This window comes from Rhodanobacter sp. B05 (assembly GCF_002001085.1).
Lineage (GTDB): Bacteria > Pseudomonadota > Gammaproteobacteria > Xanthomonadales > Rhodanobacteraceae > Rhodanobacter.
In genome coordinates, this window is sequence record NZ_MUNU01000003.1 from 1 (window position 1) to 53,608 (window position 53,608).

A 53,608-nucleotide genomic window follows, 5' to 3' on the forward strand; every position below is an offset into this window, starting at 1 on the left:
TCGTCATCGTCTGCGATGGAACAGCCGAGGCAGACAAGCGGATTGCGCGGGTGTTGTGGAATGATCCGGCGACCGGGGTGATGCGGCATGCGGATGCGGGGTATGAGATTGCTGTGGAGTGTGCGAAGGAGCAGGGGTTGAAGTTGCCGATGGTTTGAGGGGTTTGAATGCGGTTTTTCTCAGCCGGTTAGGCGTGCGGTGCGCAGGGAGTAGCGTGCAACGCCTAGCGCAGCAGATGCAGGTAGCGCAAGTAGCGCTTCCGGTCGGTGTCATCGAGAAAACAGGGCAGGCGGTTGTTGCCGCGCTGCACGATGTGCTGAGGAATGCCGGGAAGGTTGAGTTGAGGTTGCCGGGCCATTGATTTGGAATCGTGGAAGGCATCTACGCAGCAGTAGCCAGCATCGCCGCGGCCTGTCGTAGGTATTGGGCGCAGTCGTTTGTGCGAAAGTGAACCTGACCCCGTTCGACCGGGACAAAGTGAAGGGCGGTAGTGTGGTGGAGTTCAAGCGACAGGCGTGATGGCGCGGGGCATCTGCATTTCGCATGTCTGCATCTCCATCTGTCGTTTTGCCCAATAGCGTTCTTCGAGGCCAACGTGGTCACCATTGAGAAGTCGGCAGCAGCAATCCAGCTCTTAGAGCGCGCGATCATCATGTACTTTGATGGTGAGCCGCTTTACTTCGTCGTCAACTTGGCTCAGCCCGCCCACTTAATTTTGAAAGACATGGCGCAGAGGGCGATGCCCGATACGTACTTCAGTAGCGTCGTGCATCGAGACATCAAGGAGCACGGTGCGGATGTGGCCCACGGAGTGCCGCTAGATGGGATCAAAGACTTCTTCAATGTTCTGCATGCACCTGCGAATTCGGCAAAGCACTTTCAGAATCCCGACGAACGCGTGGTTACGATTGAGGCTGACGACATCCATGCGACCTTCACTCAAGCCATCGGGCATGCCCTTGACTTGGGTATTTCCACCAACATTCTGACTGCCTTTGGAATGTGGCTTGTAGTCGCGCGGGGCCTTGAGGGATCAAAGGTATTGCCACAAGCTCGCGAAATATTTCCAGGCTTTGAAGGCATGACTGAAGCGGAGAAGTTGGAGGCGGGGCGCCGACTCATTCAGACCGTCGTGCAGACCGGGGAGGTTCCCCTTCCTCAGTTCGCGAAACGCTGAGATACCCTTTATTGCGCTTCTTCATTACCGGGCTGTGCTGGAGTTTAAAGACGACTAGTCAGGGAACTATTCCAATAAGTTGATTTAAGACGGACGGGTACGCTGTCGCATAATCACAACGTCAGGGGCCACAAGACATGCCCTCTCTTCTTGATAAGGGTTTGAAAGCAAAGCGCGAGTCAAAATTCGTCGACTTCAAGCGAGAATTTGACCCTGCATCGCCTGGTGAATGGTGCGAGCTTATAAAGGATATTGTCGCAATGGCCAACAGCGGCGGCGGCGTTATCCTTATTGGGATAGACGATGGAGGAATTCCGTCCAATGCTGATGTAACGGCGATTCTGGCTTTAGACCATGCGAAGGTGTTGGACAAGATTCGCAAATACACCGGATCGGAATTCGTTGAAATTGAAGTTCACGAAGCGCAGAAGGGCGCGGATACGATTGCGCTCTTAGAGGTCGCAGCGGTGGAAGTGCCGATAGTCTTCCAAGAGGTTGGCACATACGAGGGTCACGCAGGAAAGCAGAAAACAGCTTTTTCCAAAGGTACGGTCTATTTCCGGCATGGTGCAAAAAGCGAACCCGGCACGACGACTGACCTTCGCAATGTGATCGAGCGCAGGCTTAAAGCCATCAGGGCGGAATGGCTGGATGGCGTTCGCAAGGTGGTTACAGCACCGCAAGGATCGGCAGTTTCAATATTTGCAGGCGATGTCCGTGAAAGCGACGAAGTGGGCGCTGTACCTATCCGCCTAGTGACTGATCCCGAGGCGCCGGGATATCGCTTGATCGACCACGACACGACCTATCCTTACAGACAAAAAGAATTCATGAGTAAGATCAACGACATGCTTCCAGATGGTGTCAATGTCAGCACGTACGACATTCTCGCCGTTCGTAGGGTGCACGACATTGATCGTCAGCCTACGTATTGTCATACGCCTAAGTTTGGCAGTCCCCAGTACAGCGATAGCTTTGCCACTTGGATTGTTGCTAGCCACAAAGAAAACAACGAGTTTTTCGCGGAGGCGCGCAGTAAATACCATCAAGGTACGCATAGAAATGGTGAATAAAGGGACCGTGGCTAATTAAATCCGATCGTCGTCTGGCGGGATGAGTCTCCTTCTGGGCGAGGCGTCAGGGACAATTTATGGCTAGCTGTCGGAGGACGTAAATTGTGCCTGGCGCCATTGTTCACATCACTATCAGGACAGGGGGGAATCATGACCGTGACCGTATCCTTTGATTACAAGACCAAGCACACGGTGGAGGTTGACGGAAATCAGCACGTCGTGGCACGAGCCGCCATCCCGGCGTCTCCAGGACTTTACGTTATACGCAACAAGGCACAAGCAGCTCATGTTTATGCGGGGACATCGTCCAATTTGAAGCAGCGATTTAATGCTCGCTTTGAAGTTTTTCGGGAGACCGGGTTTGTCACTGCTGATCTTGCCGGTCTGCGTATCTATATCATTAAAATTCTGATCAATGGTGCTTCTCGCGCGGTTAACGACAACGGTATCATTCTTGTCAATGGTGTCGCTTTCGATGTCGAAAACCTGCTTATACGCAGCATCGTGGCTGTTAAACATTGCAACGTTCTCAATGTTGCCAAGTGGCAGACCTTCTCCAATCCCTTCAACGAGCAGTTGGATGTGAATTTTCTCAATTTCCCGCACTCGACCGCCTACTTCGTCCCGGGAAATTTTTACATGGCGGCCCATCACGTCTTGTGATTAGCCAAAATAAAGATCAAAGGGGACGTGGCTAATTAATTTCGTCGACCATGTTGGCTGACCGTGCCGGTGCGCTGCATTTGATTGGCCGCGTCCCCTTTGTCGCGCTTGCAGTTATCGCGGCAGGTTGATCACCCGAGGATCGAGGAAGCGTGATAGCTGCTCGACGAACCGTCAGCGCCCAGTAGCGGTGTAGGTGAATTTCTGGCCGGCGAGCGAGGCTTCATACATCCGCCCGCCCCTGGTGACGGTGAAGACGGCCATGCCCTTGTCATAGCCGCCGCCGCTGGCCGAACCACCCGCGCCAAATAGGGGGTCGGAGGTAATTAAGCCCGGATAACTACCTTCGTCCCTTTTGATTGAAGTGCTCTTGCTGCTCAGCGCGATGGCGGCTTTTGCAAGCTGGCTTGTGGGCATGGCTTGCGAAAGCTGCGGTATCGACGCCTGGCTCGCGCCATTCCGATCGAAACGACGCCTCTACTCGGTGATGCGGCTGGGTCGTGAGGCACTCGTGCGACGATGGCCGAACACGCACTTGAGCAAACTCATCAATCAGCTGCGCCACCCCAGTTCACAACTGCTCGATCAACTGGGTGTGCCGGCATGAAAACGTGGGGAAACCTCAGGGTCAGAGCGCACTTCTTTGAGGCTGCCGCCTTGGAAAGTCGACTCTGCCCCCGGTTTCTCTGCATCGCCATAGTCCTTCTCCGCGCACTCAGCTGGGCGTACCATCACCTGCAACGACTAAGCGCCGGGAAACAAGTCGGTCCGGAGTAGCCCAGGGGTCACCGAGAGCGCCGTGCCCGACGCTCGTGCAGCCCCTGTTTCCGCCTGCCGGCGAGGTGCATTGCAACGGCCGAAGGACTGGTCAAGCGGAAATCCAGTGACTTCACCGTTGTCCGGAGGGGAGTGTTGCCAGTGCTGGCGCAGGATTCCATCGCACCACCGTTCCGCTATTACGCCTTCATCAGCTACAGCCACCAGGACAAGGCCTGGGCCGACTGGCTGCACAAGGCGCTGGAGACTTATGCGGTGCCGAAACGACTGGTCGGCCAGACCACCGACGCTGGCGTCATTCCCACGCGACTGACGCCGATCTTCCGTGATCGCGACGAACTGGCCAGCGCCCATGACCTCGGTGGCAAGGTCAATGCCGCGCTGGCGCAATCGGCGAACTTGATCGTGATCTGCTCGCCGCGCTCGGCGACATCACATTGGGTGCAGGAGGAAGTACTCGCCTACAAACGGATGGGTGGCAGCGAGCGGATCTTCTGCGTGATCGTTGACGGCGAACCCAACGCCAGCGCCATGCCCCAACACGAGGCCGAGGAATGCTTCGCGCCCGCGCTTCGCGTCCAGTTTGACCGGCAGGGCCGAGCCACCGCGCTGCCGGCCGAGCCCATCGCAGCTGACGTGCGCGCCGGCAAGGACGGCAAGGCCAACGCCAAGCTAAAACTGATCGCCGGGATGCTTGAGGTGGACTTTGACCGCCTCAAGCAACGCGAGCTGCAGCGGCGCGCGCGGCGCCTGACAGCAGTCGCGGGGCTGGCGGTGGTGGTGATGGCAATCACATCCATTCTGGCCATCTTCGCGCTGGTCTCGCGCCACGATGCCCAGCGACGCCAAGCCCAGGCCGAAGATATTCTGGGTTTCATGCTTGGCGATTTGCGCGGCAAGCTTGCCACGGTCGGACGGCTCGACCTGATGGTGGCGGTCGACGACAAGGCCACCGCTTACTTTGGCACGCTGCAGCCGAGTGATCTCAATCAACATGCGCTGGAGCAACAGGCGCGTTTGCTGACCGGCATCGGTCAGGTGCGATTGGACCAGGGTCACGATAACAAGGCCATGCTGGCGTTTCACGACTCCTATGCGCGCAGCAGCGAACTTTTCAGACGTGAGCCCGGAAACGGTCAAAGATTGTTCGACAAGGCCCAGGCCGAATACTGGATAGGGTTCGCTTTCTGGCGCCAGGGGCAACTGGACAATGCGCAAGCGTGGCTACGACGTTATCGCGATAGCGCGCTGAAGCTTGCCGCGATGGATCGAACGAATTTCGCGTGGCAGCGTGAGGTTGCTTCCGGCCAGGAAAACCTGGCCACACTCGACTTGGCTCGCGGTCGCGACGAGCAGGCCGAGCGCGTTTTCCGCAACGCCTATGAGCTCTATCTTGGTTGGATGAAAACCCATCCGCACGACACCGGGTTGCGTGACGAGGCGGCCAATATTGCCTCTTATCTGGGTAGCCTGGCGATGCAGGACGGTCGGCTCGCGGAGGCGCGCGCCCGCTACACGGAACAGGTGGAATACCTCACGGCCAATCGCACTGCCGAGCCCGACAATGCGCAATGGAAATCGGAGTGGCCGGATGCGCGTCTGTTCCTGGTGGAGGTACAAGCCGAAACGGGTGACATTGCCGACGCTCGTCGTGGTGCTGCAGAGGCGACGGCCCTGGGCGAAGTGCTGGCCAAGCAGGACCCCACCAACAAGACCTGGCAGGTGCAGCTTGGCAAAGACTACTGGTGGGTTGCGCGTCTCGATTCAGGGGTGGCACCGGATCGGGCCATGACTGAAGCACTCAGCGCGGAACGCATCTTCGCCACCACGCGCGCCGTTGAAACGAAGGACAGCCTCGACCTGCACTGGTTGGCGAAGTCGCAGATGCTGCTTGGCGAACTGATGTGGCGACTTGGTGAGAATGCCGAAGCGACGACTTGGCTGTCTCGTGCCAATGCCGAGCTGGCACCGGCACTCGCCACCCAGCAAAACAAGGATGCTTACCGGTTGTTGCCGCCCGAGTTGCATTTGCTTCTGGGGGGCGTTGCGGCGCAACGTGGCGACGACGCTGCCGCACAGGCTGCCTGGTCCATTGCCGAACAGGAGTTGCGCGAGGGTACCAGGCAGCCTACGTTTGATCGCCTCGATCTGCTGGTACGCGTCTTTCTGGCGCAGCATCGCGACGCTACCGCGTCGCCCTATCTGGCACGACTGAAGGCAAGCGGGTACGTGCCGCTGTACCCGTGGCAGGATGGCCCAGGCACCCCGGCGACGGCCGAGTCGCGGTGACCGGCGCGCTCCACGCGGAGACAGTCGATCATCCATTCATCGGACCGGCGGACCGTGCGTCCACCGTTTGGGCCCTGAGCGGCCACACTTCACGCGGGAGCAATGGCCATGTCAAACAGCAATCTCACAGTGGTGCTCAATGTTTGCAACTTCCACAACAGCGACGGTTACTGGACCAATATCAGTGCCGCCAACGGGAGCCCCTACAGCTATCAGTATTCCGGCGGCAACGACCACGACCAGGATAGTCCGCAAGGCCATATTCCGCATGGCCATGTAAAGCACGCCGTCGGCCATGGTGCCGCCACCATTGAAGTGCAGTTGCGATGCGACCCACGTTACGTGTTCGACCAAGTGTCTTTCGATGGAAATGATCAAGGCCAGTTGGCTTGGCAACGCCAAGGCACGGATCCGAAAAGTCGAACAATCACGAACCAGTGCACCCACGCGACCACTACGCACTACAAGATCAAGATCAGGGATACGACGGCCAACACCACCCTCGACTGCGACCCGGTGATCAGAAATGTCCCGGTCTAGCAGAAAAAAGGGGGGAAGGTCTCAGGGACAATTTTTCAGGGACCACGCGGTCTCTAAATTGTCCCTGACATCATTCTTGAAGATCAAGGCGGGTTCGAGCCACTTCCTGTACCGGATCGTCCATCGTCGCCACCAGCAAACTGCGGCTCTGCGCCGGTTACGAAGCGATGGCCGGGTGCCCACGATTCCAAGCGACATGCTCCAAGCCCTCCCATTGCATTCGCCCTCGGGTCGGCCCATGCTCGCGCCCGCTCCAGGGGCTCGTGCGAAGTGGCGTTTCAGCAGCGGCTTGATCATTGACTGGGGAGAGTCATGGTCTTCAATTCGCTTACCTTCATCGCGTTCTTCGCGTGCGTACTCGCGCTGCATTCGTTGCCGCTGCCCTGGACCACGCGCAAGATCAATCTGCTGATCGCCAGCTACGTCTTCTACATGGCGTGGAATCCGCCGTTCGTCATCCTGTTGTGGATCTCGACCGTGGTTGACTGGTACGCGGCGCAAGGCCTGGTAAAAGCGCAGCGGCAGCGCGCCCGGCATGCATGGATGCTGCTGTCGGTAGTCGCCAACCTCGGCATGCTTGGCTACTTCAAGTACGGCCAGTTTCTGCTCGACAATTTCAGCGCGCTGATGGCGTCGCTCGGCGTGGTCTATCAGCCACCGCATGCCGACATCGTGCTGCCGGTGGGCATCTCTTTTTACACCTTTGCCACGTTGTCCTACACGCTGGACGTCTATCTGCGCCGCGCCAAGCCCGCGCGCAATTTCCTCGACTACGCGCTGTTCGTCACGTTCTTCCCGCATCTCGTCGCCGGGCCGATCATGCGTCCGACCGAACTGGTGCCGCAATTCGCCCAGCCGCGGCGCGCCAGCGCGGATCAACTGCGGTTCGGCCTGGCGTTGATGACGCTCGGACTGTTCAACAAGGTCGTGCTGGCGGACAGTTTCCTCGCCAATGTCGCGGAAAAAATCTACGACGTGGACAAGATTCCGGGTGCGCTCGACGCCTGGACCGCGACACTCGCGTTCAGCGGTCAGATCTTCTGCGACTTCGCGGGCTATTCGACCACGGCGATCGGCGCGGCGATGTGTCTGGGCTTTGCGATGCCGGACAATTTCCGTTTTCCGTATGCGGCGGTGGGTTTCTCCGACTTCTGGCGGCGCTGGCATATCACGCTGTCGTCGTGGCTGCGTGACTATCTCTATATTCCGCTCGGCGGCAATCGCCATGGCGAACGACGCACGTATGCGGCGCTGATGGCGACGATGCTGCTTGGCGGCCTCTGGCACGGTGCGAACTGGACCTTCGTGGTTTGGGGCGGATTGCACGGCCTGTATCTCGCGGCCGAGCGCGTGCTGCGTACGCGTTTTCGCGGTTATCGGCCCGGCCCGGCAGCGTTTGTCGCACTCGGCCTGCTCACTTATCTGCTGGTGAATCTGACCTGGGTGTTCTTCCGCGCCAAGACCTTCGGCAAGGCCTGGAGCGTGCTTGGCGGCATGCTTGGGCAGCATGCGGCGGCGAAACCGATTCTTGCCATGTTTTCGTTGATCTCGGTGGCGGCGATTGTCGCCGGTATCGTCGCCACGCACTGGCTGATGCGCGAGCGCACGCTGGAATCGGTGGTCACGCGTACGCCGGCGGTGGCACTGTCGGTCGTGTGGGCGCTGATGGCGTTTGCCATCGTCATCGCACAGGGAGAAGGCAGTGCCTTCATCTATTTCCAGTTCTGATCAAGATCGTTCTGATCCGACCCAGGTCGTCCAACGCGTCGTCAGCGTGTCGGGTGCCGAACGCCTGACCGCGGCAGATCGGCCCGGTGTCGCCCAGCCGGTACCGGTGCGCGACGTGCCACCACAGCCCTGGCGGCGAATTTTTCTGGGCGCGCTGACCATGCTGGTATTGCTGCTGGCGGCATGGGAAGGCTACTGGCGCGCCTATGGCGTTACCCCGGGCTACTACAACAGCAACGGCGAGTGGGCGCAGCAGCGGCGGCGCATCGACCAGGGCGAGGGTGGCAAGACCGTGCTGATCGGCTCATCGCGCGTCCTGTTCGATGTGCAGTTGCCGGTGTGGGAGAAGCTCGCCGGCGAGCGCCCGATCCAGCTTGCCATGGAGGGCACATCGTCAGTTCCCGTGCTCGAAGACCTGGCTGCGGATCCGAAATTCACCGGACACCTGGTGGTCGGTGTGGCATCGGACCTGTTTTTCAGCGGCTTCGCCTATCGCGGCGACGTGGTGCCGTATTACCACAGGGAAACCCCGTCGCAGCGCGTGGGCAGCTGGTTGTCGCAGCACCTGCTCGAACCCTTTGTCGCCTTCGACGATTCCGACTTCGCTCTCGCGACCGTGCTCAAGCGGCAGGCATGGCCGCAGCGACCGGGCGTCCCGGAACGCATGGACGTGCGCAAGCTGTCCGTGCAGGAAGCCGATCGCAGCACGCATATGTGGAGCAAGCTCGAGACCGATCCCGAGTATCGCGCGCTGGCGCGCAGCATCTGGGCACAGCATTTCGATGGGCCGCCGCCACCGAACATGGACACGCCGGAAAAGCTGCAGAAGGTTATCGACACGCAGATCCAGCGCGCCGTCGTCGCCGTCGCGAAATTGCGCGCGCGCGGTGTGCAGGTATTGTTCGTGCGTCCGCCCACGGCAGGGCGTTATCTCGAATTCGACGACAAGGTGTTCCCGCGCGCGAAAACCTGGGACGTGTTACTTGCCCGCACCGGGGCACCCGGCATCCATTTCGAGGATTACCCGGAACTGCAAGGACTGGAACTGCCGGAATGGTCGCACTTGAAGACGACCGACGCGCAGCGATTCACTGCCGCGCTTTACCGCATCATCGCCCGCGACTACTGGCGGCAGGATCGCGTGCGCCTGGCCGACTCGCCACGCTGAGGCCGCCAAGCGGTGGTCATGCCGGCATGTCCTTCGACTTCCTCGCTCCTCAAAGCTGTGGCCATCCATAGCCACTCCCCGCGTGCGGCCTTCCCCGGACCTGATCCGGGGACGAACGGGCTTAAGGAAGTGTCATTCGGGTCAGGTTCGCTTTCGGCGAGGATGTAAGTGAACCTGACCCCGCTTTTGCCGAATGAAGTAACCGGCCGGGCGTGGCGCGTCAGATTTGCGCCAGGCCGCCGTCGACGGCGAGCTCGCTGGCGGTCATGAAGCTGCTGTCCGACGACGCGAGAAAGGCCGCCGCCGCCCCGATCTCCGCCGGTTCGGCCATGCGCTGGAGTGGATTCATCGCGGCGAAAACCTTCAAGCCTTCCTCGCCCAATGCTTCCTTCGCCAGTTCGGTCGCCGTCGGCCCGGGCGACAGCACATTGACCCGGATGCCGGTGCCTTTCAGGTCCTCCGCCCAGGTCTTCGCGAGGTTGCGCACGGCCGCCTTGCTCGCGCTGTAGGCGCTGAAGGCCGGCGCGCCGGTGGTGCCGGCACTCGATCCGGTCAGGATGATCGAGCCGCCCTGGCCCATCAGCGGCAGCGCCTTTTGCACCGTGAAGATCGTGCCCTTCACGTTGGTGTCGAACGTTTCGTCGATGTGCTCGGCGGTGATCTCGCCGAGCGCAAGCAGGCTTCCCGTCCCGGCATTGGCGAAGACGATATCGAGGGTGCCGCGCTCGGCCTGCACCGCCGCGTAAAGTCGGTCGAGATCGGCCGGATCGGCGACCGAGCCCTGCACCGCGCGGGCATTCGGCCCGAGGTCGGCCACGGCGTCGTCGAGTACGTCCTGCCGGCGGCCGAAGATGAAGACGAAGGCGCCTTCCTCGATGAAGCGCTTTGCCGCCGCGCGGCCGATGCCGGTCGCGCCGCCGGTGATCACGGCGGTCTTTCCATTCAGTCGGGTCATGTCATGGATCCTTGGGTTGGGTAAGTGATTACGATCCTGCGACAGCTGTCGCCGCTCGCTCGGGTTCGTTCTTGAACAGGTCCTGGAAGATCAGCGGCGCCCAGTTCTTGTCCCGCACCTGTACCAGCGCGCCGCCTTCTTCGAGCTTGCCGAGATTGACGGGTGCGAAACCCAGTTGTTCGGCCAGCTCCGCCACTTGCGCTGCGGCGGCTTTGTCGTCGCTCGACAGGAACACGACCCGGCGGCTGCCCTTGACGTTCGGGTCGGCGGCCAGCGTCCTCGCGGGCAGATGATTGAAGCCCTTCACGAGCCGGGCACCGGGAAAGGCTTTGGCGACGTCGGCAGAAGACAGGCCCTCGAAACCGTTCATCGCGTCCACGACCGTCTTGCCCTGCCAGCTCGGCAGAGTCTTGGCGACCTCGCGATGTCCCTCGAAGAGAACGGCGAGAAAAATCACGTCCGCCTTCAGCGCTTCCTGCAGTGTCTTGGGAATGACCGTGGATCCGATCGCCTGCGCCTGTGGCAACAGGGCTTCGGGCGACCGCCGACTGGCGACCGCGACTTCGATGTTGTTGCGGGCGAAAGCGCGGGCGAGGGCCTGGCCTATGGCGCCGAAACCGATGATGGCGTAGCTCATGACATTGTCCTTTTCAGTACGGGAGGTGGAGTGGTGTGACCCGTTCGGGCCGGTTGCCCAACCAAGCTGGGTCGCTTGACGCATCAACACAATTGACGAAACATCGCTTAATACGATCTATTTTCCGGATAGTCCATGCTCGACAACGTCACCATCAACCAGCTGCGTGCATTCGTTGCGGTGTGCGATCAGGGAAGCTTCTCGGGTGCGGCGCGCAAGCTCGCACGGGCGCAGTCGGCCATCAGCCATGCGATCAAGGCGCTGGAAAGTGCGTTCGATGTCGAGTTGTTCGAGCGCAACACACGCAAGGCGCAGCTCACCGCGGCGGGGCGCAGCCTTTTGCCGGACGCACGGGCGGTGATCTCACGCACGGAAGAAATGAAGAACCGCGCCGGCGCGATCGCCAAGGCCGGGGTACCGCAGGTTTCGGTGGCGGTCGATGCCTACTTCCCGCGCACCCACCTGATCGACTGCTTGCGGACGCTGCAGGAAGAGTTTCCGACCGCAGCGATCAACCTGCGCATCACGACTATGCAGGGGGGTGAGAACCTGGTGCTCGAAAGGGTGTGTGCCCTGGCCGTCACGATCGAGAACGTGCCGGAGGTGAACCCGGAAGCCATCGAACGCCGCTGGCTGCGCGAGGCGGAGATGGTGACGGTATGCGCGCCATCCTATCCGCTCGCTTCGATACCCAAACCCATCCCCGTGGACGAGTTTGGCCGACGCACCCAGATCGTCGTCACGGACAATCAGCCCGAGGCAGAAAAGACCCAACAGGGCGTTGCCGGCAAGCGCCAGTGGCTGGTCAACGATCTCGGCGCCAAACGCGATCTGCTCAAGGCCGGCCTCGGCTGGGGGCACTTGCCACGGCACCTCGTCAGCGAGGATCTGGCAAGCGGCCAACTGGTCGAACTTGAGCGCCATGCCTGGCACATGGGTCCGCTCACGTTCGTGGTGTCGCAGCGCCGGGGTTACGATCTCTCACCATGCGAATCGCGGTTGGTGGAGCTCCTGGGCAGACCTTAGCTTCATGCGAATCGTGGCTGTCCGTATGGGTTATCGCTTAATGGGGCAGCAACAGGAGTCGTCAAATTGTCCCTGACACCATTCTTCTCATTCTTCTGACTATTTCACTCTGACCCCGTTCGGTTGGAAGTGTTATTGGCTGCGAACCGGGTGCAAGGGCGAGGGCTTGGCGAGCGCCTTTTTCGCATTGCCGCTTGTCCCTTCCGAAGGCTCAGAACCGGTAGCCAACGCCGATGCCGATGCCGTTTGAGCTGAGATGGATGACGTTGCCGTCTTCCCGGCTGCGTTCGTCCTGCCCGAGATAGCGATGGACGACGTAGGCGATCGCCTGCCAGTGCGGTGCGAACTCGTACTCCAGGCCCAGTTCCTCTTCCTCATTGGTCTGTGCGAGCCGCACCTCGCCCCCTTCGGTGCGCAGGCTGTTGACCCAGGGCAGCCGCCCCAGCGTGACGTCGGCCGTGAGCTTCAGCGCGTCGGTCAACGGATAGCGCAGGTGCAGGCCCAGCGTGGGCACGGGAAGCTCCTGCACGTAGAAGTCTTCCTTCAACTCGTGACCGGTGCTGTCGGCGGCGATGCTGCCGTCGAGTCGGAAGTTGAGCATCACGTAGGTTGCGCCCACGCTGCCCCACAAGCGGCCGCCATTGCCGAAGTCGGTCAACCGGTGCCAGTACGACGCGTCGAACGCGACGAAATCCTGAAAATGAGTAATGGTGTCCAGGCGTCCGGGAGCGATGGTGGTGCCGTTGTAATACATCGGCGTGCCGATCAGCGTGTGGCCGTTCAGCCGGCTGGTGGAAAACCCGAAGTGCAACTCGCTGGCGTCGGAAAGCGGCTTCCAGGCGTCCAGCCTGATTGTTTGCATATGGTTGACGCCAAGCCCGTCGTGGATGGGCAGCTGCGTGCCCTGGATGGCGTTTTCCCGCACGCGGACCCAGCCACCGGGCGTCGCCTGTTCGGCGCGGACCGCCACGTGCCAGCTGTCGTCGTCTGCGTGCGCGGGAAGACTGATCAGTCCAGCGGTCGCGACCAGCAAGGCAGCGCTACCCAGGATGGAGCGCAGATAGGATTTCGTTCTGGACATGGCTGTGTGGCACGGGGTTGCAAGCCGCCTCGACCCGACATGGATGCCCTGAACCTGTGCCGCCAGTTTACTCTCGGGCCGAAACAGTAAAAAAGGTGTCGGGGACAAATGGCACTTGCTTAAGCCCGTTCGTCCCCGGATCAGGTCCGGGGCAGGCTCTGAGCGTAGGCCGAAGGCCGCACGCGGGGAGTGGCTATGGATGGCCACAGCTTTAAGGAGCGAGGAAGTCGAAGGACATGCCGGCATGACCACCGCTTGGCGGCGCTTCGACTCCGCCCGCTGCGCGGGCTACGCTCAGCGTGAACGGTTGAGAACCGAATGGCCCCAGGCCCTAAGTAAGTGCCATTCGTGTCGGGGACAATTTCGGGACGCCATTCGACGACAGATAGCCATGCGGAAACCGGGACAGAGGAAGTTACTAAGACGAAACAAAGTATCCGTACAAGAGAGGCTCTAAAACCCCTAGTTTCATGCAGTTTTTGAAATTGGTATGTTCGACTACAAAGTTTCGGCTTAGTAAATGCCGGGCGGCACAAGGCCTTCTCCGCCTGGGCCCGCTTAACTTCCTCTGTCCCGATTTCCGTATTGGCCTTGGTCCGGAGGGCAGCCGGCCAGGACCCACTTCATCCGGAGCAGCCACCGCAACATATGGTCGGCAACTGCGCCACCTGTTCCGGCGCCACTGTCCAGCCGGTTCGCCGCAGTACCTCGATCAGGTCCCCCACCGTCACGTAGGAGGATATCCGCATCACCAAGCCCCTCATGTCGAGATCGACTACCGCATTTGGATCGACATCGAACATGACGTCCTGGATGACGTTGGGGCCGGGGCAGGCATCGGTGAGCGCGATATGGAATTCCATTCGTATGGTCTCGTTTCATGCATATCGTTGTGGTGTAGCGATACTGCATGTTCCCCGAGCAGCGCAATTGGCGTCTTGATCCCGGTCAGGTGGAGCAGTGGAAAAAGGTGTCAGGGACAATGTCAGGGCGCTCCACGTCAGGCCGTCGACAACGAGCGCCGCATCGCGCCGAAGCGGCGCCGGTACTGGATTGGCGCAAGTCCGACCTTGCGCCGGAACAGCTTGCCGAAAAAGCCCGCGTCCTCGTAGCCGATCGCGTTGGCGATCGCCTCGACCGGCTCGTTGCCGGCCTCGAGCATCTGCTTGGCCTCCTCGAGGCGCAGCGTGTGGACGTACTCGAGCGGCGACAACCCGGTGGCGCGCTGGAAGCGTCGCTTGAACGTCCGTTCCGGCAGTTCGCTCAGACGCACCATCGCGGCAACAGGCGCCGGCTCCTGGTAGTGCTCGGCGATCCAGACCTGGCATCGTGCGATCAGCGCATCCTCGGACTGGCGTGAGCGCGCGAGCCGCGCGTACGGCTGCTGGCCGACGGCATGCCATTCGACGAGGTTCATGCGTGCCGTGTCCATGGCTTGCCCGACGCCGGCGAAGCGGGAGATCAGGTACAGCGTGAGATCGGACCAGGACGTGCCTCCCCCGGCCATGATCAGGCGATGCCCTTCGCCGGTGACGACCAGTGCGTTCTCCGGGCGCATGCGAATGCGCGGGTGGCGTCGCGCGATCGCGTCGGCGAAAGCCCAGTGCGTCGTCGCATCGTAGCCGTCAAGCAGGCCGGCCTCGGCGAACAACAGGGCTCCCGAGCAGGCCGAGGCGAGCACCGCGCCGCGCGCATGGCAATCCTTGAGCCAGGCGATCTCGGTCGCGAAACGGTCCAGGTCGAAAGGGCCGCCCGGGTCGACCGCCAGGTCGGGAATGACGACGACATCGGGGCAGCCGATGCGATCGATCGTCGTCTCCGGCGTCACGTGGACGTCGTTGACGACCGGGAACGGGCCTTCGCGCGTGGCGACGACGACGGGCTGCACCACGCCCGGTCCCGCATCGCCGCCGATCGCCATGTTCCAATCGCGGCCGGCCGAACGGAACAGGTCGTACATGCCGTAGAGGACCGATGCCGAGGTCTCGGGCACGGCAAGGATCGCGATCACGGGTTGCGGGGCTGCGGTCATGGCCGATCCGTCCGATTCGCTGCCGAAATGACTGGGGGCGCTGGCTGTCGCGTGGGCTATCGTAACCCGTACCAGGCAAGCCGGAGTCGCCCATGCCCACGCCGATTGAAGTCCTGCTCGATCCGGTCTCCCTGACCGTTTTCGCCATCTACGCGACGCTGATCCTCTGGGAGCATTGCTTCCCGGCGCGCGAACTGCCCCGGGCGCCGGCATGGCGCATGCGCGGACTTGCCGCGTTCATCCTCTTTCTCGCGCTGTCCACGTACCTGCCGCTGCTATGGACCGAATACCTGTTGCCGTGGCAGTTGTTCGACCTCAGCCATCTCGGCATTGCGACCGGCGCCCTCGTCGGCGTCCTCGTCTACGAATGCATCGGCTACTTCTACCACCGCGGCATGCACGCCTCCGACCTGCTGTGGCGTGGCCTGCACCAGATGCACCACAGCGCCGAGCGCATCGATGCCTGGAGTGCGTACTGGTTCCACCCGTTCGACATGATCGGCTGGACCGTCATGTCGAGCCTCGCGCTGACGCTCGTGGTCGGCCTGTCCACGTCGGCGACGACGGCTGCCCTGCTTGTCTTCACGCTGCTGTCGATCTTCCAGCACACCAATGTGCGCACGCCGCGCTGGCTCGGCTACATCGTCCAGCGTCCCGAGAGCCACTCCTGGCACCATGCGCGCGGACGGCACCGCAACAACTATGCCGATGTGCCGCTGTTCGACATCCTGTTCGGTACCTTCGACAACCCGCACGACTTCGCCCCGGCGACGGGGTTCTACGATGGTGCCTCGTCGCGCATCGGCGACATGCTGCTGTTCCGCGAGGTCTCGGTGAATCCGCTCACGCACGAGAATCCGCAGGGCGCTGCTTTGCCGTAGCCGATGCAGTAGCCGCGGCTCTGCGCAATAAGTGGGTCGGAGCCCGTTACATCCAAAGAGTCCGGGATATGGGAACCCGGCATGCGCAGCTGGCGATTGCCTGGGTGGGCAACGGCCAGGCACGTGCGGAGCGGGGCCGACCCGGCTATCGTGCTGTTCTGATCATGCACAAACACCTTGATGAAAAGCTACGAGCCACCCCTCACCACGAATCCGCACGCTCCCCTCTACCGCGTCGATAAAGGGATCAAGGCAGCCCAGCAACGGCTGGATGCCGCTATCGATGCCAAGCGCCATCACACCAGCCAGAATCTGGCCCACGAAGTGATCACGGAGGCGCGCGAAGGACTCAAAAAGTCGGAGCAGTTGCGTGTGCTCAAGATCAAGGAACTCGCGCAGAGGGCGGCGGAGACCGGGGCGGCTGTGGACGGACGAAGCTGGGACTCAGAGTGAGGTGGCCCCTTTTCATTGAGCCTTGCCAGTGAACACCGCCAACTGAGCGGCGAAAGCGCGCTTGAATGCAGGCCGTGCTTCGCCACGGGCGACATAGGCGGCGAGGTTCGGGTACTCGTCCAGCATCCCCGATGCTTTCAACCGGAGCAGCACCCCTGCCATCATCAGGTCGCCCGCGCTGAACGCACCGTCGAGCCAGTCGGCCTCGCCGAGGCGATCGGACAGTTCGCCCAGGCGGGCACGGATGCGATCCTTGATGAGCGGCAGGCGCTGCTCGGACCAGGGCTTGTCGCTCTCCAGGAACTTGGCGGTCTGGAGTTCGAGGATCGGCGGCTCCACCGTGTTGAGCGAGGCAAACATCCATGTGATCGCGCGCGCCCGGGCATTGGCATCTTCCGGCAGCAGGCCCGCATGGCGCTCCGCGATATGCAACACGATGGCGCCCGACTCGAACAGGGCGAGATCGCCTTCTTCATAGGTGGGGATCTGCCCGAAGGGATGCAGCGCCCGGTGCGCGGTTTCCTTCATCGCACTGAACGAGAGCAGACGAACCGTGTAAGGCTGGCCCACTTCTTCCAGCGCCCAGCGAACGCGCATGTCGCGCGCGAGTCCTCGGCCGCGATCGGGCGAACTTTCAAAGGCGGTGATGGTGGGGATCATGGGAACGCTCAAGGTGATTGCATGACGTCATGGGAAAACAGGGCGGATTGGCTTGATTGAATAGTTGGCCGTACTTGATTGGAGCGATGCACGAAATCGGCAAGCACGGCGCCGCCGGTTGAGCATCCGGTGCACGCGGTTGTCAGGCCGCATGGTATTCGTGGTTGAACATGCAGGTCATTTCTGTTCCGGCATGGCGCTCATGTGGAAGATCCCCCACCCATGGCCGTCCGGGTCGACAAAGCTGTGCGAGTAAATGAAGCCGAGATCTTCCGGCTCGTCGTAGGTCGAACCGCCCGCGGCAAGCGCTTTGGCAACGAGGCCATCCACCTCATCACGACTCTCGCAACTTAGGTTGAGCAAAACTTCGACGGCCTTGCTGGTGTCGCAGATGGCCTTGGGCGTGAAGTCACGAAACCTGACGTGCGTAAGCAACATGACGGAAATCGTGTCGCTGACGACGATGCATGTGCCAGTGTCGTTGGTGAACTGCAGGTTTTGTGAAAAACCGAGTGACTTGAAGAAGGCGATTGACTTCGGGAGGTCGGCGACAGGGAGGTTGATGAATACTTGTTTGCTCACGGATTTCTCCTTTGTGTTGTTGGTTGCGATGATGTGCGGTGCGGCCTGGCCCCCACATGTCCCTGGACTTCCTCGCGCCTCAAAGCCGTGGCCATCCATGGCCACTTTTCGCGAGCAGCCTTCGGCTTGCGCTCAGAACCTGCCCCGGACCCGATCCGGGGACGAACGGGCGTTCGTCAGCCGCGCCGCGCGGCCTCGATTGCGGCGATGTCGATTTTCGTCATTGTCATCATCGCGTCGAACGCGCGCTTGGCGACGGCAGGGTCCGGGTCGGTGAACGCGGCGGTCAGGACGCGCGGGGTGATCTGCCACGACAGCCCCCACTTGTCCTTGCACCAGCCGCAGACGCTGGCCTGGCCGCCGTTGTCGATGATCGTGTTCCACAGGCGGTCGGTTTCGGCCTGGTCGTCGGTCGCCACCTGGAACGAGAACGCATCGGTATGCGGAACCCCGGGGCCGCCGTTCAAGCCCAGGCACGGAATGCCCATGATGGTGAACTCGACCGTCAGCACATCGCCCTGCTTGCCGGCAGGGTAGTCGCCTGGAGCACGATGGACAGCGCCCACGGCGCTGTCCGGGAACGTCCTGGCGTAGAACGTGGCGGCATCCAGCGCGGTGCCGTCATACCAGAGGCAAATCGTGTTCTTGCTGACCATGCGGGTTCTCCGGGTTCAGGGCGGGGAGGGTGCCCTTCATTCTCTTCGACGAACGACCGGCGCGCAGATCGACACGCAAAACTCGGGTCAGTCCAATTGTTGGCGAAAAGTGTTTGCGATTCCGGGGATGGATCGGGACCATCTGCATCGTCCCACGCGAAGCCGGCATCACCGCATGGCTACCTACGGCGCTTGGCCGCATACATCGCGCGGTCGGCGTGCGTCAGCAGGGCGTCCGGGTCGCTGCCGTCTGCCGGGAAACAGGCAATGCCGATGCTGGCATCCAGCCGGAACAAGCCATCGGGCAGCGTGTACGGAGGGCTCAGCCGGGCACGGATACCGTCGGCAATGGCCTGGGCTGCCCTGATATCCCTGCAGCCGGGCAGCAACGCCACAAACTCGTCGCCACCGACACGGGCGACGAGGTCGCCTTGTCGAAGGCTTTGCTGAAGCCGCTGTGCGACCTCGTGCAGCACGCGGTCGCCGGCGTCGTGCCCGCACCGATCGTTGACTTCCTTGAAGCCGTCCAGGTCCAGGTAGAGCACAGACAACCCATCGCCGGTTTGCGTCGCGTGGGTGATGGCGTATTGCAGTTCGCTCCGCAACCGGCGGCGGTTGGGTAATCCGGTCAACGAGTCGTGGCTGGCGCGATGCTCAAGCTCGCGCTCGGCGTGGCGCAGCTCGGTCACCTCGTGGGCCACCCCGATACGCACGCCGTGCTCGGGCAGCCAGCGGGCCGACCATTGAATGTCCACGCTGTGACCATGCTTGTGGATATAGCGATTGCGGAAGTGGCGCTGCAGCTCTCCAGCCGTTACATGTGCGGCCTGCTGCATGGTCGCCGCGCGGTCGTCGGGATGGACCAGCTCGAATATTCGCCGACCAAGTACTTCATCGGGGGTGTAGCCGAGGATGCGCTCGAAGCTCGCATTGACGTACAGGAGATGGCCTTCGGCATCGACGACGCAGACTGCATCGGGCATCAGGTCGAGTACTTCGGCGAGCGGAGGCAATTTCGGGATCATGATGTTGCCGGGCTGGTGGCGGTGCCGTGCTGCAGTGTCGGTATGGTAGCGTCTGGGAAACCACGGGAGATGGAGGTCATGCGCCACCCACCCCGGGAAAAGGCCGGAGTCGAAGGACACCCGCCTGATCGAAAAGCGGGATTCCGTGCCGATCCGGTTTCAAGACCACAGCCAGAGGGCTGTTTGTCACGCTGACCGCGATCAGCCATGAGAGCAGTAGCTCGAAGCGCATCTGAGCCTTCACGTGCTGGAGCGCACGCCTGGCGTGGTCGGGCTGACGCTGATCCAGGCGGCGATCGCTGTCGTCGAGTGCGGTGCCGGCGCGAATTTCTTCGACGTTCGACGGTGGGTGCATGTCGTCTCCTTCGAGGAAATCCCAGCCCGGCGTCGCGGCCAGCGCTTGCCCGAAGCTCGATTTGCCGTTGCCGAACGCGCTCGTCACCACAATCACCATGGACCTTCCTTAGCCAGTGCGAGCGCTGGGTCGCGCTTGTTTCGAGGCCGATGCATTTAGGTTCATGGCCTCGTTTTTCCGTCCTCTTGAAGCGAAGGCAGTTGATGCCAGCCGGCATCACGCGCCGCGCGCTCCTGCTGCGCATCGAAGACGTCGCCGCGCAGACGCGCGTCGACCGCGGCCTCCACCGCGGGCGGCAAGGTACTCGCCGCCTGGCGCAGTTCGCCGCCTTCCGACGGGGCCATCGCGCTGAGCACGAGCAACGCCCAGCCCGCATTTTCGTGGCAGGCAAGGCCGGCTCGCGCCGGCGGGGCGCGCAGCACGAAGGTGCGGCAGATGCGCCCGTCGGTACTGCGGAAACTCAGGCCGATGGCGACCGGGGCATGCGCATCCGGTTCGCTCGCCAGCGCCTCGTCGAGCGCATGGGTCAAGGTGCCCGCGGCGAATGATTGGCCGCCCTGCATGCGCACCATGTCGCCGCCGGGCTGCCACCACCACCACAAAGCCACGGCGAGCAGCGCCACCGATGCGGCCAGCGCGGCACCTGGCACAAACCGGCGACGGATCGCACGGCGGCGGGTCGCGCCCGTGCCATGTCGGCCCGCAGGCATGCCGAGCCGCGTGGCCGCTATCGCGGTCTGCGCGGATGGCGGCTGCAACAAGGCGGACAGGTGCGCCGGCACCGGCTCGTCAAGCACCGGATCGAATGCGGCGCGTAGCTGCGCACGCACGTCGCGCGCGTGCTGCACGCGGCGGGCGAGCACGGCGTCGTGCGCCAGCGCGGCGTCGATCCGTGCGCTACCCGCCGCATCGAGTTCGCCGTCCACGTAAGCCTGCAAGGTGTCGTCGTCGATCGGGTTCATGTGTCTTTCCCAAGATGGGCCTGCAAGGTGGCGCGGGCGCGGGCCAGGCGGCTGGTGACGGTGCCCACCGGCACTTCCAGCAACGCGGCGGCCTCGCCGTATGACATGCCCTCGACCAGCACCAGGGCCACCACTTCGCGATGGTCCGGCGCGAGCGCTGCCAGTGCCATTGCCAGTTCCAGTTGTTGCGCCGGCTGTGTACTGGCGCGGTCGGCAGCCATCTCACCAGCTTCCTCGGGCGCGAACAGGTGTTGTGCCCGGCCGCGTGCACGCAGCTCGTCCCGCCAGGCGTTGCGCGCGATCGCGAATACCCACTTGTCCAGCGCGGCATCCGGCTGCCACTGCGCGGACCGGGCCAGTGCGCGCTCCAGCACGATCTGCACCAGGTCGTCGGCATCGGCAACCTGTCCTGCCAGCGCCCGCGCCAGGCGACGCAGGCGCGGCAACAGCGGGATCAGTCCTTCGCGCACGGCATCGCTCGAATTCACGCATCACCTTCCATTACGCCTGGAGGGGAGGATTCCTTCCCTCGTGCGCATCGGCGCAGTCCGAGGGCGTAAAGCGGGCCCATGCTAGCATCCGGCCCCGTTGCTCCCGAGGCCGTTGGCCATGTCTCTGCGCCGTCCGTTCGCCGTGCTCGTTCCGCTGCTGGCCATCGCATTTGCGGTGGCCGGTGCGATGCCTGCGCAGGCGCAGGTGCTCGGCCCGGTGCAGGGTCTGCCCGGCGTGCAGGTTCCCGGCGTGGGCTTGCCCGTTGTCGCTCCCGCGCAGCCCCTGCGCAGCGTCGACGATCTGCTGCGGGGGTCACTGGCCGTCACGCGAAGGTTGCAGATCGACGCGCTGCTGCGCGAAGAACCCAGGCGCGTTGGCATCGACCCCCACGGTGCGCCGATCCTGCGCCACGAATTTCTCGCCATGGGTCTGTCGGACGCGCAACTCGATGCCGTGCGGGCGTCAGGTTTCAGCGTGGCTCGCGAAACCCCGGCGGACGCGACGCTGGGCCTGGATTTCGTAGTCCTGCACGACACCCGCAGTCGCAGCACGGCCAGGGCCATGCGCGCCTTGCAGCGAGCCGCACCGGACGCGACGTTCACCTACCAGCACCTCTACCTGCCCGCGGGCCAGGGCGAGGTGGCCCGCGCAACCAGCTCGGCGGCTCCATCGTCCGGCGCAGCGACACGACGCGTGGGACTGATCGATGGCGGCGTCGACCCGGCCGATCCCGCGCTGGCGCGTGCGCACATCGAACGGCATGGCTGCAGCACGACGAATCCGTCGCGGCACGGCACCGCGGTCGCCGCGCGCCTCGTCGACGGTGATCCGGTCACGCTGTATGCCGCCGACCTGTGGTGCGGCGACGCGGTCGGCGGCGCCATCTCGAATCTCGTGGACGCGCTCGCGTGGATGGCGCGCGAACGCGTGGCGGTGATCAACATCAGCCTGGTCGGACCCGACAACCCGGTGCTCGCGCGCGCGGTGCAGGCGATGATCGCGCGTGGCCACGTGCTGGTCAGCGCAGTCGGCAACGATGGACCCGCGGCACCGCCGCTGTTCCCGGCGGCCTATCCGGACGTGATCGGTGTCAGCGGTGTCGACGCGCATGATCGCGTGCTGCCCGAGTCCGGCAGCGGCGACCAGGTGGATTTCTGCGCGTCTGGTGTGGTCGGCAGCGGCCGCAACGCATTGCGCGGTACTTCGTTCGCGGCGCCGATCGTGGCGCGAAAAGCCGCCCAATTGCTGGACGCGCCTCGCGATGGCGCTGCGGCGCAGGTGCAGCGACAACTGGTCGGCGAGGCCCGCCACCTCGGCGCCCCGGGCCACGACCCGCGCTATGGCTACGGCCTGCTGTCGCCCTGAATCTGAACGCGCCCCAACCGAAGCCTGCTGGCATGGAAGGATCCCCGGGGCGCGAACGTACAGGACCCCGGAAGCCGCGGATTCGCCGCAGGCAGGAGGTCCCCCATGCGAAACACGACGCTCAACAACAAGACTTTCGGCATCACCTTGTTCGCCGGTGCCTTTGCCCTGGCCGTGATGGTCCCGGCGCACGCCCAGATTCTGGGTGGCGGTGCGCTTCCCGGTGGCATCACGGGTAGTGGCGGGTTGGCCGGTTCGCTCAATTCAACGATGGGCCAGATGGGTGGCCGGCTCGACGGTTCCGCGCGTGGCATGGGCAACCTCCATGCTCCCGACATCAACCAGCGGGCTGCCGCGCTGCGTGCGGAGCGCCTGCATCAACGCGCCACTTCGGCCGCCGCTTCGGCGACGGACACCGCTGCACAAGCCACCCGCCAGGTGAACGGCCAGGCCGCTGCTGACGCCGCCGGCGGCCTCACCGGTGCGACTGGTGCCAGCGCCGGCAACGGCAACAGCAACAGCGCTGCGCTGGGCGGCACCGGGCAACTGGGCTCGTCGGCGGCGGGCGCAGTCGACACTTCAGGTGCACGCGATGCCGTAGCTGGCGCCGCGGGCCAGGCCGTCGGCCAGTCGCGTTCAGCCGTCTCGATGGCCAAACGCGGTGCCCAGGATGCGCTGAACCGCGCGCAAAACGTGGCCGGCGACGCGTCCGCGAATGCCGAAGGTGCGGCCGAAGGCTCGGCCACTGCCGGCCTGAGCGTGGCCCGGCAAGCCACCGCTACCGGCACCCAGTCGGCCCAAACCGCCGGCTCGCTCGGCACGGACGCCGTCGGCGCCACGTCGCAGGCGACCTCGACCGGTGCGAGCACTGCAAACCGGTCGTCGGGTAACGCCGCGAATGCGCAGGCACCGACCACGCAACCGGGCCTGCTGTCGCCGACATCCAGTGCGTTGCGCGGCGCTGCTGACAAGACGGTCGACGTGTCCGGCTCGGGTGCAGCCAACGGCAACGCGAACGGCAACGCCGGCTCGACCTCCGGCAGGGGTGGCTCGGCCAACGCCAGCGGCCGGGCCGGCGCCCGGGCCAGTGCCCACGGTTCCGCCCGCGACGGCATCTCGACTTCGGTGCAGCCCACCGGCGACGCCAGTGCGAATGCGCAACAGCACTGAATTGCCAGCACCGGAAAAACCGGAGCCCCCGTTTGCGGGGGCTCCTCCGTTTCCGGCCTACCCAATTTTGGGGCCCTCCGCCAGGGTGATCGACCGTGGCCGTGGGCGATCGCATCGACTTGATCTTGCGAAACAGCCACCTGGATTTCCGTTCGCGCGGGAATAACGCCATCAGGGCCGAGGGCCGCCTGCAAGTCAGTCCGGAATTTCTGGCTCCACCAGCTTGCCGAGCAATACCAGCGATTCCTGCCAACCCAGGTAGCACAGCTCGACCGGGATCATCTCGGGTATGCCTTCCTGCACCACATGCATTTCGGTGCCGCAGGAAACGGCGCGGAAAGTGATGGTGGTGGTCATCTCGCCAGGCAGGTCGGGGTCCTCGAAGCGATCGTCGTAGCGGATGCGCTCGCCCGGCACGAGCTCGCGATAGGTGCCGCCGAAGCTGTGGCCATTGCCGCTGGAGAAGTTGGTGAACGTCATCCGGTAGCCGCCGCCGACCCGTGCGTCGAACTGGTGCACCTTGCAGGTAAAGCCGTTCGGCGGAAGCCATTTGGCGATCGCATCGGCATCGAGGAAGGCGCGGTAGACCCGCTCGGGCGGAGCACGCAGCACGCGGTGAAGACGGAGGGTGTTGCCGGCCATGACGGTTTCCTTTGCAGAGGATCGGATCCTGCCTTGCAGGGCAAGTTGCCAGAGCGTATATCGATCTGCCGCAACTATGCGGACAGGCTTACCACCGGCATGAAGCCGCCGAAGATCATGCGCTTGCCGTCGAAAGGCATCTTGCTGGCTTCCGGCATGCGCGGATCCTTCATGATTTTCTCCATGCCGGCATCGCGGGTGGCCTTGTCAGGCCATTCGATCCAGGAGAACACCACGGATTCGTCCTTCTCTGCCTGCACGGCACGGCGGAAATCGGTGAGCTTGCCGTCGGGCACGTTGTCGCCCCAGCACTCCACCACCCGGGTGGCGCCGAACTCCATGAAAACGGCGTCAAAGGTCTTGGCGTGCGCGATGAACTGCGCGCGGTTGGCGTTGGGTACGGCGATCACGAAACCATCGATGTAGGACATGGCTGTCTCCTCGGCGGTGGCCGGTATGGCCACCCTCTTGCCTGCGACGAACGGGCGCATGCAGGATCGACATGGGGGCGTGGTGCTGTCGACCCCATTATTTTGAAACCGGGTATCAGCCCGCTTTGGAAATCCATTCAGCCCCGTTCATACTGGGGAAAACCATTCGCAAGGGGTGGATCGTGTCTTCCGTCATTCCGCAACCGGTTGTCGCCAAGCTGACGAGTGCCGCCATTTTTCTGGTGGTGACGCTGCATCCCGAGCCGCACCATGAACCGGCGGTGCGAGCGCTTTGTGGTGATCTGGCGTCTCTCCTGCGCGGGGTGGGTTTCCACGAACCTGATGGCCGCCTGTCCTGTGTCATGGCCTTCGGGTCGGACGCCTGGGACCGGTTTTTCGGGAAACCGCGACCCGCTGATCTGCACCCGTTTCGCGAGATCAGGGGGCAGCACCATGCGGTCGCCACACCGGGGGACCTGCTCTTTCATATCCGAGCCATGCGCATGGACCTGTGCTTCGAGCTGGCGACCCGGATCATGACGCGCCTCGGCGACGCCGTCTCGACGGCGGACGAAGTGCATGGCTTCAAGTATTTCGACGAACGCGATCTGCTCGGCTTCGTCGACGGCACCGAGAATCCGGTGGACCAGGCTGCCATCGACGCGGCGATCATCGGCGACGAGGACGCCGGCTTTGCCGGTGGAAGCTATGTCATCGTGCAGAAGTACCTGCATGATCTGAAGGCGTGGAACACGGTGCCGGTGGAGCAGCAGGAACGCATCATCGGCAGGGCGAAACTGTCGGATATCGAGCAGGACGATACCGCGAAGGCTCCCTACGCGCACAACGTGCTGACCAACATCGAGAAGGATGGCGAGCAGTTGCAGATCGTGCGCGACAACATGCCGTTCGGCGATGCAGGCAAGGGCGAGTTCGGTACCTGTTTCATCGGTTACGCGCGCGATCCGGGCCGGATCGAGCAGATGCTCGTCAACATGTTTGTCGGCAAGCCGCCAGGCAATTACGACCGTTTGCTGGATTTCAGCAAGGCCGTCACCGGCACATTGTTCTTCGTCCCGTCGGCAACGTTTCTGGACAATGTCCAGGCTTGAGAAGACTTCAGCGTGAACTGGCCCGGCTTTTGGGCCGGCGGATGGCGGTGACCTTGCCGCTGCGTCCGCCGCCACAGAAGAAGCGGTCGCTGCCATCGGATTCGAGTCCCGCCACGCCGACACCGGCTGGCATCTTCAGGCTCTCGAGCACTTCGCCGGTGGCGGGGTCGATGCGGCGCACATCGCTTTCGTCGCCTTCCCACGTGCCGTGCCACAGCTCGCCGTCGACCCAGCTGACGCCGGTGACGAAACGGTCGCTCGTGATGCTGCGAAGAATCGCCCCGGTTTCGGGATCGACCTGATGGATCTTGCGTTCGCGGTATTGTCCGACCCAGAGCGAGCCCTCGGCCCAGGCGAGCCCGGAGTCGCCACCCGCGCCCGGCGCCGGGATGGTGGCGAGCACGCGGCCAGTCGTCGGGTCGATCTTCTGGATGTTGTTCTCGACGATCTGGAACAGGTGGCGGCCATCGAAGGCCGTACCCGCGTGCGCGGCGACATCGATCGTGTGAGGTGCTTCCTTGCTGGCCGGATCGAACGCAGCCAGTGCATCGCCGGTGGCAAACCAGACGCGCTTGCCGTCATAGGTGACGCCATGCACTTCGCCGATACCCGGGAAGGGGCCGTATTCGCTGATGATTTCCGCGTTTGATCGTTTCATGCATCCATCCTAATCGCCGGGGAAGGGTGCCGGGAGTAACAAGCTTGTCGGGAATCCCGGCACGGGCGGGGTCAACCAGCGAAGCGCCCGGCCGCGACCGAACGAGTCCACCTTGTGTGCGGCGGCTAGCGCATCGAGTGCGCGCTGCACGCTGCGCTGGCTGGTGCCTAGCGCCAGTGCCAGCGCCGAGCTCGACCATGCTTCGCCATCGGCGAGCAGGGCAAGCACCGCCGCATGCGCGTCGTCGACGGGCCGGGCCAGCACCACGACCTCGCTGGCGTAGTGTGGCGCCAGGGTGAAGCCGTGCTTCGTCGCACTGATGTCGGCCATGGTGCGAAGCTGGGTGCGCAGGCGCCCGACTTCGACGCGCAAGCGCGCACGATGCGATTCGTCGGCATGCTTCGTGCGGAAGGCTTGTGCGATCAGCGTGGCGCGTGGCACATCACCGGGCCACGCTTCGGCCAGGATCCGTGCCAGCGCGAACAACACCGGGCGCCGCTCCAGCGAAATCATTGAACGCGCATCGCGCACGACGTAGCGGCACGCGTCGACGACGAATGCGGTGGAGGTCAGCCATGTCTCGACCTCGTCGAGCTGCAGGAGCCGTTCACCACCGTGGGCGATCAGGCGTGCAGCGGGCAGCTCCAGCACGCGGAAGGCGTTTTGGACTTCCGCCATCAGCGCCGGAATGCCAGCCTGGCGCGCCGCCTGTTCGGCTCGAACGAGGGCGGCGCGTGCCGGCGCCGTGCGCAGGCGACGGATCGCGATGCCCGCGACGACCAGTTCGCAGGAGGCCCGCGACGCGGGCGGCAACGCGGCCGGGTCGAGTTCGGCGAGCGTGCGCTCGGCGTCGTCGAGACGTCCGATCAGCAGCAGTCGGCGGGCCTGGAGATAGCGCGCATACGCGGCGTTCGCGTGATCGCCGTGCGCTTCCAGCGTGGCCAGCGCGGCATCGAGCGCCTTCGTGGGTTCGCCGAGGTCGCGCGAAACGAGCGCAATCTCGGCCTCGGCGACGGCGCAGCGTGCGCGGGCCATGGTTTCGTGCGGATTGAAGGCGCGCGCGGCGCGGCGCAAGAGCGCCTTCGCACGCGCGAAATCGCCAAGCTGGGCCATCGCGATGCCGCGCAGTGCGAGCGCCGGCGCATCGTCGCGCAAGGCGACGCGCTTCAATGCGCCGAGCGGGTCACCCGCCGCGAGCGCACGTGCCGCGGCCGTGATCAGGGAGTCCATTTCAGCGAGCCTTGTTTGAATCCCGCCACACTTGTCACTCCCACCCTTGGATGGCCCGGCCGCAGTCTATCTCACGCTCACCAACCAGGGTGCCGGCGACAACCGGTACCGACATCACGTGAATGCGAGGAGAAACAAGATGGAAAAGATTGCCGTGTGGGGCTTCAGCTGGGTGCCGCCTTTTGCCCAGGGACTGGTGCGTGACCTGCGCGCGCGCTGGGCGCTCGAAGAGGCGGGGCTTGCCTATGAAAGCCGGTGGATCGGCATCGAGGAACGGAACTCCGCTGCCTATCGACGCAAGCATCCGTTCGGCATGGTGCCCGTGCTCGAATCCAGTGACGGAACCTTGATCGAATCGGGCGCCATCGTCCATGCCATCGCCGAACAGTGCAAAGCGCTCATGTCAGCCGACCAGCGCGCCGAAACGCTCACCTGGATGTTCGCTGCACTCAATACCGTCGAGCCGCCGCTGTGGAATCTGTTCGTGATCGATCAGCTGAACCATGACGAGGCATGGGCAAAGCTGCGGCGTGCCGGGGCAGTTGACGAGGTACAGGCTCGATTGGCCGCACTGTCCGAATGTCTCGACGGTCGCGATTATCTGCTGGGTCGTTTCACGGCGGCCGACATCCTGATGGCCACCGCGCTGAGGTTCATCCGGCATACGGATCTGCTGGCCGGAATCCCGCGGCTCGATGCCTACGTCAAGCGTTGCGAGGCGCGGCCAGCCTTCCAGGCGGCCTTGCGCAACCAGGCGACTGGCTACGCGCGCAACGCACCGATCGCAGCCTGAATTCTGGAAGGAGAGCAGCGATGACTACATACAAGACTGGAACACGTGAGGAATGGCTGGCAGCGCGGCTTGAGCTGCTCCAGGCGGAGAAGGAGTTCACCCGGCGCGGCGACGAGCTGGCGCGGCAACGGCAGGCGCTGCCGTGGGTGCGCGTCGACAAGGATTATCGTTTCGAGACCGAATCAGGTAGCGCTTCGCTGGCAGATCTGTTCAAGGGGCGCTCGCAGCTGCTCGTCTATCACTTCATGTTCGGGCCCGACTACAAGGCGGGATGTCCCACCTGCTCGTCGATCGCGGACGGATTCAATGGCTTTGCGATCCACCTGGCGAACCACGACGTCATGTTGATGGCGGTGTCGCTGGCGCCGTTCGCCAAGCTGCAGGCGTACAAGCAGCGCATGGGTTGGACGTTTCCGTGGGCGTCTTCGTTCGACGGTGATTTCAACGCCGATTTCAACGCCTCGTTCACCGAGGAACAACAGCGCGAGGGAGGCATCGAGTACAACTATCGACGTGAGCCGCCAGCGTCGCAAATTCCTTTCAAGATGGGCAAGGAAGCGGGCGACGAATCGCCGCCCGTCCAGAACGCCATCATGACCGGAACCGACGTCTCCACCTATCTGCGCCAGCGGCCGGGCATGAGCGCCTTCGTGCTCGCGGATGGCGTCGTCCATCACACTTATTCCACTTATGCACGCGGACTGGACGGCCTCTGGGGCATGTACCAGTGGCTCGATCATGCCCCCAGGGGACGCAACGAGACGGGCATGTGGTGGCGCCGTCACGACGAGTATGACCAGCGTTGAGTCATGTCCTGGCGGTGGTGCAAAGATGCTTCATGGCGGGAGAGAGGACGTGGGCGAGGTGCATGCTGACGCAGGTGTCTGTGCCGCCATCGGTCAGGGAGGCGGCGATGCGGTTTCCTTCCGCGCAGTCGACTGGCTGGGCCTCGCGGCTGCGCCGACGTTCGCCCTCATGGCGCTGCTGACCGGTGTCTTCGGCCGCGGTCCGATGGATATGCCTTGCTCAGCCGCGCACGGCGTCTCGCCACTGAGCAGCATGGTGCTGATGTATGGGCTGATGAGTGTCTTCCACTTGGCACCCTGGCTGAAGTGGATTGCTCGCCATCGCCGCGGTATCCGCCGAGCCTGATCCGCGTTCGCCACATAAAAACCAAGGTGCCAGAGACACTATTCATCACTACCATGAATGTCTCTGGCACCCTGGTTTTATCCTCAGCGGCATGCCGACCGTCGATACGGCCCCGCTTGCGGGTGCCCCTGTCCCTTTTGCGGATCATTGCCGGGAGCGGCAGGCGAGGTGTGCCACGCCTGATCGGGGGATGTGCATGAGAGCGATGAAGCTGGCATTGCGCCTGCGCGAATACGACTGGATGGCAGCGGTCATCGAACTCGCGATCGTCGTCGTCGGCGTCCTGATCGCGCCGCAGGTGAGCAACTGGAACCAGGATCGGATGGATCATGCACGCGCGGATGGCTACTACCGGCGCCTTCATGCCGAGTTGATCGTCGATCAACACAACATCGACAACACGCTGGTGTTCTGGAAAAAGGTGTCGGACTACGGCACGGCCGCCATCGCCAACGGAGAAACCGGGCAACGCGTGGGCGGCTCGAACTGGAAGACCATGCTGGCCTGGTACCAGGCCAGCCAGATGATGCCTTTCGAGCTTCAGGACACCGCCTATACCGAGATGCGCGATGGTGGGGGACTGGCCCTGGTTGAGCAGGAAGGGCTGCGCAAGCAACTGGCCGGCTATTACCAGCTCGCCGGTACCGGCGTCACGGCCAGCATCCTCCGTCACGATCCAGCGTACCGGGTACAGATACGCGGGCTCACGCCCTGGCACGTGCAGCAGTACATCTGGAGCTGATGCTTCCGGGAGGGCAACGCAAGCAACGCGGCGAATCAGGAGCTGATCGATTGTCCGGCGCCGATCGGCGAGGATGAAGCCGCCGCGATTCTTGCCGCCTATCTGCATTCGGACATGTTGTTGCAGAACCTTCGCTCATGGATGTCCACGTTGAGCGTGAGCAAGATGGTTCTCGTTGCAACTCGCAAGGACACGGCCAACCTCGCGGCCGAAGTGCAGGCGGCGCAGATGCGATAGCGGAATATCGTTCCGGCCCGGCAGGATCCGGATCCGCGCCAGGCCGCCGCGTTGCGCGTATTCGGGCGGAACGACGCAAGCGGCATGGCCACGGAGTTGGCGGAGCTGCCGTGTCGTGGCTGGCTACAAGCCGTCCTCCGGTGGCTTGTCGTGCCCGCGTCGCGCAGGTTTTCGCCGCTCGTGCCACCAGTCCAGCAATTCGCTGGACAGGCGCACTTTTTCCTGGCTGACCGGGACGTCGGCGCGGGCGGTCATCCACGAGGTCTTGGTGGCGGCGAGCTGCTGTTCGGGATATACGCTGCGGTGGCCGACGATGAGATAGGCGGCAATCGTGGCGCCGGAGACATACAGGATGCTCTCGCCGCCAAGCATCTCGACGCCCATCAGGATCGCCGCGATCGGGGTGTTGGATGCTGCCGCGACCACGGATACCAGCCCCACGGCCGCGCCCAGCGCCGCGTGCATGCCGAACAGATGGGCGAAGGCGCCGCCGGCCACGGCGCCCATCACGAATTGCTCGGTGATGAGGCCGCCATAAAACCCCGAACCCAGTGTGATGGCGACCAGCAGCGCCTTCCACAAAAAGCCCAGATAGGGCATCGGTTGCCCCTGCAGTGCACGATCCATCAGCGGCAGGCTGAGGCCCATGTAATCGTTGGGGATCACCAGGATCAGCAGCGCCAGCACCACGCCGCCGATGCAGGGGACCAGAGGTGGCCAGATCGCGAAGCGAACGCGCAACCGGGTGAACTGTCGCTTCGCCCCATGCAGCAACTCGATGAAGATCCATGCCACGGCGCCGCAGAGGATGCCGATCGCCACGGTTTTCAGGAACAGCCATTCGGTGAAGACGCCGGCGAACGAGATGTCGATGTGCGGATAAGGCACGCCCCAGAAACGGCTGACCTCGTAGGAGGTCACGCCCGCCACGATCGCCGGAAACAGGAAATTGTGGCGGATGCGGCCGATGGCCAGCACCTCGACGCCGTAGATGGCTCCGGCGATGGGGGTACCAAACACGCTCGCAAAGCCTGCGCTCACGCCGCATGCCACCAGGCGCCTGCGCAGCTCGGAGTTGAGGTGCAGCAGTTCGCCGATGCCGGAGGCGATGCTTGCACCAAGGTGGGAGCAGGGGCCTTCCTTGCCGGCGGAGCCGCCGCAGCCCAGGGTGATGAGCGTGGCAACGGGCTTCACCCAGAATGTCTTCCATGGCAACCGGCCGTGCTGGTCGTTGACCGAAATGATCACCGAATCCTTGAGGCCGGTGCGGTTCAGCCGGTTGCCGTAATGAAGCAGGAGGCCATTCAGCAGCCCGCCTGCCGGCAGCAAGGTCATCTGCAGCCAGAGCGGTGCCGTATAGGTATGTCCGGCGACCGCGAACAGTACATGCAGAAAGAAGCTGCAGCCCGTGCCGACCACGGCGCCGGTCAGGATCGACAGCACCAGCCACTGCAGGACGGTCGCCAGCATCACCAGCGGTTCGGTTAGGTGTGACCGGAACATGGTGGGTGGTCTGCTGCCAGGACTTGAATCGCGACTTTACCAAACGCGCCTGCGTTGCGGGTAACGGCCGGGGCCTGGTCGGTCGGAAGTCGCTGCGGATGCCGTGAAGGATCCCCTGGCGCCGGTCGCGCTGGCCGACAGGAAATGGCCGGGGCACAATGCGGATGATTCACTCGATACCAACGCGCTCGTGAATTTGCCCGCAGCCCACCAAGGGCCAGTTCACGCAACCCGCTGCATAGCCAAGGGGAACCTGGATGTCTGCAAAAATTCTGATGACGTGCCTTGTGTCGCTGGCCCTGTCCGCGTTGGCCGGGGCGGCGCTTGCCGCCGAACCGGCCTTGCTGCTTGCCCACGTGGCGATCATCGACGGCACCGGTACGCCGGCGAAGCCGAACATGACCATCCTCGTCGAAGGCGGTCGCATCGCCGCGATTTATCCGGACGGCAGCCAGCCGGCGCCCACGGGCGCGAAGGTGGAAGACCTGAGCGGTCGCTATGTGATCCCCGGCCTGATCGATGCGCACGTGCACCTTACCGGCGCCGAGCCGGATTTCGCGCACTACGTGCCGCATCTGCAGGCACTGTTGCGCGGCGGCGTCACCGCCATCCGTGACATGGCGGGCGACGATCGCCTGATTGCCTACCTCGCCGGCGAGGCGAATTCGGATGCGCTGGCGTCGCCGGATATCTACTACGTGGCGCTGATGGCCGGGCCCACGTTCTTTGCCGAAGACGTGCGTGCGCAGGAGGCGTCCGCGGGCGAGCGGCTGGGCTTTGCGCCCTGGATGCAGGCGATCGGCCCGGACACCGATATCCGGCTGGCCGTGGCCGAAGCGAAGGGTACCGGGGCGACCGCACTCAAGCTTTACGCCAACCTGCCGCCGAACCTGGTCCGGCAGATCACCGCCGAGGCGCATCGGCAGGGCTTGCGCGTGTGGACGCACGCGACGATTTTCCCGACCACCCCGACCGAAGCGGTGGACGCGGGAGTCGATACCATTTCGCACAGTCCCTACCTGGTCTGGGCGGCCGCGCCGAAGGTGCCGGATGACTACCGGGTGCGCGCGCTGGGTGATTTCACGCATATCCGGCCGGACGCGCCGCAGATCGTCTCGCTGTTCAAGGCGATGAAGCAGCGCGGCACGATACTCGACGCCACCTTGCTGCCGTTCCTGGAGGAGGCGAAGCATGCGTCCGGCAAGGTGGGTGCCGGCATCATGCCGTGGAGCTATGCGGTCACCCGCCTCGCCCACCAGCAAGGCGTGCTGGTCGACGTGGGCACGGACAGCTCGGGGCTTGCCGACGGCGCGCAGGGTCCGAACCTGAAGGCGTTGCCGCTGGTGCACTCGGAGATGGCCTTGCTGGTCGAGCACTGCGGATTTACGCCAATCGAGGCGATCCGTGCCGCCACGCAAATCAGCGCGGCGGCGATGGGCCAGTCGGCACAACGCGGTACGATCACCCCCGGCAAGCGCGCCGATCTGGTGGTGTTGAACGCCGACCCGACGCACGATATAGGCAACACCCGCAAGATCGACTTTGTGGTCAAGAGTGGCCGGATTTATCGCAAGGACGGCGGCTGAGGTCGAAGTTGCCCGGGTTGGCACGCGGGGCTGGTCGGGATGGCGACATCAGTGGCGCGCCGTGCGGGCCGGAGGTAGTCGATGGGAGAGTGCGGCTTGCATCTCTTCGACAGGCTCAAGGTACCGCGCAGGTTACCCCGCTGACCGACGCGATCGCCTGTCCCGGCGTGAGCGCCGCAAGCCGCGCGTCATGCATGCCCTTCGTCCACGATGGCCACTGCTCGCCCACATAGCGTGCGCCGTCCGCGGGGACGGCAAAGACGCTGGCATACCGGATGCGGGCGGCCTCGCGACAGACGCGAAATGCCGCGTCCGGATCCGCGTTACTTCCGGCACTCATTGCGCCGATTCCCCTGCATGGATACTGGCCGCTCATGGTCGCCGGGGCCAGCTGATGGATCGCAGAGGGCATGGCATGACCAGCGAAAGCAGGACGGCGCGGTGGGCGGGGCTGGTCTATCTGGTGGTGGTCGTGACCGGTTTCTTCAGTCTCGGCTATGTACCCGGAAAGATCGCCACAGCGGGCGACCCGCAAGCCTTGTTGAACAACATCGTGGCGCACGAGTACCTGGTCCGTGCCGGCATCGCATCCTTCATCATCGAGCAGGCTGCGTTCCTGCTGCTGCCGCTGTTGCTGTTCCGGTTGTTCGGCGGCATGCATCGCGGTGCGGCGGTGGCAATGGTGGCGCTGGCGGTCACGGCAGTACCGATTGCGCTGGTCGGCGTGGCGCATCGGCTGGATGCATTGCAACTGCTGACGGACGCGAGCGGCTTGCCGCTCGATACGGCGCACGCCATGGCGCGGTTTTCGCTGAACGCATGGAGCCATGACATCTTCGTGGCCAGCCTGTTCTGGGGGCTTTGGCTGTTTCCGTTCGGCTTCCTGGTGATCAGGAGCGGTCTGCTGCCACGCCTGTTCGGTGTGTTGCTGATCCTGGGCGGCATGGGTTATCTGGTCGATGTGGGTGGCGATTTGCTGCTGCCCGGATATGCGGACATGGCGTTCTCCAACTACGTGCACCTGCCTGCAGCGCTGGGCGAGGTGGGTACCTGCCTGTGGCTGCTGATCGTGGGCGCGCGAGTTCGCAGCGCAGACCAGCGTACGAATCCGGGTTCCTCGACCATTGCGAGTCAACATTCGACGGAGCGCCCGGCATGAAGACCATTGCGCTGGATGACATCCAGGTGCATGTGCGATTCAAGCTGTCGGCGCTGTGGGCGGCGCTGATGTTCTGCTACATCTACGGCGACTACTTCGGCCTGTACGTGCCGGGCAAATTGCAGGGCATACTGGCTGGCCGGGGCCCGGTGGGGCCGGTGAGCGAGGGTTCGCTGACCGCCACGGCGTTGTTGCTGGCGGTGCCGGGGCTGATGGTGTTCCTGTCGCTGGCGCTGGCGCCGCGATGGTGTCGCTGGCTGAACATCGTGCTGGGGTTGTTTTATACGGCGATCGTGTTGCTGACCATGCCGGCGCCTGGTGGTTCTACATCACGCTGGGTGTGATCGAGGTCGTGCTGTCGCTGCTGATCGTGGTCGACGCGTGGCGCTGGCCGAGGGGCTGATGCGTCCGCTGGTCAGGGTACTGACGCGGTGCCGGACGATGCGGGCGCCGCCGGTTTGAATGGCACGGCAGGCCCGATCCTGATTCCATGGCGCCACCGCGCCAGCTGATCCTCGATGCCGCTGCCGATATCGATCTGCGGCTCGGACGGGGTCAGTTTGTCCTGCTGCTCCCACTTGGCGATTTCGCCGCGGGCCTGCTTGAAGGCGTCGACGAAGTTGTCGGTGTGGTTCAGGGCGTCGACCAGCCAGGCGTGGCCGAAGTAGGTGATGTCGGATTCGCTGCCGCAGCCGAATGAACTGCGGTCGCTGCGGGCGGCGGTGAGCACCAGGGTGCCGGGGCCGCGCAGCGGGGGCACGAAACCGCCGGAGTAGCAGGCGTTGATCACCAGTACCTTCCACTTGAAACGATGCATGGACAGGATGCCGGCCAGATCCTGCGCGCCGATCTGGTCCAGCGGCAGCGGGTCCATGTCCACCAGCAAGGTATGGTCCTCGCTGCCGTGGCTGGTGACGTACAGCAGCAGGATGTCCTGATCGGGCTGCATGATCTTGTCGAGGCCGCCGAGCGCGGCATCCAGGTTGCTCCAGTCGGCAAGTGGTTGCGTGGCGAGCGTGGCCGGATTGTTTTCCAGTACCAGGGCATGCGCGGTGGCGCCGAACCGTTGGGTGAACATTTGTGCGGCGTATTCGGCTTCGTTGCGGAAGACGTCTTCACCGCCATCGCCGGCGAAGGCGAGCAGGTACAGGTTCGGCTTGCCGGATACGCGTGGAGTGAGCTGGCTCAGTGCGCTTCTCACCATCCGGGGTTGTGCGTACATCACTTGTTCCGGGGTCGGGCCCGCGTCCGGCCAGTCGTCGTCGGCCTGGGCGTTGTCATTGGCGACTACGCTGGAAGCTTGCGGTGGCACCGTGGCGGAGGCGACGGGCACAGTTGCGACCGCCGGCGCCGCGAGGTTGGTCGTGTGCGGGCGATCCGGCATCCACAGCATCAGCAGGATGCCGGCGGCGAAGGCCAGCAGGATGGTCAGGACGGTGCGCATGGCGGGGCTCCCGCGTCAGGCGGAAACGTGGATGGCGTCGAAATCGCGATAAACCGGATGGCGTGGCGACACCGGCAGTGCCTGCGGTTCGCGCACCAGCCAGCCGGTATGGAAGCCGGCAGCCTGCGCGGCGTCGAGCTCTTCCACGATGTCGGACAGGAACAACAGGTGCCGGGGTTGCTCGTCGATTGCCTCGGCGATGCGGCGGTAGGATTCAGCCTCGCGTTTGGGGCCTGTTTCGGTATCGAAATAGCCGGCGAACAACGGTGTCAGGTCGCCGGCCTCGCCATGGCGGAAGAACAACTGCTGGGCCGCCACCGAGCCGGATGAGTAGACGTACAGACGCAGCCCTTCGGCACGCCAGTGTCGCAGTCGGGCGGCGACTTCCGGGTACATGTGGGCGCGATAGCTGCCTGCTTCGTAGCCATCCTTCCAGATCATGCCCTGCAGTGCCTTCAGCGCCGTGGACTTGCGATCCTGGTCGATCCATTGCAGCAGCAGCTCGATGATTTCCTGGCGACTGGCTTCGACCAGGTTGGCTTCCCGCGCGGCTTCATGCAGCCAGTGCTGCACCTCGGGCCGGTCGCCGTGGGTTTCGACGAAGGCGGGCAGGCGCTTGCGCGCGTACGGAAACAGCACGTCGCGGACGAAGCTGATCGAGCTGGTGGTGCCCTCGATGTCGGTGACGATGGCACGGATTTCGATCATGGCGGCTGTCGTCCTGAGTGTAGGAGCCCGCTCGCGGGCGATGCTGTCGATTTGATCCATTTTGGTACGTCATCAGAGCAAGAGCATCGCCCGCGAGCGGGCTCCTACGAATTCCGTATCGCCGGTGCCATGCGCGGGAAGCGCGTGGCGATGTCGTCTCCGGTGAAGCTGGCGACCCAGCCTTCCTTGTTGGTGAACAGGCGGATCGCCACGAAACTGGGCGATTCGCTCATGTCGAACCAGTGGCGGGTGCCGTCCGGCACGCCGATCAGGTCGCCCTGTTCGCACAGGATGTCGTAGACCTTGCCGTCGATGTGCAGGGTGAACTGGCCGGAGCCGGCGACGAAGAAGCGCACCTCGTCCTCGCTGTGGGTGTGCTCGCTGAGGAATTTCTGGCGCAGCGTGGCGCGGTCGGGGTGGTCGGGCGCCAGGCTGATCACGTCGACGGCCTGGTAACCCTTTTCTTTCATCAACCGGTCGATGTCGCTGCGGTAAGCGGCGATCACTTCGTCCTGGCTGGCGCCCGGCACGATCGGCTGGCTGGCCTGCCATTGCTCGAAGCGGATACCGACCTTGCCCAGTTCGGCAGCGATCGCCGCGTGCTCGCCGAGCGTGAGGCGCGCGGTTTGCGGTTCGTTTTCGTCGAAGATGCGCAGGCGGCTCATGATGCCCTCAACTTTCTCAGGTCCAGTTCGCAGCCGAGCAGGAACTCCAGCGCCTCCAGGTGGCGCTCGGTCTCGGCCATGTCGCGGCCCCAGGTGTAGATGCCGTGGCCATCGATCAGGTAGGCGTGCAGCGGCTTGCCCGCGTCCAGCCACGCATCGACCCGGGCGACCAGTTCGGGGATGTGCTGGGTGTTCGGAAACACCGGGATTTCCAGCACGCTTTCATGCGTGTCGTGGCCGCTGATCGCCTTCTGCAGTTCCCATCCCTGCAGGCGGATCACGCCTTCGGCGGCGAACAGCCGCGAGGCCACGCTCTGCGTGCGCGAATGGGTATGCAGGACCGCGCCAGCTTCTGGCCAGCGCCGGTAGACATGAGTGTGCAGCGCGGTTTCCGCGCTGGGTCGTGCTTCGGTGCCGACGCCATGGCCATCCATGTCGATCAGCATGATGTCGTCGCGGCCGAGCTTCCCCTTGTCGCGCCCGGAGACCGTGATGGCGGCGTGAGTCGCATCGACGCGCATCGAGAAATTGCTGCTGGTTGCCGGGGTCCAGCCGCGGGCTGCCAGCTCTCCAGCCGTCCGCGCGATGCAGTCGGCGCAGCCGTTGAACACGCTGACGGATATCGTGTCGGGCAGGGTCTGGCTCATGCGGTTTGGACGTCCAAATGAAGGGCGATGATAACATGCGGCAGCGGGCACTTCCGCTGGAATGAGAGCCATTCTCGCAAGTCAGGAAATATTGCGCCCGCAGGCGTACCATCGCCATGGATCTGGTGCAGGGTGTGCCGGGCGGAAACGATGGAGGCTTGTCCATGTCGAACGATAAAGATATCGAATCGCGTCGCCGATTCCTGAAGGTAGCTGCGGGCACGACGGCAGTGGCGGTGGTGATGGGTGGTCTGCCGCGTTTTGCGCGTGCCGCCGACCTGCCGGCGCTCAGCGATGCCGATCCGACCGCCAAGGCGCTGGATTACGTGGAAGACAATACCAAGTCGGCCAACCCGAAGCACAAGGCCGGCGACGACTGCACCAATTGCCAGTTCTACTCCGGTGGCCCGACCGGGCGCGGGCCTTGTCAGCTGTTCCCCGGGAAATCCGTGAACGCCAAGGGTTGGTGCGTATCGCACTCGCCGAAGAAAGCCTGATCGCAGTATTCGACAGCACGGAGGCCGGCGATTTCGCCGGCCTTTTTCATTTGTGCGACGGAGGATGGCGCGGATGTTTCGGCAGGCGCTGGTGTGACCGGGTCGAGCGTGGTCGAGCGTCGACGAGCACACCGGAATCCGGACAAAGTGCGGCCCGGTGACATCAGGCTGAGGAGCTGCTTGCCTGACGCACCGGGCCGCGATCCGGGGCCCACTGCCAAGTGATATACCTCGGACTGGGGATCATACTCCCGCGATCGACGAATGGGCGACCCCCTGCGTGAGGATTCTCCAGAAGTCTGGAATAAAATCCTTTAAAATCAAATATATAACATTGATTTTACAAGTAAGTCCGCAAGATGTGACTCTTCCAGCCAAGTTGGCTTGTTCGGCTCATCTGTCTGAAGTTTAGCCAATATGACGGAATTTCGACGATTTTCAGCGAAATTTCGTGACCGAGCCTTCGTGGGCGGTCTGGCGCAGCAAGCTGTGCCGGCGGCTGTAGAGAAAGTAGATCGCGAACCCGAGCAGGGTCCAGATCCCCAGGATGGCCCAGTTGAACCAGTCCAGGCTGAAAAGCAGGGCGAAGCAGCTTGCCACGCCGGCCAGGCAGGTGAACCAGACCCACGGCACGCGGAACGTGCGCGGCAGCTCCGGCATGGTGTGACGCAGGATCAGCACGCCACCGCATACCGCCGAAAAGGCGATCAGGGTGCCCATCGAGGTGAGGTTGGCCAGCAGGTCGAGCGGGAACACCGCGGCGAGCAGGGCGATCATGCCGCCGGTGATCAGGGTGTTGATGTGCGGCGTGCGGTAGCGCGGATGCACCTTGCCGAACACCCGCGGCAACATGCCGTCACGCGCCATGATCATGAAGATGCGTGGCTGCGCGATGATCATCACCAGGATCACCGAGGACAGGCCGATCATCGCGCCGATTTCCACGATCAGGCGCAGCCAGCCCAGCTGCGGGATGGCCGCCACCGCAGTGACCACGGGCTCGGAGGTATCCAGCATCGTGTACGGCACCAGTCCGGTCAGGACGGCGGCCATCGCCAGGTAGAGCACGGTGCAGATCACCAGCGACACGAGAATGCCGAACGGCAGGTCGCGCTGCGGGCTCTTGCATTCCTGCGCCGCAGTGGAGGTGGCCTCGAAGCCGATGTAGGCGAAAAACACCATCGCCGCGCCACGCATGATGCCGGACCAGCCGTACTTGCCGTCGCCCTGCGGTTCGGGAATGAACGGGTGCCAGTTCGCCGGGTTCACGTAGCGGTAGCCGGCGACGACTACGATGATGATCAGGCCGACCTTGACCAGCACCATCAAGGCATTCAGGCCCGAGGACTCGCGGATGCCGATGTAGCACAGCCAGGTCAGCGCCAGCACGATGGCGACCGCAGGCAGGTTGAACAGATGGCCGGTGGTCACCAGGTGGCCATTGGTGAAGGCCAGCGGTGCCTCGGTCAGGGCAATCGGAAGGTGCAGGCCCATGTGGTCGAGCAGACTGGTGAAGTAGCCGGTCCAGCTGGCCGCCACTGCCGAGGCCGAGATGCCGTATTCGGCGACCATGTTCCAGCCGATGAACCATGCCGCCAGCTCACCCAGCGAAGCGTAGGCGTAAGAATAGGAACTGCCGGAGATCGGGATCAGGGTGGCGAACTCGGCGTAGCAGAGCGCACTGAATCCGCTGCAGATGGCGGCAATGACGAAGGAGATCAGCACCGCCGGGCCGGCATGCTCGGCTGCGGCCGTGCCGGTGACCACGAAGATGCCGGTGCCGATGACCGCACCGATGCCCAGCGCGGTAATCCCCCAGGGGCCCAGTGTGCGGCGCAGGCCGGGGCCGTGGGCACTGTCGTCGTTGCTGAAATCGGTCTTGCGCGCGAGCAACTGCTTGAGCATGGGCTGAAAGTCTTGGAAGGCAGGGCGTGGGAGCGCCGGATGGTTCTGAAACACCGCGGCCGGCGCTGGAGGCGTCGGCCGCGGAGAGGTCAGTTGGCGTTCTGGCGCAGCTTGCTGTTGCGGTAGCCGTAGAAGCCGTAGATCAGGAAGCCGATCGCGGTCCAGCCCAGGATCAGCCACCAGCGGGTCACGAACGCCTGCCAGAACAGGAACAGGCAGGCGGCCGCGCCGAGCGGGCAGACGATCCAGACGAATGGCACGCGGAACGCGCGCGGCAGATCAGGACGGGTATGACGCAGTACCAGCACGCCGATGCACACGGTGGTGAAGGCCAGCAAGGTGCCCATCGACACCAGGTCGCCCAGCACGTCCACGGGGAACAGGCCGGCCAGCACCGAGGCGATCACGCCGACGATGATGGTGCCCACGTAGGGTGTACGGTGTTTCGGGTGCACCTTGCCCAGCAGCTTGGGCAGCAGGCCGTCGCGCGACATCGAATAGAAGATGCGCGGCTGGCCCATCAGCATTACCAGCACCACCGAACTCAGACCCGCCAGCGCGGCGAACACCACCAGGATCTTCAGCGTACCGAGGATGTGGCTGGCGCTGCTGCCCGCGGCCACCGTGCCCAGCACGTAGTTGAGTGCGGTCGCCACCGGTTCGGGTGTGTTGAGCTGGGTGTACGGCGCCAAACCGGTCAGCGCAGCCGCCATGGCGATGTACAGCGCGGTGCAGATGATCAGCGAGCCGAGAATGCCGATCGGCATGTCGCGTTGCGGATTCTTCGCTTCGCCGGCCGCGGTCGATACCGCGTCGAAACCGATGTAGGCGAAGAACACCAGGGTGGCCGCGCGGATCACGCCGCTCCAGCCGTATTTGAAGCCGCCTTCGTTCTCGGGGATGAACGGGTGCCACAGGCTCGGGTTGAGGTAGTGAAAGGTCACCGCCAGGAACAGCAGGATCACGATCACCTTGATCGCCACGATGATCGCGTTGACCGTGGCCGACTGCGTGATGCCGCGGTAGCACAGCCAGCTGATCGCCGCCACGATCGCCACCGCCGGCAGGTTGATCAGGGTGCCGGTGGCAATGATGTGGTGGCCGCTGGCGTCGAAGGTCAGCGGTGCGGAGGACAGCGCGGCCGGCAGCGAGATGTTGATGCCGATCCAGCCGCTGACCATGCGCAGCATTTCGTTGAAGTAGCCCGACCAGCCCACCGCCACGGTCGATGCCGCGAACAGGTATTCCAGCACCAGGTTCCAGCCGACGAACCAGGCGACCACTTCGCCCAGCGTGGCATACGAATAGGAATACGCGCTGCCGGATACCGGCAGCATGGCGGCGAACTCGGCGTAGCACAGGCCGGCCAGTGCGCAGGCGAAACCCGCCATCAGGAAGCTGATCACCAGGGCAGGCCCGGCGAACTGCGCGGCGGCCGTGCCGGTGAGGACGAAAATGCCGGCGCCGATCACGGCACCGATGCCCAGCATGATCAGGTGACGCGCGGTCAGCACGCGCTTCAGAGTTATTTCACCGGTGCCGCTGCCCTCGACGGGTTCGCCAGCATCTATGTGAGGCATCGCCTCGATGGCGTGAGTGGCAAAAAGACCTTTTGTCATCGAGTTCCCCTCAGGTGATTTTTTCTGCTCGCAACCGCTCTGCGGCGGATGGATGGACGAGCCCGGTAATGGCGGGCCAACATATCCCATGCAGCAAAGGATGTACAAGCTTCATTCATGTTGCGGCGAAACATGTCGCGGCCGGTTTCAAACCACTTCATCGGAAGTCCATGTCAAAGCCCGCCGTCATCATGATCGAGGCATTCCGGCGCTACCGTGACCAATGGCAGGGGGAAGCCGCGACGGTTGCGCAGTTCGAGGTTTTCCTGCGTACGCATGCGGATGCATTCGAGCGCAGCAACCAGGCCGGTCACTTCACCGGTTCGGCGTGGCTGGTCAGTGGCGACGGCACGCGCGTGTTGCTGATGCACCACCGCAAGCTCGACCGCTGGCTTCAACCTGGCGGTCATGCCGATGGCGATGCCGATCTTGCGCGGGTTGCCTTGCGCGAGGCGCAAGAGGAAACCGGCATGCAGAACCTGCAAGTCGAAGGCGGCATCTTCGATATCGATCGTCATGCCATCATGGGCCACATCCCTGTGTCCCACCCTGGTGGGCCGGCTTTGCCGTTCGCGTTCGCTCCAGGCGAACGCAGTCCTGCGCGCACGAGCGAGCCGCGGCACTGGCATTACGACGTGCGTTACGTGGTACGTGCCGGGGCGGACGAGTCGTACGTTGTCAACGCCGAATCGCACGCGTTGGCATGGCGACCGGTTGTCGACGTGGCTTGCGACGAAACTCTCGACGCGTCGCTGCGACGAATGGCGCGAAAGTGGCTTGCGCAATTGTAGGAGCCCGCTGGCGGGCGATGTTTTCTTTTGCGGGCTTCGGGCTTCGGGCTTCGGGCTTCGGGGAGGCATCGCCCGCTAGCGGGCTCCTACGCGTACTTTTCGGGCGCTGGATGAAGGTGGCCGCAGGCGTCGCAGGTGCGTGCCTCGTGCGAACGGTAGAAGCGTTCGAACACCGGCGGGAAATCGCGCTCGATGCTGTCGAGCGTGAAGTATTCCTCGTACAGCTTGTGGTTGCACTGCTCGCAGAACCACATCAGACCGTCTTTCTCGCCGGCGACGCGGTGGCGCTCGATCACCAGGCCGATCGAACCGGCGGCGCGGTTGGGCGAGTGCGGCACGCGCGGCGGCAGGTAGAAGATCTCGCCGGCGCGCAGCGAGATGTCGCGCGCGACACCGTCGTCCTGCACCTTAAGCGTGATCTCGCCTTCGAGCTGGTAGAAGAACTCGGGGCCTTCGTCGTAGTGATAGTCGGTGCGCGCATTCGGGCCGCCGACGATCATGATGATGAAGTCACCGTCGACGATGCACTTGTTGCCCACCGGCGGTTTCAGCAGATGGCGGTGTTCGTCGATCCAGCGTTGCAGGTCGAGTGGTGGCAGCAAGGCCATGTGCAATTACCCGTGGGAAAGTAACCAGCACCATAGCGCCGCCGCTGCCGCAAAAAAAGCCGCCCCGATGAGGGAGTCGGGGCGGCTGGCAGTTTGCGGCGCGGGACGGGTTACGGCATCAGCACCTTGTCGATCACGTGGATCACGCCGTTGGACTGCATCACGTCACCGATGGTCACATGGGCGGTGTTGCCCTTGTCGTCGGTGATGGCCCAAGTATCGCCATCCTTGCGCACCGTGATCGAGTCGCCTTCCACAGTTTTCAGCATCGCCTTGCCGCCGCCGGCGGCAACCCTGGCGGCCAGGTGGCGCGTGGTCAGCCGGCCGGCCACGACGTGGCAGGTGGCCCTTGTTGGGGTGCGCATGCGGGAATGAGTCTCCATGCATGCTCTCCGGGATTTTTCGCTTCGCGGATTGGAGACACCTTGAGGTACGCGGCAGGCATCGACATGGATGCAACGTCGCTGTTCGGGATTCAGTGAAGTGAATCCCCCGCGAAGACGCGCGAGCCTCAGACCTCGAGCGTGGCGAGGTCGCCTTTCTCTTCCAGCCACGCCTTGCGGTCGCCTGCGCGCTTCTTCGCCAGCAGCATGTCCATCAGCCTGGCGGTGCCGTCGTCGTCGCCGACGGTGAGCTGCACCAGGCGGCGTGTATCGGGATGGATGGTGGATTCGCGCAGCTGCGGCGGGTTCATTTCGCCCAGGCCCTTGAAGCGGGTGGTGCTGACCGCGCCCTTGATCTTTTCGCGCTCGATCCGCTGCAGCATCGCTTCCTTCTCGCCCTCGTCGAGGCAGTAGAACACCTGCTTGCCGACGTCGACGCGGAACAGCGGCGGCATCGCCACGAATACGTGACCTTCGCTGACCAGCGTCGGGAAGTGGCGCAGGAACAGCGCCGCCAGCAAGGTGGCGATGTGCAGGCCATCGGAATCGGCGTCGGCGAGGATGATCACCTTGCCGTAGCGCAGCCCGGAGAGGTCGTCCTTGCCGGGGTCGCAACCGATCGCCACGGCGAGGTTGTGCACTTCCTCGGAGGCGAGCACCGAGGTCGATTCGACTTCCCAGGTGTTGAGGATCTTGCCGCGTAGCGGCAGGATCGCCTGGAACTCCTTGTCGCGCGCCTGCTTGGCGCTGCCGCCGGCCGAATCGCCCTCGACCAGGAACAGTTCGGTGCGGGTCAGATCGGTGGCGGTGCAGTCGGCCAGCTTGCCCGGTAGCTGCGGACCCTGGGTGATCTTCTTGCGGACGATCTGCTTGGCGGCCTTCAGCCGCGCACTGGCCCGCTCGATCGCCAGTTGCGCGATGCGCTCGCCGGCGCCCACGTTCTGGTTCAGCCACAGGCTGAAGGCATCGTGGATGACGTTCTCGATCAGTCCGGCGGCCTGGCGCGAGGACAGCCGCTCCTTGGTCTGGCCCGCGAACTGCGGATCCTGCAGCCGCGCCGACAGCACGAAGGCGAGCCGCTCCCACACGTCTTCCGGCGCCAGCTTCACGCCGCGCGGCAGCAGGTTGCGGATGTCGCAGAACTCGCGGATCGCGGTGGTCAGGCCGGTGCGCAGGCCGTTGACGTGGGTGCCGCCCTGCGCGGTGGGAATCAGGTTGACGTAGCTTTCCTGCACCAGTTCGCCTTCGGGCAGCCACGCCAGCGCGACCTCCATGCCTTCGGCATCGCGCGCCATCTGGTGCACGAACAGTTCGTTCGGCAACACCTCGTTGCCGTCGAGTTCGCCGCGCAGGTAGTCGCGCAGGCCGTCCTCGTAATGCCACTCGACGACTTCGCCGCTGGCCTCGTCGGTCAGCTTCATGTTGAGGCCGGCGCACAGCACCGCCTTGGCGCGCAGCAGATGCTTGAGCTTGCCCAGCGAGATCTTCGGCGAGTCGAAGTATTTCGCCTCGGGCCAGAAATGCAGGGTGGTGCCGGTGCGCTTCCTGCCGACCGTGCCGATCACTTCCAGCGGGCTGACCTTGTCGCCGTGCTCGAACGCCATCGCGTATTCCGAGCCGTCGCGGCGAATGGTGACCTCGACGCGATCGGACAAGGCGTTGACCACCGACACGCCCACGCCGTGCAGGCCGCCGGAAAAGCTGTAGTTCTTGCCGCTGAACTTACCGCCCGCGTGCAGCCGGGTCATGATCAGCTCGACGCCGGAGACGCCTTCCTCGGGATGGATGTCCACCGGCATGCCGCGGCCGTCGTCGCTCACCGAGACCGAGCCGTCCGGGTGCAGGATCACCTCGATCGACGTCGCGTAACCGGCCAGCGCCTCGTCCACCGAATTGTCCACCACCTCCTGCACCAGATGGTTCGGCCGGCTGGTGTCCGTGTACATGCCGGGCCGGCGCTTGACCGGATCCAGGCCGGAGAGGACTTCGATATCGACGGCGTTGTAGCGACTGCTCATGCGTGTGTTTCGATCCAGACAAGACGCGAAGCATGGGGCGCGGGGGCGGGCAGGGTCAAGCCGGCGGGCCGGGTATTCTCTATCGTTCTCCCTGAGCGCAGTCGCGCAGCGACGAAGTCGAAGGGCCCCAGGAGCTTCGACTGCGCGCCCGCGGCGCTATGCTCAGCCCGAACGGCATCAAGGATCACCGATACCCCTGCGCCTGCAGCGAAAACAGATGCGCGTAGTGTCCATCTTCGGCCATCAACTGCTCATGGTTGCCGCGTTCGATGATGCGGCCGTCCTGGATCACGATGATCTGGTCGGCCATGCGCACGGTGGAGAAGCGGTGCGAGATCAGGATCGCGATGCGGCCGCCGGAGAGTTCGCGGAAGTGTTCGAAGATGCTGGCCTCGGCCTGCGCGTCCATCGCGGCGGTGGGTTCGTCCAGCACCAGGATGTCGGCGCGCGAGCGCATGAAGGCGCGGGCCAGCGCGATCTTCTGCCACTGGCCGCCTGACAGTTCGCGGCCGTCGTTGAACCACTTGCCCAGTTGCGTCTCGAAGCCGGCCGGCAGGCTGTCGATGAAGTCGCTGGCCATGCCCTTGTCGCTGGCCTCGCGCCAGCGCGCTTCGTCCTCGAAGTGGGTGACGTCGCCGGCACCCACGTTTTCGCCCACGCGCATCTGGTAGCGCGCGAAGTCCTGGAAGATCACGCCGATGCGCTGCAGCAGCATGGCTTCGTCCCACTCGCGCAGGTCGGTGCCGTCGAGCAGGATGCGGCCGCTGTCGGGCGTGTACAGGCGCGTGAGCAGCTTGATCAGGGTGGTCTTGCCCGAACCGTTCTGGCCGACCAGGGCCAGCGATTCGCCGGGGCGGATGTGCAGGTCGATGTCGTGCAGCGCCGGCTCGCTGGCGCCGGGGTAGGTGAAGCTGACCTGCTCGAAGCGGACGCCGTCGTCGGGCCTGGCGCCACGCTGCATTGTTCCCGTCGCGGGCGGTACCGGCGTTTCCAGGTATTCATACAGGGTGGACAGGTACAGGTTGTCCTCGTACATGCCACCGATCGCCGACAGCATCGCGGACACCGCCGACTGGCCCTGGCGGAACAGCGCCAGGTACATCGTCATCTGGCCCAGCGTGATGCGTGCGAACACCGTGCTGGCGGCGATCCAGGCGTAGGCACCGTACAGAGTGATGGTGCCGAGCAGGCCCAGCCCGAAGCCCCAGCTGTCGCGGCGGATCGCCAGCTCGCGGTCGGCGCCGTACAAGGTATGGAAGATGTCGCGATAGCGCTGTAGCAGCAGCGGCCCGAGGCCGAACAGCTTCACTTCCTTGGCGTGGTCCTCGCGCGCCAGCACGGTTTCCAGGTACAGCTGCATGCGCGTTTCCGGCGAACGCCAGCGGAACAGGCGGAACGCGTCACCGGAGAATTTCGTCTCGGCGAAAAACGAGGGCAGGCCGGCCAGCAACAGCACCGCCACCGCCCATGGCGAGAACTGGAACAGCAGGCTGCCGTAGCTGACCAGCGAGATCGCGTTCTGGCCCAACCCGAACGTGCGCGTCACCAGCGACAGCGGCCGGGTCGACGCCTCGCGTCGCGCGCGGGTGAGCTTGTCGTAGAACTCCGAATCCTCGAAGTGCGCCAGCTCCAGGGTCAGCGCCTTCTCCAGGATCATCACGTTGACGCGCTGGCCGAGCAGCGCACGCAGCAACGACTGGCACAACGAGAGCCCGCGTTGCGCGCCGGCGACTGCTGCCACCAGCACGCCTTCCAGCGCGACCCACTCGAATACCGGCCGCAGCGGCGCCTGTCCATTGGCGGCCCACTGGCGGCTGGCACCGACCACCGCATCGACGATATGTGCCCCGACATACGCCACGCCGGCCGGCAGCAGGCCGGCGACCAGGGTAAGCAGGGCCAGCGCGACGGTCAGCGCGCGGCTGGTGCTCCAGACCAGTTCCAGCGCACGCCCGCTGTAGCGAAACACGCCCAGGAAGCTGCGCGTGAGATCGCTCGAAGCGGACGGTGGAGGGGTTGCGTGAGGCGGCAAGTGGGGAGGATGTCAGGAAGCGCGACAGGACGCGAAGCTCCCGACATGGGGGCCGCGTCGGCCCACGCAACCCGGGGGCATTTCAGTGCAGCTGCACCTCGACAAACTGCTGCTCGGGTTGATAGAGCGCGGGGAACAGCTTCTGCAGGTGCGCCACCTTGGGCGCATCGTTGAACACGATGTAGGGGTTGTCCGGATGCAGGTCGTAGTAGTGCTGGTGGTAGGCCTCGGCCGGGTAGAACGCCTGCAGCGGCACGACCTGGGTCACGATCGGCGCGCTGAAGGCTTTGGCCCGGGTCAGCTGGGCGATGTAGTCCGTGGCGATCTTCTGCTGCTGCGCGTTGCCGTAGAAAATCACCGAGCGGTATTGCGTGCCGCTGTCCGGACCTTGCCGGTTCAGTTCGGTGGGATTCAATGCCACCGAGAAGAACACCTGCAACAGGGTGCCGTAGCTCACCTGCGCAGGGTCGAATTCCACTTCCACCGATTCGGCATGGCCGGTGGTGCCGCTACCGACCATCTCGTAGTGCGCGGTGTCGGCGGCGCCACCGGAATAGCCGGCGGTGACCTTGCGCACGCCCTTGACGTGCTCGAACACCGCCTCGATCCCCCAGAAGCAGCCGCCGGCGAGCACGGCCACCTGGTCATGCCCGGCGGAGATTGGTGCGGCATCGACGGCCGGCGCCGGCAATCGGGTGACTTCGGTGGCCGTCGCCACCGGTTGGCAGGCGGCGAGACCGGCCAGCAGGACGGCGCCGGCCAGCGGAAAAATTCGGAATGCACGGTAGCGAATCATGGGTAGCCTCGCTGGGGATGGGCATGCACGAGCCCGCGGCATGCATGACAGATTACGTTGAAATAGCGGGAATGGATGCACGCGCGCCGAAGCGCGCTCATCGGGTCATTCGCCGCCGGGCCATCCACGGTTACCTGCGGCTACCATGTCCGCGGACCATCTGGAGAATCGTGTGCCTGACAGAATTGATCTGGATGCCTATCTGCACCGCATCGGCTGGCATGGTGCGGTAGCGGTCGACCTGGCAACCCTGCGCGGCCTGGCCATGGCGCACGTCGCTGCCATCCCGTTCGCCAACCTCAACCCGCTGATGGGTCTGCCGGTGGAGCTGGATCTGGCCGCGCTGCAGCAGAAGCTGGTGCAGCAGGGTCGCGGCGGCTACTGCTTCGAGCAGAACCTGCTATTCGAGGCGGTGCTGCGGCAGATCGGCTTCGCGGTCACGGGCTTGATCGCCCGGGTGCTGTGGGGACATCCGGAAGATGCGATCACGCCGCAGACCCACATGTTGCTGCGCGTCGACCTGGCCGGCGAGGGCTGGCTGGTCGACGTCGGCTTCGGTGGCCATGTGCTCACCGGGGCGCTGCGCCTTCAACCGGACATCGAACAGGCCACCGGGCATGAACCGTTCCGGCTGCTCCGGCACGACGCCGAGTGGCGCATGCAGTCGCTGGCGCACGGGTCGTGGCGCACGCTGTACCGCTTCGATCTTCAACCGACGCCACTGGTCGACTACGTGGTGGCCAATCACTACGTATCGACGCATCCCGCATCACGCTTCGTGAGCAACCTGATGCTGGGGCGCACGACGGCGGATCGTCGCCTCGGCCTGTTCAATCGGGAGTTCACGGTGCGACGAACTGGATGCGAGCCGGAACGTCGCAATTTGCGTGACGTTTCAGAGCTGCGTCATGTGGTCGAGCAGGAGTTCCTGCTGCGCATTCCCGCCGGTGCTGATATCGACCGACGGTTGGCGGCCCTGCCGTAAGACGCAATCAACGTGCCTGGGGGCGGCCATCTGCCAGACCTTCCGAATCGGCCAGCACGCGGATCTCCACGTCGTCGATCGTGGCCACCTGGCCCGCGTGGATCTTGCACGTCTTGCGCAGCTCGATCTGGCCGTCCACGGACACCGCGCCGGTGGCGACGATCGCCTTGCCGGCACCGCCGCTGTCGCACAGCCCCACCAGCTTCAGCAGCATGTTGAGCTCGACGTAGTCGCCTTCCAGTTCGAATTCGATGGTTTGCATGGTGTTCCGGAGGTCTGGGGTTGCTCAGGGTGACACGGCCGGGGCGTGACGGCGGTCGAACGCGTCATCGGGCAGGGTGAGGAAGGCGAACCACGGCACCTCGTGCTCGGCACCGAACGTCGCCGCGTCGTCGAGAATGCCGAGCAGGATGTTGTAGTCGGCCTCTGCAGCCTGGCGCAGTTCGTCGGCATGCTCGAATAGCAGCACATGGCCCCAGGCCGGAATCCAGCGCAGGTCGCGCAGGCAGTCGGCCAGCGCGTCCCAGTTGTGGCCGAACGAGGCCGGCAAGGGCAGCGATAGCGCAAGACGCCGCAGCAATTCGTCCTTGTCGTGGCAGCCGGTCAGGTCGGTGCGGCAAACATGCAGTTCGTGCTGCCGGGCGGTTCTGGCCAGGCGATCGAGATCGTGGGCGCCGACGAAATACACGCCGCTCTGGGTCGGCCGGGTCAGGTCCGGATCGAGGCCGCGCGCGCTCATCGGCCGATCTTGAAGCTGCGGAAGCTGTGGTAGTGGTCGTCGGTGTAGTAATAGGTCTCGGGCGGCGTGCCGCCGGTGATGATGCGCCGCGTGCCGCGCGTGCTCGCGCCGGGCGTCTCCACCGTGTATTCGTGATAGTAGCCGCGCGGCTGCTCCGGCAGCAGGTGTTCATAGTTGCCGAATACCACCCCGTCCTGGCTGTGCGGGAACGGGCCGCCGCTGGCGATCAGGTCCAGCGTGGCATGTGCCTCCGGCGGCAGGAAGGCGGGTAGTGCTGCGGCCGTGCCGTCGCTGATGCTTGTGGTTGCGGCGTGATTCGCCGGGCCGGCAGGCGAGGGCGTGTGCTGCCGCCACAGCACCATGGCAACCACCAGGGCAGCGAGCAGGATCAGCGGATTGAGTCGACGCATGCGGAGGGGCCGGTGTGGGACCGGTGTCGAGCTTAATGCAGGCCGTGCCCGTCGATATACCGGCAGATGAAAGCGAGCCGGGATTGCAGGCAGCTGGCGTGCTGCCATCCACCCACCACACAGGAGATCGCCATGATCGGCTACGTCACCCTGGGCACCAACGACATGCCGCGCGCGTCGGCGTTCTACGACGCGCTGTTCGCCGAACTTGGCGCCAGGCGCCTGATGGAAAGCGAGCGCTACATTTTCTGGGGCATCTCCTTCGACAAGCCCAGCCTGGTCATGATCAAGCCGTTCGACGGCCAGCCTGCCAGCGTCGGCAACGGCGTCATGGTGGCGCTGGTGATGAACAGTCGCGACAAGGTGGATCGGGCGCACGCCAAGGCACTCGCACTGGGCGGCAGCGACGAGGGTGCGCCGGGCGAGCGCGGCGACGGTTTCTACGCGGGTTATTTCCGCGATCTCGAAGGCAACAAGCTCAACGCGTTCTGCATGGGTTGAGGCGTGAGCAGCAGCGTATTGCGTTCAGCGGCTGCCATCGACGCGTGACTGCAGTGCCATTGCCGCTGCCGGGTTGCGATGCTTGGCGGCGCTGATGAAGAACACGAACACGTCGCGCAGCCGGCTTGCCGGTTGCAGTGCGGCCGCATGCGGCAGCTCGCCGATATCGTTGCCCGCGGCCCAGCCGCGTGCGTGCTGGGCCCAGTGATCCAGTGCCTCCGGCGCATAGCCGCTGGCAATCCCGTCGGCGCTGCGCATCAGCCGCGCATAGGTGAAATCACCGGTGAGGTCGGCCAGCGACGGATAGTCGGGCGAATCGGTGAACACGGTGGGCACGCGGTGCGCGCGGGCCAGGTCCACATAGTGTTCGTCGAGGAAGCTGGGATGGCGTACTTCCAGCACATGTCGCAACGGGCGACCGTTCAACTCGCGCGGCAGACCGTCGAGGAAGGCACCCAGGTCGTCGGCGTCGAATGGCCGCGACGGCGGCAGTTGCCACAGGATCGGACCCAGCCGGTCGCCCATCTCGGCCAGCCCGCCGTGCACGAAGCCGCTGACGCCGTTGCCGGTATCGGCCAGCCGTTTGCCTTCGGTGATATAACGGGGTGCCTTCAGCGAGAACACGAAACCACTGGGCGTCTCCGCCGCCCACTTTGCGTAGGTGGCGGGTTTCTGCGCACCGTAGAACGTGCCGTTGATCTCGATCGTGCGCAGTTGCCGGCTGGCGTATTCCAGTTCGCGCCGCTGCACCAGCTTTTCGGGATAGAAGTTGTTGCGCCATGGCGCGTAGGTCCAGCCGCCGATGCCAACGCGGATTCGCGGGCCATCACTGGGAGCGGCGGCAAACAGGTCGTTCATGGCGATAGCCTCGTCGTCGGGTCGCGCAGGATTTCAGCAGCCCCGATGCACAGCACCAGCCACGCCGCGCCGGCGGTGTATCCGGCCAGCACGTCGCTGAAATAGTGCACCTGCAGCAGGATCCGGCTGATGCCGACCACGCCGATCAGCAGCACCGCGGCGGCGATGATGGTGCGATGGAAGCGTGGCGACAGGCGCAGCAGCACATAGGCGAGCATGCCGTAGAACACCACCGAGCCGAACGCATGCCCACTGGGGAAACTCCAGCCCGGCTCGATGATGAAGCCGTGATCGTGCAGTGGGCGCGTCCGCTGGAACAGCATCTTGAGGCCGCCATTGACCGGCAGGATGCCGAGCAGGGCCACCGCCCAGGCCAGCGCCAGCTGCCAGTGCCGGCGCAGCAGCAGCATCAGCAGCATCAGGGACGCGACCGCGGTCACCCACAGCTTGTCGCCCAGATCGGTGATCACCGCGATCACGCGCAGCACCGGCAGTGGCAATTGATCGCGCAGGCCTTCGGCCAGGCTGGCATCAAAGCCCGCCAGGGCGCTTGGCTGCCGACCGAATATCGCCAGGGCGATCGCGGCGAAGAACAAGGCCAGCGCCAGCAGCAGCAACACGCCGACCTGCCAGCGAAGCACTGTCGACGCGTGCCCGAGCCGGACCGCGCGGCGTTGCCAGCGTGCATTGTGTTGCCAGGCGAGGTCGCCACCCAGCAGCGCCAGCATCAGCAGCAATGCCCACAGCAGCAGGGCGTGGGCAGCGATCCATTCCACCATGGGGTTCATCCGGGCTCCCGCTCTCGCAGCGTCGTTGAGGTCAAGCATGATCGATGCAGGCGGGCGTCGCGTCGAGCGCTCCGCGTGCATGACTTCCAGCGCTGGCCTTGCCGGTGGTTTGCCGCGATAGTTGGGGGATTGTCGTCAAGGGGAGTTCCGATGCATCAGCGAATCCTTTCCGTGCGCCCGCTTTCCGTGCGGCTGGCAGGCTGCTGTGCGCTGCTGATGGTT

At 64.1% G+C, this 53,608-nt stretch carries 62 protein-coding genes (1 of these 62 cut by a window edge); 26 read left to right on the forward strand and 36 right to left on the reverse strand.

The window, feature by feature from the left end; genetic code table 11:
- A partial coding sequence (locus B0E47_RS00030; protein ID WP_139351279.1) for a hypothetical protein occupies positions 1-158 on the forward strand: 158 nt, incomplete at its 5' end.
- A gap of 65 nt (positions 159-223) precedes the next feature.
- Here the strand turns inward: B0E47_RS00030 and B0E47_RS17315 are convergent.
- Complete coding sequence (locus B0E47_RS17315) at positions 224-358, reverse strand: hypothetical protein (RefSeq protein WP_256363526.1); 135 nt, start codon at positions 356-358, stop codon at positions 224-226.
- A gap of 237 nt (positions 359-595) precedes the next feature.
- Here B0E47_RS17315 and B0E47_RS00035 point away from each other — a divergent pair, with 237 nt between their 5' ends.
- The 3 genes from B0E47_RS00035 (at position 596) to B0E47_RS00045 (ending at position 2,913) form a co-directional block, all read left to right on the forward strand.
- Positions 596-1,177, forward strand: a complete 582-nt coding sequence (locus B0E47_RS00035; RefSeq protein WP_077511240.1) for a hypothetical protein — start codon at positions 596-598, stop codon at positions 1,175-1,177.
- Positions 1,178-1,314: 137 nt separating this feature from the next.
- On the forward strand, positions 1,315-2,250 hold the full coding sequence (locus B0E47_RS00040; protein WP_077511242.1) for an ATP-binding protein: 936 nt from the start codon (positions 1,315-1,317) through the stop codon (positions 2,248-2,250).
- A 150-nt stretch (positions 2,251-2,400) separates the two neighbouring features.
- Positions 2,401-2,913 carry a hypothetical protein gene (locus tag B0E47_RS00045; protein ID WP_077511244.1) on the forward strand — a complete coding sequence of 171 codons (513 nt, stop codon included), beginning with the start codon at positions 2,401-2,403 and terminating at the stop codon, positions 2,911-2,913.
- Positions 2,914-3,087: 174 nt separating this feature from the next.
- Here the strand turns inward: B0E47_RS00045 and B0E47_RS00050 are convergent, their stop codons facing one another.
- Entirely contained in the window at positions 3,088-3,330 is a 243-nt protein-coding gene (locus tag B0E47_RS00050; RefSeq protein ID WP_077511246.1) for a hypothetical protein, read from the reverse strand.
- Between the two features lie 492 nt (positions 3,331-3,822).
- Between B0E47_RS00050 and B0E47_RS00060 the strand changes: the two genes are divergently transcribed.
- The 4 genes from B0E47_RS00060 to B0E47_RS00075 all read left to right on the forward strand — a co-directional run bounded on the left by B0E47_RS00060 (position 3,823) and on the right by B0E47_RS00075 (position 9,415).
- Positions 3,823-5,979, forward strand: coding sequence for a toll/interleukin-1 receptor domain-containing protein (locus B0E47_RS00060; protein WP_139351280.1), 2,157 nt, complete (start codon positions 3,823-3,825; stop codon positions 5,977-5,979).
- Between the two features lie 108 nt (positions 5,980-6,087).
- The gene (locus B0E47_RS00065) at positions 6,088-6,519 is read left to right on the forward strand and encodes a hypothetical protein (protein ID WP_139351281.1); all 432 of its coding nucleotides are present in this window, start codon (positions 6,088-6,090) and stop codon (positions 6,517-6,519) included.
- 312 nt (positions 6,520-6,831) lie between these two features.
- Positions 6,832-8,247 (forward strand): MBOAT family O-acyltransferase, encoded by a 1,416-nt coding sequence (locus B0E47_RS00070; protein ID WP_077511252.1) that lies wholly within the window; start codon positions 6,832-6,834, stop codon positions 8,245-8,247.
- Between the two features lie 46 nt (positions 8,248-8,293).
- Entirely contained in the window at positions 8,294-9,415 is a 1,122-nt protein-coding gene (locus tag B0E47_RS00075) for a hypothetical protein (RefSeq protein ID WP_254422749.1), read from the forward strand.
- Between the two features lie 220 nt (positions 9,416-9,635).
- On the opposite strand, the gene B0E47_RS00080 is transcribed toward B0E47_RS00075, so the two are convergent.
- Together B0E47_RS00080 and B0E47_RS00085 are read right to left on the reverse strand one after the other, a co-directional pair.
- Positions 9,636-10,370, reverse strand: a complete 735-nt coding sequence (locus B0E47_RS00080) for an SDR family oxidoreductase (protein WP_077511254.1) — start codon at positions 10,368-10,370, stop codon at positions 9,636-9,638.
- A gap of 28 nt (positions 10,371-10,398) precedes the next feature.
- On the reverse strand, positions 10,399-11,007 hold the full coding sequence (locus B0E47_RS00085) for an NAD(P)-binding domain-containing protein (RefSeq protein WP_077511256.1): 609 nt from the start codon (positions 11,005-11,007) through the stop codon (positions 10,399-10,401).
- A gap of 135 nt (positions 11,008-11,142) precedes the next feature.
- On the opposite strand from B0E47_RS00085, the gene B0E47_RS00090 reads away from it, so the two are divergent.
- On the forward strand, positions 11,143-12,033 hold the full coding sequence (locus tag B0E47_RS00090) for a LysR family transcriptional regulator (RefSeq protein ID WP_077511258.1): 891 nt from the start codon (positions 11,143-11,145) through the stop codon (positions 12,031-12,033).
- A 211-nt stretch (positions 12,034-12,244) separates the two neighbouring features.
- On the opposite strand, the gene B0E47_RS00095 is transcribed toward B0E47_RS00090, so the two are convergent.
- From B0E47_RS00095 to B0E47_RS00105, 3 genes are all read right to left on the reverse strand, one after another.
- Positions 12,245-13,222, reverse strand: a complete 978-nt coding sequence (locus B0E47_RS00095) for a hypothetical protein (protein ID WP_139351282.1) — start codon at positions 13,220-13,222, stop codon at positions 12,245-12,247.
- A 515-nt stretch (positions 13,223-13,737) separates the two neighbouring features.
- Positions 13,738-13,977 carry a hypothetical protein gene (locus B0E47_RS00100; protein ID WP_077511262.1) on the reverse strand — a complete coding sequence of 80 codons (240 nt, stop codon included), beginning with the start codon at positions 13,975-13,977 and terminating at the stop codon, positions 13,738-13,740.
- Positions 13,978-14,114: 137 nt separating this feature from the next.
- Positions 14,115-15,146: a helix-turn-helix domain-containing protein gene (locus B0E47_RS00105; protein ID WP_077511264.1), complete on the reverse strand. Its 1,032-nt coding sequence runs from the start codon at positions 15,144-15,146 to the stop codon at positions 14,115-14,117.
- A gap of 92 nt (positions 15,147-15,238) precedes the next feature.
- On the opposite strand from B0E47_RS00105, the gene B0E47_RS00110 reads away from it, so the two are divergent.
- Both B0E47_RS00110 and B0E47_RS00115 read left to right on the forward strand, forming a co-directional pair.
- Positions 15,239-16,027 (forward strand): sterol desaturase family protein, encoded by a 789-nt coding sequence (locus B0E47_RS00110; RefSeq protein WP_077511266.1) that lies wholly within the window; start codon positions 15,239-15,241, stop codon positions 16,025-16,027.
- A gap of 180 nt (positions 16,028-16,207) precedes the next feature.
- Entirely contained in the window at positions 16,208-16,480 is a 273-nt protein-coding gene (locus B0E47_RS00115) for a hypothetical protein (RefSeq protein WP_254422750.1), read from the forward strand.
- A gap of 12 nt (positions 16,481-16,492) precedes the next feature.
- Here the strand turns inward: B0E47_RS00115 and B0E47_RS00120 are convergent, their stop codons facing one another.
- From B0E47_RS00120 to B0E47_RS00150, 7 genes are all read right to left on the reverse strand, one after another.
- Entirely contained in the window at positions 16,493-17,140 is a 648-nt protein-coding gene (locus B0E47_RS00120) for a glutathione S-transferase family protein (protein WP_077511270.1), read from the reverse strand.
- A 177-nt stretch (positions 17,141-17,317) separates the two neighbouring features.
- Entirely contained in the window at positions 17,318-17,722 is a 405-nt protein-coding gene (locus B0E47_RS00125; protein WP_077511272.1) for a VOC family protein, read from the reverse strand.
- Positions 17,723-17,898: 176 nt separating this feature from the next.
- Entirely contained in the window at positions 17,899-18,378 is a 480-nt protein-coding gene (locus B0E47_RS00130) for a VOC family protein (RefSeq protein WP_077511274.1), read from the reverse strand.
- Positions 18,379-18,557: 179 nt separating this feature from the next.
- Entirely contained in the window at positions 18,558-19,403 is an 846-nt protein-coding gene (locus B0E47_RS00135) for a diguanylate cyclase (protein ID WP_077511463.1), read from the reverse strand.
- Between the two features lie 76 nt (positions 19,404-19,479).
- A complete protein-coding gene (locus B0E47_RS00140) occupies positions 19,480-19,857 on the reverse strand; it encodes a hypothetical protein (RefSeq protein WP_077511276.1) in 378 nt (125 codons plus the stop codon).
- Between the two features lie 62 nt (positions 19,858-19,919).
- The gene (locus B0E47_RS00145; protein ID WP_077511278.1) at positions 19,920-20,720 is read right to left on the reverse strand and encodes a hypothetical protein; all 801 of its coding nucleotides are present in this window, start codon (positions 20,718-20,720) and stop codon (positions 19,920-19,922) included.
- Positions 20,717-21,208, reverse strand: coding sequence for an RNA polymerase sigma factor (locus B0E47_RS00150; protein ID WP_077511280.1), 492 nt, complete (start codon positions 21,206-21,208; stop codon positions 20,717-20,719). Before B0E47_RS00150 ends, B0E47_RS00145 begins: the two co-directional genes overlap by 4 nt.
- A 121-nt stretch (positions 21,209-21,329) precedes the next feature.
- Here B0E47_RS00150 and B0E47_RS00155 point away from each other — a divergent pair, with 121 nt between their 5' ends.
- Complete coding sequence (locus B0E47_RS00155; protein ID WP_077511282.1) at positions 21,330-22,577, forward strand: S8 family serine peptidase; 1,248 nt, start codon at positions 21,330-21,332, stop codon at positions 22,575-22,577.
- Between the two features lie 105 nt (positions 22,578-22,682).
- A complete protein-coding gene (locus B0E47_RS00160; RefSeq protein ID WP_077511284.1) occupies positions 22,683-23,747 on the forward strand; it encodes a hypothetical protein in 1,065 nt (354 codons plus the stop codon).
- 195 nt (positions 23,748-23,942) lie between these two features.
- Here the strand turns inward: B0E47_RS00160 and B0E47_RS00165 are convergent, their stop codons facing one another.
- Positions 23,943-24,389 (reverse strand): SRPBCC family protein, encoded by a 447-nt coding sequence (locus B0E47_RS00165; protein ID WP_077511286.1) that lies wholly within the window; start codon positions 24,387-24,389, stop codon positions 23,943-23,945.
- A gap of 74 nt (positions 24,390-24,463) precedes the next feature.
- Positions 24,464-24,820: a DUF1428 domain-containing protein gene (locus B0E47_RS00170; protein WP_077511465.1), complete on the reverse strand. Its 357-nt coding sequence runs from the start codon at positions 24,818-24,820 to the stop codon at positions 24,464-24,466.
- A gap of 71 nt (positions 24,821-24,891) precedes the next feature.
- Here B0E47_RS00170 and B0E47_RS00175 point away from each other — a divergent pair, with 71 nt between their 5' ends.
- Entirely contained in the window at positions 24,892-25,932 is a 1,041-nt protein-coding gene (locus B0E47_RS00175) for a Dyp-type peroxidase (protein ID WP_254422751.1), read from the forward strand.
- Positions 25,933-25,939: 7 nt separating this feature from the next.
- On the opposite strand, the gene B0E47_RS00180 is transcribed toward B0E47_RS00175, so the two are convergent.
- Both B0E47_RS00180 and B0E47_RS00185 read right to left on the reverse strand, forming a co-directional pair.
- Positions 25,940-26,590 (reverse strand): glutamine cyclotransferase, encoded by a 651-nt coding sequence (locus B0E47_RS00180; protein ID WP_077511290.1) that lies wholly within the window; start codon positions 26,588-26,590, stop codon positions 25,940-25,942.
- Positions 26,591-26,599: 9 nt separating this feature from the next.
- On the reverse strand, positions 26,600-27,820 hold the full coding sequence (locus B0E47_RS00185) for a helix-turn-helix domain-containing protein (RefSeq protein ID WP_077511292.1): 1,221 nt from the start codon (positions 27,818-27,820) through the stop codon (positions 26,600-26,602).
- 139 nt (positions 27,821-27,959) lie between these two features.
- Here B0E47_RS00185 and B0E47_RS00190 point away from each other — a divergent pair, with 139 nt between their 5' ends.
- From B0E47_RS00190 to B0E47_RS00205, 4 genes are all read left to right on the forward strand, one after another.
- Positions 27,960-28,613 (forward strand): glutathione S-transferase family protein, encoded by a 654-nt coding sequence (locus tag B0E47_RS00190; protein ID WP_077511294.1) that lies wholly within the window; start codon positions 27,960-27,962, stop codon positions 28,611-28,613.
- Between the two features lie 20 nt (positions 28,614-28,633).
- A complete protein-coding gene (locus B0E47_RS00195; RefSeq protein WP_077511296.1) occupies positions 28,634-29,419 on the forward strand; it encodes a DUF899 domain-containing protein in 786 nt (261 codons plus the stop codon).
- 49 nt (positions 29,420-29,468) lie between these two features.
- Complete coding sequence (locus B0E47_RS00200) at positions 29,469-29,765, forward strand: hypothetical protein (protein ID WP_217318870.1); 297 nt, start codon at positions 29,469-29,471, stop codon at positions 29,763-29,765.
- 196 nt (positions 29,766-29,961) lie between these two features.
- Entirely contained in the window at positions 29,962-30,507 is a 546-nt protein-coding gene (locus B0E47_RS00205) for a hypothetical protein (protein ID WP_168170982.1), read from the forward strand.
- A 360-nt stretch (positions 30,508-30,867) separates the two neighbouring features.
- Here the strand turns inward: B0E47_RS00205 and B0E47_RS00210 are convergent, their stop codons facing one another.
- Positions 30,868-32,247, reverse strand: coding sequence for a chloride channel protein (locus B0E47_RS00210; RefSeq protein WP_077511300.1), 1,380 nt, complete (start codon positions 32,245-32,247; stop codon positions 30,868-30,870).
- 275 nt (positions 32,248-32,522) lie between these two features.
- On the opposite strand from B0E47_RS00210, the gene B0E47_RS00215 reads away from it, so the two are divergent.
- The gene (locus B0E47_RS00215; RefSeq protein WP_168170983.1) at positions 32,523-33,833 is read left to right on the forward strand and encodes an amidohydrolase family protein; all 1,311 of its coding nucleotides are present in this window, start codon (positions 32,523-32,525) and stop codon (positions 33,831-33,833) included.
- A 115-nt stretch (positions 33,834-33,948) separates the two neighbouring features.
- On the opposite strand, the gene B0E47_RS00220 is transcribed toward B0E47_RS00215, so the two are convergent.
- Positions 33,949-34,173 (reverse strand): hypothetical protein, encoded by a 225-nt coding sequence (locus B0E47_RS00220; RefSeq protein WP_139351283.1) that lies wholly within the window; start codon positions 34,171-34,173, stop codon positions 33,949-33,951.
- Positions 34,174-34,248: 75 nt separating this feature from the next.
- Here B0E47_RS00220 and B0E47_RS00225 point away from each other — a divergent pair, with 75 nt between their 5' ends.
- Together B0E47_RS00225 and B0E47_RS00230 are read left to right on the forward strand one after the other, a co-directional pair.
- Positions 34,249-34,992, forward strand: a complete 744-nt coding sequence (locus B0E47_RS00225) for a DUF4386 domain-containing protein (protein ID WP_077511306.1) — start codon at positions 34,249-34,251, stop codon at positions 34,990-34,992.
- Positions 34,989-35,336 (forward strand): DUF6326 family protein, encoded by a 348-nt coding sequence (locus B0E47_RS00230; RefSeq protein ID WP_254422752.1) that lies wholly within the window; start codon positions 34,989-34,991, stop codon positions 35,334-35,336. Before B0E47_RS00225 ends, B0E47_RS00230 begins: the two co-directional genes overlap by 4 nt.
- Before the next feature lie 71 nt (positions 35,337-35,407).
- On the opposite strand, the gene B0E47_RS00235 is transcribed toward B0E47_RS00230, so the two are convergent.
- The 4 genes from B0E47_RS00235 to B0E47_RS00250 form a co-directional block, all read right to left on the reverse strand.
- Positions 35,408-36,436: a C13 family peptidase gene (locus B0E47_RS00235; RefSeq protein ID WP_077511308.1), complete on the reverse strand. Its 1,029-nt coding sequence runs from the start codon at positions 36,434-36,436 to the stop codon at positions 35,408-35,410.
- Between the two features lie 15 nt (positions 36,437-36,451).
- A complete protein-coding gene (gene mtnC / locus B0E47_RS00240) occupies positions 36,452-37,144 on the reverse strand; it encodes an acireductone synthase (protein ID WP_077511310.1) in 693 nt (230 codons plus the stop codon).
- 104 nt (positions 37,145-37,248) lie between these two features.
- The gene (locus B0E47_RS00245; protein ID WP_077511312.1) at positions 37,249-37,809 is read right to left on the reverse strand and encodes an acireductone dioxygenase; all 561 of its coding nucleotides are present in this window, start codon (positions 37,807-37,809) and stop codon (positions 37,249-37,251) included.
- A complete protein-coding gene (locus B0E47_RS00250) occupies positions 37,806-38,456 on the reverse strand; it encodes a methylthioribulose 1-phosphate dehydratase (protein ID WP_077511314.1) in 651 nt (216 codons plus the stop codon). Before B0E47_RS00250 ends, B0E47_RS00245 begins: the two co-directional genes overlap by 4 nt.
- A 164-nt stretch (positions 38,457-38,620) precedes the next feature.
- On the opposite strand from B0E47_RS00250, the gene B0E47_RS00255 reads away from it, so the two are divergent.
- On the forward strand, positions 38,621-38,953 hold the full coding sequence (locus B0E47_RS00255; protein WP_077511469.1) for a high-potential iron-sulfur protein: 333 nt from the start codon (positions 38,621-38,623) through the stop codon (positions 38,951-38,953).
- A 438-nt stretch (positions 38,954-39,391) separates the two neighbouring features.
- Here B0E47_RS00255 and B0E47_RS00260 read toward each other — a convergent pair whose 3' ends face one another.
- On the reverse strand, positions 39,392-40,858 hold the full coding sequence (locus tag B0E47_RS00260; protein ID WP_077511316.1) for an amino acid permease: 1,467 nt from the start codon (positions 40,856-40,858) through the stop codon (positions 39,392-39,394).
- An 89-nt stretch (positions 40,859-40,947) separates the two neighbouring features.
- On the reverse strand, positions 40,948-42,477 hold the full coding sequence (locus tag B0E47_RS00265) for an amino acid permease (RefSeq protein ID WP_077511318.1): 1,530 nt from the start codon (positions 42,475-42,477) through the stop codon (positions 40,948-40,950).
- Between the two features lie 170 nt (positions 42,478-42,647).
- Between B0E47_RS00265 and B0E47_RS00270 the strand changes: the two genes are divergently transcribed.
- On the forward strand, positions 42,648-43,268 hold the full coding sequence (locus B0E47_RS00270) for an NUDIX hydrolase (RefSeq protein WP_174566932.1): 621 nt from the start codon (positions 42,648-42,650) through the stop codon (positions 43,266-43,268).
- A gap of 86 nt (positions 43,269-43,354) precedes the next feature.
- On the opposite strand, the gene B0E47_RS00275 is transcribed toward B0E47_RS00270, so the two are convergent.
- The 5 genes from B0E47_RS00275 to msrA form a co-directional block, all read right to left on the reverse strand.
- Positions 43,355-43,876 carry a 3-hydroxyanthranilate 3,4-dioxygenase gene (locus B0E47_RS00275; RefSeq protein ID WP_077511320.1) on the reverse strand — a complete coding sequence of 174 codons (522 nt, stop codon included), beginning with the start codon at positions 43,874-43,876 and terminating at the stop codon, positions 43,355-43,357.
- A gap of 110 nt (positions 43,877-43,986) precedes the next feature.
- Positions 43,987-44,259, reverse strand: coding sequence for a fasciclin domain-containing protein (locus B0E47_RS16655; protein WP_254422753.1), 273 nt, complete (start codon positions 44,257-44,259; stop codon positions 43,987-43,989).
- Positions 44,260-44,387: 128 nt separating this feature from the next.
- Positions 44,388-46,277 (reverse strand): DNA topoisomerase IV subunit B, encoded by a 1,890-nt coding sequence (gene parE / locus B0E47_RS00285; RefSeq protein ID WP_077511322.1) that lies wholly within the window; start codon positions 46,275-46,277, stop codon positions 44,388-44,390.
- Between the two features lie 184 nt (positions 46,278-46,461).
- The gene (locus B0E47_RS00290) at positions 46,462-48,246 is read right to left on the reverse strand and encodes an ABC transporter ATP-binding protein (RefSeq protein ID WP_077511324.1); all 1,785 of its coding nucleotides are present in this window, start codon (positions 48,244-48,246) and stop codon (positions 46,462-46,464) included.
- Between the two features lie 145 nt (positions 48,247-48,391).
- Positions 48,392-49,105, reverse strand: coding sequence for a peptide-methionine (S)-S-oxide reductase MsrA (msrA, locus tag B0E47_RS00295; protein WP_077511326.1), 714 nt, complete (start codon positions 49,103-49,105; stop codon positions 48,392-48,394).
- Between the two features lie 172 nt (positions 49,106-49,277).
- Between msrA and B0E47_RS00300 the strand changes: the two genes are divergently transcribed.
- Positions 49,278-50,090, forward strand: coding sequence for an arylamine N-acetyltransferase (locus B0E47_RS00300; RefSeq protein ID WP_139351284.1), 813 nt, complete (start codon positions 49,278-49,280; stop codon positions 50,088-50,090).
- Between the two features lie 7 nt (positions 50,091-50,097).
- On the opposite strand, the gene B0E47_RS00305 is transcribed toward B0E47_RS00300, so the two are convergent.
- The 3 genes from B0E47_RS00305 to B0E47_RS00315 are packed head-to-tail and all read right to left on the reverse strand — an operon-like array spanning position 50,098 to position 51,239.
- The gene (locus B0E47_RS00305; protein ID WP_077511330.1) at positions 50,098-50,352 is read right to left on the reverse strand and encodes an RNA-binding S4 domain-containing protein; all 255 of its coding nucleotides are present in this window, start codon (positions 50,350-50,352) and stop codon (positions 50,098-50,100) included.
- A 24-nt stretch (positions 50,353-50,376) separates the two neighbouring features.
- A complete protein-coding gene (locus tag B0E47_RS00310) occupies positions 50,377-50,829 on the reverse strand; it encodes a barstar family protein (protein ID WP_077511332.1) in 453 nt (150 codons plus the stop codon).
- A complete protein-coding gene (locus B0E47_RS00315) occupies positions 50,826-51,239 on the reverse strand; it encodes a ribonuclease (RefSeq protein WP_077511334.1) in 414 nt (137 codons plus the stop codon). The genes B0E47_RS00310 and B0E47_RS00315 overlap by 4 nt, the downstream gene beginning before the upstream one ends.
- Positions 51,240-51,371: 132 nt before the next feature.
- Between B0E47_RS00315 and B0E47_RS00320 the strand changes: the two genes are divergently transcribed.
- Positions 51,372-51,740, forward strand: a complete 369-nt coding sequence (locus B0E47_RS00320) for a VOC family protein (RefSeq protein ID WP_077511336.1) — start codon at positions 51,372-51,374, stop codon at positions 51,738-51,740.
- Positions 51,741-51,764: 24 nt separating this feature from the next.
- On the opposite strand, the gene B0E47_RS00325 is transcribed toward B0E47_RS00320, so the two are convergent.
- Entirely contained in the window at positions 51,765-52,598 is an 834-nt protein-coding gene (locus tag B0E47_RS00325; protein ID WP_077511338.1) for a DUF72 domain-containing protein, read from the reverse strand.
- The gene (locus tag B0E47_RS00330; RefSeq protein WP_077511340.1) at positions 52,595-53,386 is read right to left on the reverse strand and encodes a phosphatase PAP2 family protein; all 792 of its coding nucleotides are present in this window, start codon (positions 53,384-53,386) and stop codon (positions 52,595-52,597) included. Before B0E47_RS00330 ends, B0E47_RS00325 begins: the two co-directional genes overlap by 4 nt.
- A gap of 150 nt (positions 53,387-53,536) precedes the next feature.
- Between B0E47_RS00330 and B0E47_RS00335 the strand changes: the two genes are divergently transcribed.
- On the forward strand, positions 53,537-53,608 hold the beginning of the coding sequence (locus tag B0E47_RS00335) for a serine hydrolase (protein ID WP_077511342.1). It continues 1,629 nt past the right edge of the window; the window shows 72 of its 1,701 coding nt (coding positions 1-72); it begins with the start codon at positions 53,537-53,539; its stop codon lies beyond the right edge, outside the window.

What these genes read in the sequence shown, in the direction of transcription:
- B0E47_RS17315 (WP_256363526.1), bottom strand. Translation starts at nt 358, where the DNA reads ATGGCCCGGCAACCTCAACTCAACCTTCCCGGCATTCCTCAGCACATC.
- B0E47_RS00040 (WP_077511242.1), top strand. Translation starts at nt 1,315, where the DNA reads ATGCCCTCTCTTCTTGATAAGGGTTTGAAAGCAAAGCGCGAGTCAAAA.
- B0E47_RS00045 (WP_077511244.1), top strand. Translation starts at nt 2,401, where the DNA reads ATGACCGTGACCGTATCCTTTGATTACAAGACCAAGCACACGGTGGAG.
- B0E47_RS00050 (WP_077511246.1), bottom strand. Translation starts at nt 3,330, where the DNA reads ATGCCCACAAGCCAGCTTGCAAAAGCCGCCATCGCGCTGAGCAGCAAG.
- B0E47_RS00065 (WP_139351281.1), top strand. Translation starts at nt 6,088, where the DNA reads ATGTCAAACAGCAATCTCACAGTGGTGCTCAATGTTTGCAACTTCCAC.
- B0E47_RS00070 (WP_077511252.1), top strand. Translation starts at nt 6,832, where the DNA reads ATGGTCTTCAATTCGCTTACCTTCATCGCGTTCTTCGCGTGCGTACTC.
- B0E47_RS00080 (WP_077511254.1), bottom strand. Translation starts at nt 10,370, where the DNA reads ATGACCCGACTGAATGGAAAGACCGCCGTGATCACCGGCGGCGCGACC.
- B0E47_RS00085 (WP_077511256.1), bottom strand. Translation starts at nt 11,007, where the DNA reads ATGAGCTACGCCATCATCGGTTTCGGCGCCATAGGCCAGGCCCTCGCC.
- B0E47_RS00090 (WP_077511258.1), top strand. Translation starts at nt 11,143, where the DNA reads ATGCTCGACAACGTCACCATCAACCAGCTGCGTGCATTCGTTGCGGTG.
- B0E47_RS00100 (WP_077511262.1), bottom strand. Translation starts at nt 13,977, where the DNA reads ATGGAATTCCATATCGCGCTCACCGATGCCTGCCCCGGCCCCAACGTC.
- B0E47_RS00105 (WP_077511264.1), bottom strand. Translation starts at nt 15,146, where the DNA reads ATGACCGCAGCCCCGCAACCCGTGATCGCGATCCTTGCCGTGCCCGAG.
- B0E47_RS00110 (WP_077511266.1), top strand. Translation starts at nt 15,239, where the DNA reads ATGCCCACGCCGATTGAAGTCCTGCTCGATCCGGTCTCCCTGACCGTT.
- B0E47_RS00115 (WP_254422750.1), top strand. Translation starts at nt 16,208, where the DNA reads ATGAAAAGCTACGAGCCACCCCTCACCACGAATCCGCACGCTCCCCTC.
- B0E47_RS00120 (WP_077511270.1), bottom strand. Translation starts at nt 17,140, where the DNA reads ATGATCCCCACCATCACCGCCTTTGAAAGTTCGCCCGATCGCGGCCGA.
- B0E47_RS00130 (WP_077511274.1), bottom strand. Translation starts at nt 18,378, where the DNA reads ATGGTCAGCAAGAACACGATTTGCCTCTGGTATGACGGCACCGCGCTG.
- B0E47_RS00135 (WP_077511463.1), bottom strand. Translation starts at nt 19,403, where the DNA reads ATGATCCCGAAATTGCCTCCGCTCGCCGAAGTACTCGACCTGATGCCC.
- B0E47_RS00140 (WP_077511276.1), bottom strand. Translation starts at nt 19,857, where the DNA reads ATGGTGATTGTGGTGACGAGCGCGTTCGGCAACGGCAAATCGAGCTTC.
- B0E47_RS00145 (WP_077511278.1), bottom strand. Translation starts at nt 20,720, where the DNA reads ATGAACCCGATCGACGACGACACCTTGCAGGCTTACGTGGACGGCGAA.
- B0E47_RS00155 (WP_077511282.1), top strand. Translation starts at nt 21,330, where the DNA reads ATGTCTCTGCGCCGTCCGTTCGCCGTGCTCGTTCCGCTGCTGGCCATC.
- B0E47_RS00160 (WP_077511284.1), top strand. Translation starts at nt 22,683, where the DNA reads ATGCGAAACACGACGCTCAACAACAAGACTTTCGGCATCACCTTGTTC.
- B0E47_RS00165 (WP_077511286.1), bottom strand. Translation starts at nt 24,389, where the DNA reads ATGGCCGGCAACACCCTCCGTCTTCACCGCGTGCTGCGTGCTCCGCCC.
- B0E47_RS00170 (WP_077511465.1), bottom strand. Translation starts at nt 24,820, where the DNA reads ATGTCCTACATCGATGGTTTCGTGATCGCCGTACCCAACGCCAACCGC.
- B0E47_RS00175 (WP_254422751.1), top strand. Translation starts at nt 24,892, where the DNA reads ATGGGGGCGTGGTGCTGTCGACCCCATTATTTTGAAACCGGGTATCAG.
- B0E47_RS00180 (WP_077511290.1), bottom strand. Translation starts at nt 26,590, where the DNA reads ATGAAACGATCAAACGCGGAAATCATCAGCGAATACGGCCCCTTCCCG.
- B0E47_RS00185 (WP_077511292.1), bottom strand. Translation starts at nt 27,820, where the DNA reads ATGGACTCCCTGATCACGGCCGCGGCACGTGCGCTCGCGGCGGGTGAC.
- B0E47_RS00190 (WP_077511294.1), top strand. Translation starts at nt 27,960, where the DNA reads ATGGAAAAGATTGCCGTGTGGGGCTTCAGCTGGGTGCCGCCTTTTGCC.
- B0E47_RS00195 (WP_077511296.1), top strand. Translation starts at nt 28,634, where the DNA reads ATGACTACATACAAGACTGGAACACGTGAGGAATGGCTGGCAGCGCGG.
- B0E47_RS00205 (WP_168170982.1), top strand. Translation starts at nt 29,962, where the DNA reads ATGAGAGCGATGAAGCTGGCATTGCGCCTGCGCGAATACGACTGGATG.
- B0E47_RS00210 (WP_077511300.1), bottom strand. Translation starts at nt 32,247, where the DNA reads ATGTTCCGGTCACACCTAACCGAACCGCTGGTGATGCTGGCGACCGTC.
- B0E47_RS00215 (WP_168170983.1), top strand. Translation starts at nt 32,523, where the DNA reads ATGACGTGCCTTGTGTCGCTGGCCCTGTCCGCGTTGGCCGGGGCGGCG.
- B0E47_RS00220 (WP_139351283.1), bottom strand. Translation starts at nt 34,173, where the DNA reads ATGAGTGCCGGAAGTAACGCGGATCCGGACGCGGCATTTCGCGTCTGT.
- B0E47_RS00225 (WP_077511306.1), top strand. Translation starts at nt 34,249, where the DNA reads ATGACCAGCGAAAGCAGGACGGCGCGGTGGGCGGGGCTGGTCTATCTG.
- B0E47_RS00230 (WP_254422752.1), top strand. Translation starts at nt 34,989, where the DNA reads ATGAAGACCATTGCGCTGGATGACATCCAGGTGCATGTGCGATTCAAG.
- B0E47_RS00235 (WP_077511308.1), bottom strand. Translation starts at nt 36,436, where the DNA reads ATGCGCACCGTCCTGACCATCCTGCTGGCCTTCGCCGCCGGCATCCTG.
- mtnC (WP_077511310.1), bottom strand. Translation starts at nt 37,144, where the DNA reads ATGATCGAAATCCGTGCCATCGTCACCGACATCGAGGGCACCACCAGC.
- B0E47_RS00245 (WP_077511312.1), bottom strand. Translation starts at nt 37,809, where the DNA reads ATGAGCCGCCTGCGCATCTTCGACGAAAACGAACCGCAAACCGCGCGC.
- B0E47_RS00250 (WP_077511314.1), bottom strand. Translation starts at nt 38,456, where the DNA reads ATGAGCCAGACCCTGCCCGACACGATATCCGTCAGCGTGTTCAACGGC.
- B0E47_RS00255 (WP_077511469.1), top strand. Translation starts at nt 38,621, where the DNA reads ATGTCGAACGATAAAGATATCGAATCGCGTCGCCGATTCCTGAAGGTA.
- B0E47_RS00260 (WP_077511316.1), bottom strand. Translation starts at nt 40,858, where the DNA reads ATGCTCAAGCAGTTGCTCGCGCGCAAGACCGATTTCAGCAACGACGAC.
- B0E47_RS00265 (WP_077511318.1), bottom strand. Translation starts at nt 42,477, where the DNA reads ATGACAAAAGGTCTTTTTGCCACTCACGCCATCGAGGCGATGCCTCAC.
- B0E47_RS00270 (WP_174566932.1), top strand. Translation starts at nt 42,648, where the DNA reads ATGTCAAAGCCCGCCGTCATCATGATCGAGGCATTCCGGCGCTACCGT.
- B0E47_RS00275 (WP_077511320.1), bottom strand. Translation starts at nt 43,876, where the DNA reads ATGGCCTTGCTGCCACCACTCGACCTGCAACGCTGGATCGACGAACAC.
- B0E47_RS16655 (WP_254422753.1), bottom strand. Translation starts at nt 44,259, where the DNA reads ATGGAGACTCATTCCCGCATGCGCACCCCAACAAGGGCCACCTGCCAC.
- parE (WP_077511322.1), bottom strand. Translation starts at nt 46,277, where the DNA reads ATGAGCAGTCGCTACAACGCCGTCGATATCGAAGTCCTCTCCGGCCTG.
- msrA (WP_077511326.1), bottom strand. Translation starts at nt 49,105, where the DNA reads ATGATTCGCTACCGTGCATTCCGAATTTTTCCGCTGGCCGGCGCCGTC.
- B0E47_RS00305 (WP_077511330.1), bottom strand. Translation starts at nt 50,352, where the DNA reads ATGCAAACCATCGAATTCGAACTGGAAGGCGACTACGTCGAGCTCAAC.
- B0E47_RS00310 (WP_077511332.1), bottom strand. Translation starts at nt 50,829, where the DNA reads ATGAGCGCGCGCGGCCTCGATCCGGACCTGACCCGGCCGACCCAGAGC.
- B0E47_RS00315 (WP_077511334.1), bottom strand. Translation starts at nt 51,239, where the DNA reads ATGCGTCGACTCAATCCGCTGATCCTGCTCGCTGCCCTGGTGGTTGCC.
- B0E47_RS00320 (WP_077511336.1), top strand. Translation starts at nt 51,372, where the DNA reads ATGATCGGCTACGTCACCCTGGGCACCAACGACATGCCGCGCGCGTCG.
- B0E47_RS00325 (WP_077511338.1), bottom strand. Translation starts at nt 52,598, where the DNA reads ATGAACGACCTGTTTGCCGCCGCTCCCAGTGATGGCCCGCGAATCCGC.
- B0E47_RS00330 (WP_077511340.1), bottom strand. Translation starts at nt 53,386, where the DNA reads ATGAACCCCATGGTGGAATGGATCGCTGCCCACGCCCTGCTGCTGTGG.